This window comes from Lacticaseibacillus manihotivorans DSM 13343 = JCM 12514, assembly GCF_001435035.1.
Classification (GTDB): domain Bacteria; phylum Bacillota; class Bacilli; order Lactobacillales; family Lactobacillaceae; genus Lacticaseibacillus; species Lacticaseibacillus manihotivorans.
Genome location: NZ_AZEU01000151.1, coordinates 1 through 53,856 on the forward strand (window position 1 = coordinate 1; position 53,856 = coordinate 53,856).

Genomic DNA, 53,856 nt, shown 5'->3' on the forward strand with positions numbered 1-53,856 from the left:
TTCGCCTCACGGTGTCGTGCCACGGAGTGGCTAACTTGTTCTTGCAATTTGCGATTTTTATTTTTATTGGGATTCCCACGATTATGTATTTCATTAAGAAAGCAATTGCGAATAGTGAGAAGAAAGCCGCGGAAGAAAACAGAGAATTACGACAAAAGCAGATCACAGAATGGGAAGCGTCACGCGGAAATTCAGACTTCTCGTATTTAGTTGTTCGCTTTAATGCAGACGATGCGCGAAAAACTGGGAAGTTGCACTATGATGAAGAGATACCAGAAGTTTACTTGGTGAAACTCGCTAATGGTACTGTGCACTTTTCACAAAGACCAGGCGTCGTGATGTATGACTTCTTACTCATGGACATCCAGTATCAGGGAAAGTATACGCATGAGACCACCGGAAATATATCTAGTCGTAGCGGGTCAGCGTTTGTTGGTGGTGCGCTTCTCGGCTCAACTGGTGCAGCAATGGGCGCATCTGGATCACGACAGGTATCGACAACGACAATTGATCAGGAGATCGCTGACTGGGGTATGTTGGTACTGGAACGAGTAGATAACGGTGAACAAGTAGCGGTACAGATTATGCTTACGAAAGAATTGTATCAAACATTGTTCAAGGATTTTATGTGGCGCGGTACTGTGAAACCGACTTCGGCGATGTCTAAAGTAGAACAACACAGCGAACAGGATAAAACGAAACCTGTGGAAAAACATACACCAAAGGTAACACACTCACCAGCTTGGTATCAAACGCACGAGAAGCCATCCGTAACTCGTACACCAGAAGAATCCAGCAAACGACTGGAGAATATCAAACAGCTAAGTTCGCTGCATGACAGCGGCATTCTAACGGATGCCGAGTATGCAGACAAAGTGCAACAGTTAATGGACTAACAATATTTGCAACAAGCTTTTTGAGCAAACAAAAACGCCTCATAACGAGGCGTCGGCAAGAACAGCGAATTATTTGACTTAGCGCAGTGTTATCGTTTCTCGGAAGTCAGTCTTATTCCGGCATAATCGCCATAGTTGGACCATCATTATCTTCATCAGCACTCAGATGTAGATTGCTAGTTCCTTCCTTTGAGTCGAAATCGCCCGTATATGAATAACGATACTGGTCTGGCGCCTGATCGTCCTCTTCATCGAAATCAATTTCAATTGTGTCATCGTCGATATCATAGGAAAAGAAAGCCATGGTCTCCCCATCTCGCTCTACGATACCCTCGCCATCATTGAACTCAAAGATATCGCCTTGTTTTGCACCACTGTTCATTGGGCCTTTAAAAAAGGTAAGTTTCCATTTAGCATCAGACGGGTCAGTAACGCCATCCGATGGCCCTCCAGTAGCAGACGATGAACATCCTACAAGAATACTCCCCAAAAAGATACCTAAGAATAGAACAATGCTCTTCTTCATCGATAAGTTCCCCCGAACCCTAAAATTATTTGCAGTGTATTACCACGCTTATTTAATTTACCATAGATTCTTTATTCAGAATACTATTCAGATTTAGATCAAACTGACTTGGAATCTTTACTCATTGGATACAATCGCCCAAAGATCGAAAGTAAATCAAATATTCTTCGCATTTGAGTAATAGGCTCACGTTTGGAAAAACCATGCTAAGCTTTCAACGTATCGAATTGCAACAAACACACACCTAATCGCAGCGGCTGCTACCCGTTGCGATTTTTTAGTGTCTGAAAGTATCAAACGCCCCTCTTTTTGCATATATATATAGTGAACGCAAAAAAAGGGAGGAATGAAAATGTCAGATCTCACCGATGTGGTGGCGGAATATGCCACTGATTTGATCGACTTGCTACCAGTCGTCAGCTTAAAAGACTTCCTGCACTGGTATCAACTCCAAGTCGACCCAGAATTTCAACCACCACCAGCCAAAGCCAAGCGCGCGTTATTTGCTGAAGTCACCTTGAATTTAGTGCAAGCTGAACCCGCCAACCTGTTACAATTCTTCGACGCAGAACCTGAAACGATTCCAGAACTTGAAGCCAATCGTTGGCCTTTTGCCATGAGTTATGATCAACGGCGCTTGTTGACGGCTACCGGACACTTGCCTGTTGCTTCAACGCGCCAAGCCCATTTATATGGCAACAATGTATTGGTGCCAGCTTATTCCGTGCTAGAAATTTTCCGACTACAACTGCTTGGCGCAGATGGTCGCAAAGCGTTACTCACCAAAGCTCGCCAAGAAGCCAAGTTGTTGCCGGCTTACCAAGAAGCCCAAGCCCAACGCAAGCAACAACAACTCGAACATCGCCAACAACGTGCCAACTTGAAAACCGCCTTTTGGCAAAGTGTTGAAGCTCTTCGGCAAAAGGTCCCACCAGCAGAGCAACCATTGTTTCAATTGGCCTTTTGGACCCAGCAAATCAACCAAGTGCAAAAATATTGGCAACTACACACCACCGATAAAAGCCACGCCATGGCCGACTACTACCATCTCAAGGGGTTGGCGATCGCGGAATTTTTGGAAAGTGATGATGCGCATATCAAACACGGCTTTTATCGGCCGAAGCAAGCGGATCGCTTTTATGTGTCGCTGTGTACGGAGCATTTTGCCGATTACCAACTGGAAACCGACTACAGCATCCCCGTGTACTTGTACTATCAAGAACACCGCGCGGCCATCGACGCCTGCCCGATGTGCCACGTATCGATCACCAAAGATTACTACGCGCTGTACTTCACCCAAGTCAAAAACGCGGACTTCACCTTCTCGTTTCATACGCCTTACCCATTAGGCAATCACCTTTATGGGCCGGTGAATCAGTATCCGCGCGTTCATCACCAACCAAACGTTGACGGCGACTTCACTTTCGGCCATGCGATGGATCGTGAACTCCTGCGCGCAGTCGGCGAAAAAAATATCCTCGATGAATTCCAACAGGCTCGCTTAGCGTTCGGCGAGCTGTAAAACGCTGGTACAAAAATATCCCCAGACGCTTGCGCCTGAGGATACATAATTACGAGTTGTCGACATCATGATGCCGCGTTAAGTTGATACGGTGCTTGGCTTGCATCACTTTCAACGGATCTAAGCCAAGCTTGGCGCACATGTCGAAGGTGTAGATCAACACATCGGCCAACTCTTCTGCCGTATGCGCCTTTTCCTCATCAGACAACGGCTCGCCAACATCTTTCCAAGTGAAAATGTCCATCACTTCGCTAGCTTCAACGTTCAAAGCCATCGCCAGATTTTTCAGGTCATGATGCCAGCCGCGACTTTTTCGATCGTTGACTAACGCTTGAATCATTTCAGTAATTGCTGGGTCGCTGGTTTCATCGAGCAACAGCGCTTGGCCATGGTGCTTGGGATCTAAATTGTGGATTTTTCCGTTCATTGGTTTGGGCCCCTTTTAATTCACGATGGGGTCTATGATACACCTTTAGAACTGGGAAAACAGCGTGGAAATTTGGCCGTACTCCGCCGCAGACAAATGCACATCTTGGGCTTTGACGTTGGCTAACACTTGCTTCGGGACCCGCGCGCCTGGGATCACCGTGGCAATTTGTTCATTTTGCAAATACCAGGCCAAAATGATTTGCGCAGTCGTCGCTTGATGCAAGTCTGCCATATGTTTGATTTGCGTCAGCGCCGTCATGATTTGTTGATACTGTGCTGGGGTGAACTGTTTGAACTTGTCGGCGTCGGCTTCCGTGTACTTCCCCGTCAACAAGCCTGACGCCAATGGGAAGTATGGGACAAAGTCGATATTGTGCTCGCTTAAGTATGGCCAAAGTGTGCTTTCAAGTTCGCGATGGACTAAGCTGTAATTGTCTTCCACCACATCGACAAAGCCGTCGAGGTTGGCTTCTTTGACTTGGTCGAGGGAGAAATTCGACACCCCAATGGCGCGGATTTTGCCCGCTTGCTTGAGCTTTTGCAAAGCGGCAACGGCTAAGTTCTTTGGCGTGTCCGCATCAGGAAAATGAATATAAAAAATATCCAAGTAGTCGGTTTGCAACCGCGCCAAGGCGTCATCCACCGCTTTGGTCAAAAAGCTGGGTGTGTTGTTAGGCTTGAAATCATTGGTAGGATCTTGCGCGGCTTTGGTAGCAATCAAGACTTTGCTGCGATCATAGTCTTTGAGCACGTTGCCGATAATTTCTTCTGAGCGACCTTTGCCGTAAATAAACGCCGTATCTAACAACGTGATACCAGAATCCAAGGCTTGGCGAACAACCGCTTCACCGTCTTCATCTTTTAAGTTGGCAAATAAGTTATGGCCGCCGACTTTGTTGGTGCCTAAACCAAATTTGGGTAAGTTGAGTTTTTCTGTTGGCATATATCTTCCTCCCACGAACAATTGTTTTACCTACATATTGTAAGCTTAAGTCATCAGCTTGAAAAGACGTGACAGCCTACTCGATCACTTGTAAGTCATTTTCGCGGGCCCAATTCAAGGCGATCTGACGATAGGTAGCCGCTTGAAACGCATACCACGCGTCTTGAATACCAAGCTCAAGCACCCCATCTTTGAACCGGCGATAAGGTTTGTGGCCGTGAAGTCGATTCAACAACAAGTCGATTTGCTTGTTGTCTTGAAGCTGGTCGACAAAATCAAACATGATTTGGCGATCATTAATATCCCACTGACTCGGCAAATAGATCACGTCTTCTGTTTCCGGATCGAATGCCGGCTCCATGTCCGCAAAGAAATCCTCATCATCCATTTCGACAGTTCCAGTTTTCACCCGATAAAAGTACCCGCGGTCGTCGCCAATGAAATCCATGCCTTCTAAAATATCACTTAATTTCACTTGCATATTGCCACCTCCATTTCCTGTTATTGTAACCATTTTCTGGTAGGATAGCGATGGAGGGATACTGATGCAAAAGTTGTTGAAACAAACCATTCAACCGCTGATGCCAGTGGTGTTGATTGGCACTGCGGCGCAAGCGCTGCTGTTGAGCGTTTTTTCGAAGGATGGATTCTTTGCGCAAGTCTTTGATTTGACAAAATGGTTACCAGGTTTTCACACGCTGCATGATTGTTGTGCCTTGCTGACGACTTACACGATCGGCTTGTTAGGCTTATTGATGGCAGTTTTTGCAGCGCGAGCGTTGACAAAAAACGACAAGCAGTTGGCAAGCCTTGTTGCTGGCATCGGTTATTTGATTTTAAATACCACGCGTATGGCGACTTTTAGTCCGGCCATTGGCGCTGATGGGATCCTTTGGGGGTTATTATTTGGTTGGCTGATCGGCTTTAGCTTCAATCATTTACCGAAAGCTTTGGTCACTGGCGGGACTTTGCTGATTACCCTTGGCCTGCGCTTAGGCTGGGATCGATTGGCAACCGCCCATGTGATCACCCTCAATGCGCCGCGTGGTTCTTGGTTATTGTGGACCAACTCAGTGGTTGCCTGGCTAGGGTTGCCTGCGCCGATCGATGCCATGATGCCGATGTTGACTGGCACCAAAGCCACCGCCAATCTCAATGCCGCACTCGCGCATCATTCTTTACCAAATCCGATTTCGATCGGTACGCTTTATCGCCCTTACGCGATGTTTGGCGGCGTGGGGATGACCTTGGGTTTGATCATCGCAATTTTACTGATCGACAAGCGCTCGGAAAAACGCCGCTTGGCTTGGTGGAGTTTGCCAATGAGCGTGGTAAATTTAAATCTGCCATTAATGCTGGGCTATCGGATTTGGTTAAATCCGCTGATGTTGATCCCTTATTTCTGTGCACCCTTAGCCAGTTGCGCAATTGCTTGGAGTGCGTTGAAACTCCACTTGATCAATACTTCAGTGTACCAAGTGCCGGCGACGACGCCTGGGCCGATGATCGCGTGGCTGACGACGAATGGCAATTGGCCGGCGTTGATTGTCTCAGCATTATGTTTAGTCGTTTCCGTCTTAATTTACTTGCCATTCGTCAAAAAAGTTTCCGGAGGTGAGCAACTTGGCTAAATGGGTTCGTTACCTCAGCTTAGGTGGCTTGCTCTTGATTGTCTGCCTTGCGCTATTCATCCCTGCCACCACGTGGATGCACCACCAAGTTCGCGACGCACAAGTCGTCCATGATTCCCGCATGGCACCGATCATTTTGGTACCAGGTAGCTCCGCGACGCAAAATCGCTTCAACAGCTTGGTCACTACCTTAAACCAGCGCACCAATGGTCACAGTTTACTTAAAGTCACGGTCAAAACTGATGGCACCGTGCAAACGCAAGGCCGCATCGCCCCGCGTGACGTTGAGCCTTATATCGTGATTGCGTTTGAAAACAACCAAGACGGCTACAACAACATCAAAAAACAAGCCCGCTGGTTTGATTTGGCGTTTAACCAACTCGCCACCAAATACCATTTCAATCGCTTCAACGCCATCGGCCACAGCAATGGCGGCTTGATTTTGACATTATTTCTCGCCAAGTATTATCAAAAATCTGCGGTGACAATGAACAAATTGATGACCATCGGCACGCCGTATAACTTGGAAGAAAGCAATCCCCACAACCGCACGCAAATGTTGGCCGACTTGATCAAAGCCCGCAAACAACTCCCGAAGAATCTGACCGTGTACTCGCTGGCAGGAACGCAAACTTATGATGGGGATGGCATCGTGCCACTAGCTTCAGTGGAATGTGGGAAATACATTTTTCAAAATCAAGTCAAACACTATACGCAAATCACGGTATCTGGGGATGATGCCAGCCACTCCGACTTGCCGCAAAATCAAGAAATCGAAGGCTACATTCAACAATACATGTTGGCCAAACCTAACCAGCCAGGCCAACGCATCGGGGCTGGTAAATAAATCATCGGACGTCGCTTGAGCAACAAGCGGCGTCCGATGATTTTTAATCCGTTAAGGCATAATTCACAAAATATTGCTTATAATTGACGTCCTCAAAACGGAAATTCGGGTTCAACGCATTTTCCTTAGTCGTCGCATTCGCCAACATCTCTGCTTTAAGTCCTAAGATCTTGCGCAAGCGATCTGATTCGGCTTGTAAGTTGTCGGTCGGCGGGATCTGAAACGATAACGGCCAACTATAATCTGAAGTTTGAACCCAGCCGGTGTAGCCTTTCAACGAACTGGAGGTGATTTTTTTGGTCGCTTTGGGATAATGCTGGAAGACACCGACCATATCATCGAAGCTCATATCGGTTTTGACGTTTTGCGACAAGGATTTCAACAATTCAGTGAACTGCGCCAAGCCTTGGCCAGAAACCGCCTTTTTCACGACAGCTTTGATCACTTGTTGTTGGCGCTTTTGCCGACCGTAATCTTGCTCAGGATCTTCGTACCGCATCCGGGCATACGCCAGCGCATACTTGCCGTTGAGATGCATCGGGCCTTTGGTAAAATGCAAATTATCAGTATGCGAGCTGGTGAAGGTAAATGGCACGTCCACATCGATGCCGCCTAGTGCATCCACCACTGTTTCCAAGCCACCCATATCGATGGTGACATAATAATCGATCGGCACATTCAACAGCTTCTCCACCGTTGCGCGCGCCATGGCTGATCCGCCTTGATTGTACGCATCGTTGATTTTAAACATCCGGAAATTTTTCATGCCAATGATTCGAGCATTGGTATCGCGTGGAATGCTCAACAAATGAGTCTGATTGGTTTTGGGATCGATGGTGCACACAATGATGGTATCAGACTTACCTTGATCACTGCGTCCAATTGCCCCAGTGTCGGCGCCTAAAAGCAGGATCGCCAGCGGCTTTTGCGCCTTGATTTTCGCAGATGCCTTTTTCCCAGCAGTACTCGGATCATAAATCGAATTGGCAGTGTAGCGGGCTTGGCTATATAAGCGCAGCCCGTAAAACCCTAACGTACAAACGCCGACGATCAACAGCAAAATCACATAGCGCCAAATCGATGGCTTGCGGTTTTGCGGTTTGTTGGCGCGTCTGGTTGTTTTCATGCGTCCTCCCATGGCGATAGTCTTGTAAGCGGTTTATCCATGTTAAATATATCATATTCAGATAGAAAATTGGCGAACACTTCTGTCACACACATCTGGGCATAAAAATAACACCTCGATCATCACGACCGAAGTGTTATCCGATTAAGCCATTAATTTTTTAAAGTGTAAGACGCGATCTAACGCTGCCATGATCGGCGCAGTGATCGCCATGATCACCGCTTCTGATAACATCAAGCTTCCATAGACGCCTAAGAACGCATGGCTCATGGACATATGCCCCGTCCAAACGATTTCGATCGCGATCAAAAACATGGTCAAGGTCATCACGCAAATGTTGAGGACCATTTTCTGCCACAACTTCGGCAAATGTGGTGCCAGATAAGCGACAGCGACTAAGCCGATCAAGCTTTGCCCACCGCCGAACACCACATCGATCCAGCCCAACGAACTGAACAGCGCATTGAAAAGCACCACGCCCAGCACCACGCCGAAGACGTATTTTTTGGAAAATACCACCAAATGATTCAAACCTTCAGAAATCCGGAACTGAATCGCGCCACTGGCTAAGTTGAAAACACCTGGTACCACCGAAAGCACGACGTAAAGCGCGGCGATCAAGGCGCTGACCACCAAGGTTTTGGTACGAGATTGTTGCATGAAAAAGCCTCCTAGTTTTTTTACGTGGGATGGATCACGAACCACGACGTTCAAGTATAACAGATAACGCCCGATCTCACAAAAAAATTGCTAACAATATTCAGCATAACCTGCAACGTCCATACGTGCCATGTTTGATCTGTAAGTTGCAATCTCAACGTAGAAAATTTGTGGGTGGAAGCGTCTTGGCAGAACAAGGAAAACTGGACAATTGCCCGTGGCAGTAGAATCAAGTGAAACGCCGATTTTTGGCGGTTCGCGCAGATTCTACCGGCAAAAATCAAGACAAGCGGGCTTCTTGGCTTGATTTTTAGGCATAAGCTCCTCGAACGGTTTTTGTTCGAGAGCTGACGCCGGCCGCACCGGCAACTTGTCCAGTTTTCCGCAGTGGCGCCAAGGCGATGGAACCCACAAATTTTCGTGCCAGAGGCAATAAAAAAAGCCGCCTAAGCGACTTTCACATTATTTACCGATTGGTTTAAGGCCGATAGACACGGCCAACGCATTATCGACCGCGTGCATTTTAGCTGGATCGAGCACGGCGATCTTATCCGACAAGCGCTGTTTATCGATGGTGCGCACTTGCTCAAGCAGCACCACTGAATCGCGCTCAACGCCATCAACGCCGGCTTTTAAGCCCACGTGGGTCGGCATTTTTGGTTTATTGATGCGACTGGTGATCGCCGCGACGATCACCGTGGGACTGTACTTATTGCCCACATTGTTTTGAATCACCAAAACCGGCCGCATGCCGCCTTGTTCTGAACCGACCACGGGTGATAGGTCGGCGAAGAAAATGTCCCCACGCCTAACGTTGCTGTCCATAATCTGCCCCTATCCAACAGCTAGCGGATCTGGGCATCAGCCTCGTTTTCACAAGCAATGAATTCATGGCAAATTTCGGTGTTCAAGGCTGCCATTTCTTGATAGCCATTGGCCAAGTCGGCTTCGACTTGTTCTTCGCGAGACAAAAAGTCCGTCAAAATGCTATCGATCAATTCGCTTGGATCCGTTACGCATGTTTTGCAATAGCTGTCGAGCCGTGCCCGCAGCGCGTCTGTCATACTCACCTGTAAAAATTCTGCCTGTGCCATGTTGCGCCCTCCCGTGGCTATATTCAAACTTCATCCTACCACAGGAGCCCAAGAAAACAACCTGAAAATAACAAAATGCTTTAGTCGATCACGACTCGCGGTACCCGTTCAGTCAAGCCGCAAGCGATCTCATAGTGGATGGTATCCGCATAGTCGGCAACATCTTGCAAGGTGATTTCTTGATCACCACTTTTGCCAACTAAAACCACATCAGTGCCTGCTGGATATTCATGCGGCAAGCGGATCATGAACTGATCCATGCAAACACGGCCGACGATTTCACACACTTGCCCATCGACTAACACATGGAAACCTTGTAAACGACGTTGCCAACCATCAGCGTAGCCCATCGGCACGGTGCCGATCCATTCTGCTTGTTTAGCATGATAAGTCGCGCCATAAGAAATTGCCGCGCCTTTGGGTAACAGCTTGCTAAAGCTGAGTTTAGACACGACTTGCATGGCTGGTTGCAATTCATAAGGCGAAGTCAGCGCACGCCCTGAGGGATTCAAACCATACATCGTGATACCAAAACGCACCATATCCGAGTGCGTCGCAGTATGCCACATGCTGGTCGCAGAGTTGGCCACATGCACATAACGTGGGCGCTTCGGTAAAGCCGCTAGCATCGCGTTGAAGTGTTGGCTTTGTTCATCAAAATAACTGGAGTCAGCTTCGTCGGCGGTCGCAAAGTGGGTGAAGATCCCTTCAACATCTAACGTTGCACACTGTTCAGCAAACTCTGCCGCTTGTTTGATAACGTCAGGTTCGCGGAAGCCGATGCGCCCCATACCAGAATCGACGGCTAAATGGATCTTCAATGCTGGGACATCTGGCGTAGCTGCTAACTCGCGATCGGCTTGTTGCATCCACTCTTGATCCCCAACTGGTAACGCAATATCATGGACGGCCGCGATCGGCGCCATTTCTGGTGGCACGATGCCTAACACCAAAATCGGCAAGGTGAAGTGCGCCGCGCGCAACGCCAAACCTTCCTCTAAGACTGCCACACAAAAGCCGCTAGCCCCAGCCTCCTGCGCAATTTTTGCCACATTCAACAAGCCGTGCCCATAAGCGTCGGCTTTCACCACGGCAAAAAGCCGGGTTTTATCGTCTAATCGAGCGAGAGCTTGTTGAATGTTGTGCGTAATTGCTTGTTTTGATACCAGCACCTTCGTCGGGCGCAGGTTTGCTGTGACCATGGTCATTGGGTTACCTCCAAAATTACTTCTGTCATCACGAGCGCATCAGTATGTGAAATCGACACATGCGCTATGCCGTCAAAAGGATGTTTGGTGATTACAGGTTTGCCGCGCTCATTGTCTAGGCATTCGACGTCTTGCAAGCCCACCTCGCCTAAGCCGGTGCCGTATGCTTTGGCATAAGCTTCCTTCACCGAAAAGCGGCCAGCTAAGTATTCGGCGGCACGCTTGCCAGCAAAACTGTTGAATTTCAACAGCTCTGCCGGGGTCAGAATTTTTTCAGCAAAGTCTGTGCGCTTTGCTTGGGCTTTTTGAATGCGGGCGATTTCTGTGATGTCGACGCCAAGGCCATAAATCATGAGGCTTCCTCCTGTTTAATCACATTGTATCATTATAGCCCCGATTTACCGAAAATATTGCCTTGCGACCATGAAACCTCATCATGCCGACGTGACGTTTCAAGGCCTTAAGCAAATCAAAAAATCGACCAGGCTGGCTGATCGATTCTTTGTTGGCTAAGGTTTCTGCATCGCTTTGACAAATGCAGCCTTGCCTTGTTTGCAGGCATTGTGGAGACGTTGGAAAAAATCTTTTGGTGCAGGATCACTCCACGGATAAATTCCTTTTTTCATGTTTTCGTGATTTTGCAGGTAGCGTTCCATACTCAACGGTTGATCACCAGACAGTGCGCGCAACTCATTAACTGCCCTTAAATTATCTTCAACCGTATAAGGATATTTCGCCATTTCCTCAAAATGTGCTCTCATACTTTCTCGACTATTTACCCATGATTCTTGAGCCATCGTGTTCCCCTTATCTTGACCGCGGTTGCTTCATCACTTTGAAAAATGACGCCTTACCTTGTTTCCAAGCTAAACGCAGACGTTGAAAGAAGCCTTTCGGTTGAGGATCATCCCATGAATAGATGCCACGTTTAAAATTCTCTTCATTTTCCAAATAGCGCTCCATACTCAATGGACGGTCGCCTGACATTGCGCGCAGTTCATTGATTGCTTCCAAATTATCTTGATCTGTCCAAGGATGCTGAATCAATTCAAACAAATACTGACGTGCGGTTTCAGGGCTATCTAGCCAAGATTTTTCTGCCATTAGGTTTTCCTCACTTTCTTTGCTGATTTTGTAATTGATATTGCAACCGAATAATCCCTCTCATCGACGAAGTGTCGAATACCTCATTAAATGCATTTTGAAATTCAGCATTCAGCAACACACGTTCAACTTCAGACGCAAAAGTGCTCCGCGCCTCCTCAACAAATAAATACTCAGGATAACTCAACAAAAATCCATATGGATCGAGTAGGTGTAATAATTCAACAACCTTGGCCTCTCGGACAATTGCTACTCGTGCCCGCTGAATACGCCTTTCATCCACCCCGTGCCGTCGCATCTCATTGATCAACTCAGCTCCTTCTTGCAATTGCTTGGTCACCAATAACACTTTCTCCCGCACATCGCCGGGATAACTGATCATCAATTCATGCGTACGCTTGATCTTATTGGCTTGAACGTCTTGTGCGCGCACGTCGGTATTGCGACGATAAGTGAAAGTCGCAATCGTTAAAGATACCGCTGCAATCACGGTTCCTAGCACACCTAGCAATTCTTTGAAGTCTACCCACCACACCTCTCGATCGAACTGAACGAGTGTCATGACTAGTTTCATTTTACCAGCTCCTTTTGCGCATCACAAATTCCCCCACACTAATAAATTACGCAAAAGAGGCTCCACTTGATACAAAGCAAAAATATTTATTTAATTATGAATACAAAAAGCCCCACGATCACAATGATCGCAGGACTTCAGTTAAATCAGATTAGTCTTTTTTGTAGCTACGTTTGTAAGAGTTGTCGCGGCCTTTGCCACCTTCACGGCGTTGACGATCGTAACCGCCTTTGTTGCCGCCATCGCGATGACCACGGTAACCACCGTTTGAACGGTGATCGCCATTGCCACGATGATCGCTGGAGTTAGAGCGACGACCCTTGTAGCCGCCACGATAACCGCCACCATTACGGTGACCACCGCGGTTAGGCAATGGGCGTTCTGGGGTGATCTTAACGGGCACAGTGGAAGCATCATCTGGGGAGATGGCTTTCAAGTATGCAGAAACCAATTGTAATGGCGTGTATTCTTCCAATAAGCTTTCAGCCATTGGTTCGTACTTGTCAAAGTCATCAGCTTCAACTTGTTCCTTAACCGTGGACAAGCCAGTGGAGATTTGGCCTAAGAAAGCTTCTTGGGCTGTTGGTGGCTTGAGTGGCATCATACGCTTTTTGGTTAAGTCTTCGATGGTGCGCAAGTAGCCGATTTCGTTAGGCACAACGAAGGTCACAGAGACACCAGACTTCCCAGCACGGCCAGTACGGCCAATACGGTGAACGTATGAATCTGGATCTTGCGGAATGTCGTAGTTGTAAACATGGGTGACGTTTTGAATATCCAACCCACGCGCAGCCACGTCAGTTGCGACTAAGAAGTCCAATTCGCCGGCTTTGAATTGACGCAAAACGCTCATGCGCTTTTGTTGGGTCAAATCACCGTGAATGCCTTCAGCTTTATAACCGCGCGCCTTTAAGCCGCGAGTTAATTCATCAACACGACGCTTGGTACGGCCGAAGATCAAGGCCAAGTCAGGCGCTTGAACGTCGAACAAGCGAGTCATGATGTCAAACTTTTCAAAGTCTTTGGCGCGGACATAGTATTGATCAACTGTGTCAGCCGTTAATTCTTTGGACTTGATTTGAACCGTCACGGGATCATGCATGAAGGTCTTGGTTAAGCGCATGATCGGTGCTGGCATCGTCGCAGAAAACAGCAAAGTCTGACGGGTATCAGGCGCAGTTTTCACGATACTTTCGATGTCTTCGATAAAGCCCATGTCGAGCATTTCGTCGGCTTCATCAAGCACCAAAGTCTTCAAGTTTTCCAACTTCAGGGTGTGGCGGTTGATATGGTCGAGCAAACGCCCTGGTGTGCCGACCACGATTTGCGGGCGATCGGACAATTGGCGAATTTGGCGACGAATGTCAGCACCGCCATATACAGCAGTGACTTTGACTTTTTTGTCGCGGCCTAACTTATATAATTCTTCTTGCGTCTGGATGGCTAATTCACGGGTTGGTGAAATAACCAAAGTTTGCACGGCGCGATCTGCAAAATCGATATCTTGCAAGACAGGTAAGCCAAACGCAGCCGTTTTACCAGTACCAGTTTGCGCTTGACCGATCACATCTTTACCAGCTAAGGCTAAAGGAATCGTTTCCGCTTGGATGGGCGTTGCTTCTTCAAATCCTGCGCGGGTGATGGCCTTAAGTAAATCGTGATCTAAACCTAGTTCTTTAAACTTCAAATGGTTTCCTCCTTGGATTGTGTAACACCTGATTTACAGAGCAATCCTGGAGTCTGCCTTGCAAATCTCGGTCACGTGACTGTTTTTCTGAAAACAGCATCTTTAATATTCTAACACTAATTGAAAGAAAGTACAACCACTCGCACTATCTCTATTATGATTTCTCTTGAAAATCTCTATCATTCAAACGTTGTCCGGCATCGTCAGTGTAAATTTGATTTTTCAGTTAGCGATACCAACCTGCCTCCGGCACGAAAATCAGTGAGCTCCGATGATTTGGCGTCACTGCGGTGAATTGGACAAGTTGCCGGTGCGGCCGGTTTCAGAAATCGGCAAAGCCCGCCGATGTTCTTGCACCTAGATTTTGAGCCAAAGAAAATCACTTTGTCTCAAAATCTGCCGGTAAAATCTTCGCGAACCGCCACAAACCGGCGTTTCACTTGATTTCACTGCCACAGGCAATTGTCCAATTCACCTCCGTTTTGCCAAATCATCTCCGCTCACGGATTCTCTACGTTGGTATCGCTAGCTTACAAATCAAATACGTTGATGTTACGACGTCATTCATATGACTAAACTTGACATCAACTTAGACATAACGTGTTTTGTAGCCATCGGGTGACAGTAGGCTAGCGTAGTGGAGGAACTGAAATCATCGAACGTGGCAGAAATATTAGCTAAGACAGCGGGCTTCTGGCTTAGTTAATATTTCAGGCAAATTCAAAGACGCGGGTTTCGGCTTTGAATGCGACGTAAAAACGTAACATCGGCGTACTTTGCCGATTTCTGCAGTCGGCCGGCCACGAGAGATGATTTCAGTTCCGCAACGGATATAGGCCACTGTCGCCTGGTGCCGGTATGAAACACTGACGATGCTGGACAGCGACAGTAAAAAAAGATTCAGACAGAAATTGTCTGAACCTTTTTCGATTACCCGCGGTCGCCGTCAAGCAGCGCAGCGAGCACATTTTCTAAATGTAAACCATGGCTGGCTTTTAACAACACCATATCTTGGTAAGACACATCTTCTTGCAAGGCATTGATCAAAGCTTGTTGATCACCTTTTTTGAAGTAGTGCAAGGCGTCCGCTGGATAACGTTTGGCCAACGCATCGCGCAAGGTGACAATTTCATCCCCATATAAGTAGACTTCAGATACTTTATCAGGATCAAGCGCTGGCGCCACTGACGCATGCAAGTCACCAGACGCCTCGCCGAGTTCCAACATGTCACCTAACACGGCAATACGCCGCCCGCCACAAGGAAATTCCGAAAAGTCGCGCAAAACAGCTTTCATCGCGGTTGGGTTGGCATTGTACACATCACTTAAAATCGATTCGCCAGCATCGCCTTTTAACCATTGGGTGCGGTTGGCGGTAATGTCAAAATGACTCAACGCGGATTGAATCGATTCAGGCTTCACATGAAAGCGCCGGCCGACCAAGATCGCAGCCAAGGCGTTGGACACATTATATTCACCCATCACTGGGATGGTGAAGTGCAAGTCCGGCCACTTGGATAAATCAAATTCGGTGTGGTCTTCAAAGGCCTGAATGTTGCGGGCGTACAAATTGTTATCTGGATCTAAGCCAAACGTCTTGCTTTGTTGATCGACTTGTTCTGCGCGTTCACGTAATAGCGGTTCGTCGCCATTGTAAATAAACAAGCCATCTTCTTTTAAGCCCGATACAATTTCCATTTTGGCATCGGCGATTTTATCGCGGGTCTTGAAGAATTCGATATGCGCTTCGCCGATCATGGTAATCACCGCCACATCAGGTTCTGCTAAGCCACTCAATGCGGTCAACTGACCTGGGCGATCCATCCCCATTTCCACGACCAAGACTTCGGTGTTGGTATCCATGGACAAAATGGTAAACGGTACGCCGATTTCATTGTTGAAGTTCGCCGGGGTTTTCACCACATGGTATTGGGTGCTTAAAATCGCCGCCGTCATATCCTTGGTCGTGGTTTTCCCGTTAGAGCCAGTGATGGCCACGACTTTGGGATTGACCTTCATCAACAAGTAATAGCTGGCGAGTTTTTGTAAAGCCGTCAACGGATCGGCGACGACTAATTGTGGAATGTTGGTGGTGATCGGCGTTTTGCTTGCGGCGATAAAGGTAGCTGCGGCGCCATGCGCTTCTGCAGACGTCAAAAATTCATGCCCATCGCGCTCCCCAGCTAATGGCACAAATAAATCGCCTGGTTTTAATTTACGGCTATCAAAAGCCACGCCGGTGATCGTCGGGCAGTCCCCTTCTGCCAATGGACAATCTGCCCCAACGACGCGAGCAATTTCGGATAACTTCATTTTCATGATGAATGAACTCCTTACACATTAACGCGTTGCCCCAATACTGCGAGCAACGCTATTGCGTGACTATTGTAGCGCAAGCCAAAGCCACTTGCCAATTATTTCAATTCCAAGCGCCACGCATCGGCTTTGCGATCAAGCACCAATGCACCGATTTGCGTCGCTGATTCCAAATCAGTCGGCTGATCTGGCACGAAGCGATCGGCTAATTGCCACAACGGGATCCGCACGAAATCGCGACTGAAGATCCCGCCAGAAAAATCAAACAACACGCCATCTTCTAAACTCGGCAACAAATCGCCTAACACCGATTCTGGTACCGGCTTGAAGTGCTGCTGGCGTAATCTCAGCCAAAATGGTTGATCATTGGCCGCCCAGCGCAAGTGCTTGACCAACGCAGCCGCTAAAGTATTGGAGAAAAAGCTCACCTGGCGGCAATACATGGTGACCATATCATTGCGCAATGGCAAGAACACCAAGTTGTTTTGAAGCTTATAATAAAATGGCGGTTGAATATGCGTTTTGGCATGGCCTAAGTATAAAAGTTCCGCAATTTCAGTCGGCATCAACTCACGCAAATAAGTGCCATGTTGATAATCCAACCACGAGCGGTTCCGCGCATCCTTGCCCCGCAAGAAATTTGCCACTTGTTCCTCACCGGAAATTTCGTTGAAGCCGGTATGCGGATCGATGAACTCGTCTTCGTCAATGGGCGGCAACAACAACAAATGCCGAATCGGCTTTGGCGTCGCCTTTAACACATCACTCGCTGAGATGCCCGCAGTCAAAAACATATGAGCAAGCGGCTCGTAATGGACATAGATCACTGAATTGCGCACGATAGACCTCCTATATTAACAGTCACGATTATACTTCAAAATGAGCCATTGTGCTCAAAGTTTGGTATGGTGAAACAAAAGAAATTTTTTCTACCATAGAAAGGACGTCAAATGCTTGCTTGGCCGTTAACTGTTCCAGAACCGATTGCCTTGACCATTCCTCAAAATGCGCCTTTGCCTGCCGCTTATTGGCAAGCCCTCACCACTGGACGTTGGCCGCATGCTTACTGGCTGCCGACGCCTGAACCCACTAGCGATGCCATCGACGGCGTGGCCATTCATGCCTTAGCGATCCCAGGTGAACGCACCATGATTGCTGGTTTACCTGGGGATTGGTTCCCGATTGCCCGAGATGGTGACCAGATTTTTGCCGTGGATTCACATGGGCAAATTTATTATCGCGATTTAGAAGTGGATCAACAATTGTGCGTTGGCCAAAATTGGGACGATTTCGTGGCGCAACTGACCTGGCGAGCGCCAGTATTGACCGCACCCTTCAGTCAACAAGTCCTCGCGCACGCCTTATTGGTGAGTGATGCGGACAGTCTACCCCCACTACTTGAAATTTTACGCGAACAAGGCGATTGGTCAATTTATACACAATGGTTGGCATACTTGGTCACGACTTTCCCAACCGTGGTGCAAGAAGAAATCAAGTTCGCGTTGGATTTCTTGCCATTGTCTGCTTTGCAAAAACACAACCTTGAAACGTTATAACAAAAGCCGCCAAATTCTGGCGACTTTTTTATTTCGTGAACATAAAGGTTTCAAGCCATTTGCGATCGCGGCTGACGCCAAAGTAACACCACACGCCCAGCGCCAAAGAGCCTAAGAAGTCTGCTAACAGATCCCCCATGGTATCCATCAACGCCAAGCGGCCGACGAGTCCGACACCATGCGCCATGGTCCGCTGCATGTTCAAGCCTAACAAGCCATCGCCAGTGAATTCATAAAATTCCCACAGCACCCCACACATCGTGCCAAACGCAACAGCGACGATCGCCAACAGTAATGGTTTGGTGGTTTGCAGTTGTTGTTTTGGGGTCAACGCCCCAAAAATTGCCAGGCCTAAGCCAGCAAGCATGGAAGCAGAAAACAGATGCAAGAACTTATCCCAATATGGAATGTTATAAAATTGCATCCCGGTGCCGAGTAACACCGCTCCTAAAATGAACGCTTCCCAAATCACCAGTAGCAATAATGGAAATTTAAAATGGCGCCATTTGCCGATCAAGCCAGGGCCGACAGCCAAGATAATGCCAAACACAACTTGGCCTAACAGCATCGCTTGGCCTGGATAAATGGCATGGCCCATGGCCAACGCGATGCCACAAACCAGTAAGTAGATCACTGCCCCGATCACGTTGATCGCCAACAACCCACGGTATAACTTTTGCATCAGTCCACCTCCGTATATGAGTTTAGTCTAACGGCTCCAAGGGTTGGTTGCAAGGGACTGGAGACTGATAGCCAGGAGTTGGCTTTAATCGCTGGATCATATTAGGTCAGGGTCTCGCGTCGCGCTTTTCAAAGCAACGCGGACACGGCTAGCTACGCCTGAGGATTCAAGCCAAGCCCGGGCTTAAACTAGATCAAACTTTCTCGTCGCGCTTTTTCAAGCAACGGGGACACAGCTAGCTACGCTCAAGCACTCGGGCCAAAGAGCGGCCCAAGCGCTTGAGCTAGGCTACCTGGTCCCCTAAATGCGCTTGAAAAAGCGCTGGGCATAAAAAAACCGCCATTGCTGACGGAAAAGTTTGGGGGAACTTTTTTGGGAGTGTAAGTTAATGTGTAAGCATAAGGCTGACTACCGTTGCCTTACTATGGTTCTAATTATAGTCAGTAATATAACTGATTCATGCCAACATTAATAAAAATCCTTTATTTATTTTGAACTGAATTTTTGCCGCTATCATCAGTAAAACACCCATTATTTACCCAAAACAAGCGGCATTACATGGGTGTTTTCAATAACAACTATACTTTTTAGTAACCCCCAACAGCCACATCTTGGTCATCATTGATCACCAACACATTCACGGGACTTTCGCGCACCACATAAGCCGTGGTCGAACCCGTTAAGAAGCGCTCAATGGCATTGGTCCCAGATTTGCCGATCACGATCAAGTCACAACCATAATCTTTCGGCGCGTCTTTGGCGATCGTAGATTTTGGATTGCCTTCCATCACCACGGTTTGCACTTTAAGGCCTTTTGCTTTCACCATTTCTGCGGCATGGTCCAACATCCCCGTCGCCACGTCAGCCAGTTGATGGTAAACATCATAGTAATTCACATCGCGGGCATACGTGGCATAGTGATCTGAATCCACCACATTTAACAAAACAATTTCGGCATCGGTCAACTTTGCGAGCTCTTCAGCTTTAGCCAACGCGACATAAGCATTGTGCGAGCCATCTAGCGGCACTAAGATCCGGTCAAACATTTTGCATTCCTCCTTTGGTGTGTTTCTACTATTATCATAACAAGTTTCCGCACCACAAACCAATTTGAGCCCGGCGTCAAAAAAGGCCCACCGTTTTCACGATAGGCCGCATCCTTAATGCTGTTTCACTGCGATGCGCCGCTTGGCATGATCGCTCATCGCCCAATACGTGACGCCAAACGATCCAATTCCGATCAGTATGACTAGCATCGTATCACCCGCTTTATAATGGTGAGACTTTGTTGTTGGCGTCTTTGGTCACTTTCATCGCTTGAATGGAAATATAGCCGAGCTTGGTGACCAAACTTTTCTGCACGGCACTGGAATTCATGAAATTCAAGAACGCTTTGGTGCCGGCATCAGGCGTGCCTTTGGTGTACATGTGCTCATAAGACCAGATCTTCCATTTGTTGGTTTGCACATTGGCAGCAGTTGGCTTCACGCCATCGACTGACAACGCCGGCACATCAGCCTTCACATAAGAAAAAGCCAAATAGCTGATCGCCCCAGGGGTGCCGGCCACAATTTTTTGCACCGTCCCGTTTGAATCTTGTTCTTGGGTGGTCATCGCCTTTTGCCCGTTCATCACCGCCGCTTCAAAAGTAGCGCGCGTCCCAGAGCCGGCCGCACGATTGACCACGGTGATTTTTTCGTTCTTGCCACCGAGGGTTTGCCAATTAGTGATTTTCCCGGTGAAAATGTCCCGCAACTGACTCATGGTGACATTCTTCACGCCCACATCTTGATTCACCACTGGCGCCATCCCGACCACTGCCACTTGATGATCTTTAAGCTTAGTCGCATCAAGGCCGGCTTCTTGTTCCGCAAAAATATCTGAATTACCGATGGTCACCGAACCTTGGGCGACTTGCGACAAGCCAGTGCCTGATCCGCCACCTTGCACAGTGATCTTGGCATTCGGGTGATCCGTCGTATACAATTGTGCGGCTTGTTCCACTAAGGGTTGTAAAGCCGTCGAGCCCACTGCAACGACTTTGGTATCTGCCGTTGATGAGGAACTGGAAGGCGTTTTTGAACTTGCAGCATTGCCACAACTGACTAACACGCTGACCACACTTAATAACATCAAGCTTAAGATCAAGGTTGATTTTCTTTTCATGGCTCATTTTCTCCTTTGAGGTCTTCCCTTTCAAAAACACCTTCAGCATAAGGAGTGCATGTAAAAATCAAGCCTCAAGGGCGTAAAAGTTGTGTCGCGATGATGTAAAAAAACCGTCGCAGTTACGCGACGGTTTTCCAAGAACTACCAGAGATAATGTACTGGATTTTTGATTTTTTCATCATAGACAGCTTTCACGATTTGCATTTGTTTATCCGTCAAAGCGGGCAGATCTGAAGCGCTGGTGTTGCGCTCAATTTGGTTGGGATTAGAAGCGCCTGGAATCACCGCAGACACCGCATCGTACATCAGAATATATCGCAAGGCATCCCCGGCCAAGTTCTCAGTGCCCAAGCGTTGTTTCAATTCATCGGCGGCTTGGACCCCCGTTAAGAAATCAACGCCAGAGAAGGTTTCGCCTTTATCAAACAATTCACCATTGCGGTTGTTGGTGCGCTGATCGGTTGGTGCAAAAGTGGTGTTCGCCGTCATTTTGCCAGATAACAAGCCAGAAGCTAATGGCACCCGCGCTAAAATGCCGACATTGTGCTGCTTGGCCAAATCAAAGAATACTTCAGCTGGACGCAAGCGGAACATGTTGAAAATGATCTCCACGGCTGAGATGTCATAGTCCAAGGCTTTGATGGCTTCTTCGACGCGTTGCACGGAAACGCCGTAGTTCAAGATCTTACCTTCACGCTTCAACTCATCTAGCGCGGCAAAAATCGATGGATCATAATAAGCATCGGTTGGCGGGCAGTGTAACAACACACAATCCAAGGCGTCGACACCCATGTTCTTCAGCGAATCATCGACATACTTGCGCAAGTGTTCGGCGTTGAAATGTTCGATTGAATAAGGCGTTTCTTTGTGGCCGATTTTCGTGGTGAAGTGGACATCTGGGTGTTCACGCACGAACGCGCCCACCGCTTTTTCACTTTCGCCATCTTGATAACCATCAGCGGTATCAAAGAAGTTGACGCCGTGATCATAGGCGGCTTGCAAAGTGTCTTGCGCATCTTTTAAGTTGTAAGGCGCGCCCCACTTGCCGCCGAGCTGCCAAGTGCCCAAGGACACTTCTGAGATCTTAAAACCAGTTTTACCAAATTCGCGATATTTCATAACAGCCTCCAAATTTGAAACTTGACGGTATCTATTTTATACTTGGGACTCTAAAGATACTAGCACGCACTAATTTGTGCCTGAAAGGATTCACGATGACTGATATTGTCCGCAAAGACGCCCTCACCCGCCTTGAAAATGGTGATTTCTCTTGTGCCAAAGAATTAACGTTGGCGATGTTTTCCGGCAAATGGAAATTGATTTTGCTTTGCCACTTAGATGAACACGGCGCTTATCGCTTCAACGAATTACGCCGACTACTCCCAACCATCACCCATAAAGTGTTGACCAACCAGCTACGCGAACTCGAACAAGACCGCTTGATCACCCGCAACGTCGCCCCTGATGGCCAAAATAAAGTCAGCTATGCGATCACCCCACTGGGCCATTCTTTGATGCCGATCATCGATGCGATGTGCAAATGGGGGGATGCTCGGATCGCCGAACTTCAAGTTGAGCCCAAATTCACTGCCGATGAAACCATTGTGCCAAAGGAGGCAACCCATGCTTTATAATGCAGCCTTAGTCCTTGAAGGTGGCGCCATGCGCGGGCAATACACGGCTGGCGTGTTGGACTTTTTCATGCAACAAGGCATCCAATTTAAAACTGTCATCGGCGTATCAGCTGGGGCGTTAAGTGGGACGAATTACATTTCTCATCAACCTGGCCGCACCAATGCCGTCAACGTGCATCACCGCATGGATCGCAATTATATTTCGTTGCGCCGTGCCTTGCGTCGCCAAGATATTATTAACTTGGATTATTTATTTGAATCGCACGGTGGCGACTGGGAAGATTTTGATGAGCTGACTTATCGCACCAGTCCGATGGAATTTGTGGTGGTGGCCACGTCCATGGTCAAAGGTCGCGCCGTGTACTTCCACTCGCCACAAGGCCAAGACTTAGTTGCCAACTTAAAAGCCAGCTCTGCCATGCCGTTTATCTCGGCCCCTGCTTACACCGGTTATGGGTTATGTTTGGACGGTGGCGTGGCCGATTCCATTCCGTATGAATACGCCCAAGCCAACGGTTATGACAAAATCGTCGTGATCCGCACCCGTGAGCGCACTTATCGCAAAAACGCCACCAGCGCCGTGTTGCGTCGCGCCTATCAACAAGCCTTCAGCAATTACCCGGCGTTTGTCGAAACGGCGATCGCACGTCCTGAAATGTACAACCGTCAAGCTGAACAATTGCAAAAACTGGAAGCACAAGGAAACACTTTTGTGATTGCCCCAGCCCAACCAGTGACAGTTGGCCGCTTGGAGCGCGATACTGATAAACTTGAAGCCTTGCACGCCACGGGGATGGCGGATGCCGAAGCGCAACTTAACGCGATGCAAGCTTACCTCAACGCTTGATCATTGAAAAAGCCGACTGGAAATTTTTCCAGCCGGCCTTTTTGCGTTCACTAACGGTCTTGTTTGTGCACTTCATACACGACGAAAGTGATCACCCCAAGCAACCCGACAACTAACAAACTCAATACGATCAGCATCACCCAAGATAACATCACGATCCCCCCTTTGTGTGAACGCACAGGTAGGATAACTTGAATGATTGGATGTGGCAATTTTGAAGCATGACTCAGGAGCGAGGTTAATCGATTAAACCCAACTTTAATGCTGCGGCAACTGCTTCTGCCCGAGATTCCACGCCCAGGCGGTTATAAATGCTGGTCAGATGCGCCTTAATGGTACGCTCAGACAAATGCAGCTTTTGGGCGACATCGATATTGCGTGCACCTTGTGCAACTTGTTGTAAAATTTCATGTTCACGTGGCGTTAAGCTGATCGCGGATTCTGGTTGGGCAAAAGCCTTCGTCATCAACTCAGGGGACAAACTCACAGTACCCACTAACGCCTGTTTCAACGTATTCACAATCGTTTCTTTGTCGGCATCTTTTAACAAATAACCGCGCGCGCCTAAGCGCATGGCTTGTTGGATCGGTTCGGGATCGTCAAAAGTGGTCAACACCACCACTGGCAGATTTGGATGGGTTTGATGGAGTTGGCGGATCATTTCAATGCCATCCATTTCCGGCATGCGAATATCACACAACACCAAATCAGGCTGCAGCGCTTCGACTTGTGCCAAGCCAACTCGCCCATTTTCTGCAAAGCCGGCTGCTTCAAAATCTGGCGTTGTTTCTAAAATCAACGATAATCCCATCCGCAACACCGCATGGTCATCAACGATCAACACTTTGGTCATGTAACTGCTCCTTTTTAACCGTCGGCATGGTCAACGTCACCGTTGTGCCTTCACCTGGCGTGCCTACAACTGTTAAAGCACCATCGAGCATCGCCGCCCGCTCATGCATGCCGGTCACGCCAAAATGTCCAGATTTTGATTTCAAGGGAAGCCCACTGCCAAAATCAATCACTGATAACGTGAAAACAGAATCTTGGGTATTCCCATTGATCACCACTTGCAACGTATCCGTATGCTTGACCACATTCATCATCGCTTCAGAGACAATTCTTGTGATCTGTGTCAGCTGCGCATCGGAAAAATCAGGGACATAATGCAAGCGCAAAGTGGTTTCCAAATGGTAGTTTTTCTTAAACGCATCGGCGAGCAATTCCAAACGCGGTTGCAAGCTTTGTTCCGTCGTGGCGCGCAAATCACTTAACGTCAGCCGACTTTGACGTAAGGTGTCGCGCGCAATGCCAGTGGCATCATGCACCACTTGCGTCCCACGGTCAACTTGGCCATTTTGCAAAAAGCTTTCTGCGGCTTCTAACTGCATCACCGTGCCAGCTAGCCCTTGCGTTAAGGTATCATGTAATTCTCTGGCCACCCGTTGGCGTTCTGTGCGAATGGTACTGGCTTCAACTTGGTCATAAGCTAACTGAACTTCAGCCAATAAGTCTTCTGCTTGTTGGCGTTGGGCGGCTTGTTGGAAGTAATAGCGACTGTAAAACACCACCACAAACAACACGAACAAAAAGGCGATCAACACGATAACAGCTTGGAGGATTCCGTTATAAGCGGTGTACGCGCCTAAAATCAGTAAACTTAAAATTCCTAAACTGATCAAAGGCTTCTGCGGTCGCGCATAAAAGTTGATGATTTCAATAGCCACCACTGTGATCACACCAATCGCTACGATCGGCATTTTATGTTCCAAACCGACCGATGTCGTCACCGCAAAGATCAGTTGCGGGCCAAATAATGCCCATGGGTGGCGATCAAACAACCATTGACCAAACCAGATCAAGGCAATTTCTGCTAAGACGCCACCAACGATGATCTGTTCTTGCCAAAAAATCGAAATGGCAGATCCGGCAAACAACCACCCATGGCCGACCATTTGTTCTGGTTCAGATTTCAAAACATACAACGCGACCATTCCGATCAACACTAAAAATAACATCACTGGACGGCGCAAAGGTTTGATATTTGGCTGTTTGCTCATCATTTCTCCTCCATTACTGGGTACTATACGCGCAAAAACCGACTTTGCGGTCGGTTTTTGACGAGATTGACAATTTTTCTCAAGGCTCTTGGTCTTATTCAGCAGCTAACGCATCGATCGGGTTCATGGAAGCGGCGCGCCGTGATGGCATCCAAGCAGCCAGTAAGGCAATGGCCAAGGCAATCACAAAGGTTTCGATCACATTGCCGGCTGTGATTTGAATAATATTGAAACTCGTCATACTTTGCATCGCAGTATTGGCAAGTGCCCCTAACCCATAAGCTAAACCAGTGGCCACACTAGCCGAAGCCAAACCGATCAACAAAGATTCACTCGTGAACAAGCGGCGAATATCTTGTTTGCTTTGGCCTAATGCGCGCAAAATTCCGATTTCTTTGACTCGAGAGGACACACTCATAAACATCGTCACAATGATCATTAATGCAGAAACCACTAAGGAGATGCTAGCAATCGCCGCCAAAACGGTTGACGCTAAATTCACATATGTCTTCACCGTTTTAATGAAGGACGTTAAAGCCGTCGCGGTATATTGACGTTTACCATTTTGCGTGCTGTTATTGATGGCTTTTTTTACAGCGTTAACTTGGTTCATGCTGGTGGCTAAAACACTGGCACCATTGGGTTGGGCGTTGACGCCGGCTTTCGTTTCCGCATTTTTCAGCGTTTGCGTGTTAATGGCAGTAAGATCGGTCATCCCCATCGAGTTCTTAGCATTGGCAATACCTGAGATCTTCACTGAAGTGGTCACGGTTTTGGTTTGGGATTTGAAGCTAACTTTGATGGTTTTGCCGACTAAAGCTTTCCAATTCGAGGAAATCTTCTTCGCATCAGCTTTGTCTAAAACCATTTCACCACTTGAAGGTTTAGAACCTTTGATCAAATTATCGGCATTAGAAGCATTATTCCAGTTCTTTAAAGTCGATAACGTTGTGGTTTTACGCCCAAGTTTGAGATCAACAGCGCTCACCGTATAACTAGGATCAACAGACGCGACATGCTTGATGTTTTTTAAGGTGGCTAAGTCAGTACTGGAAAGTTTGGGTGTGCTGGTGCTGGCAGTGGTACTCATCGCCGCCATCGCACTACTGCTACCGACTGCTTTGACTGGTTTGGTATAACTGGATACAGTCACGATTTTGGGATTTGAAATGCTGGTAACTTGATGATCGATATAACTCGTCACGCCATTGCCGATCCCATTGAATAAAATCACAGAAAACAACCCAATCGTCGTCCCTAAGACAATCAAGGCGTTGCGCCAAAAGTTAAACCGTAAATGTTTGACTGCCGTTTTATAACTCACAGCAGCAGGCAGTTTACGAGACGTCAACGCTTGAGTCGTCATTGGCGAGTAGGCGTCTCGCAATGGCGTATCTTGATCGATTTGCCCATTTTCCATATGAACAATGCGCGTTCCGGCATCCGCCACGATTTGCGAATGGGTGACCGCAATCACCAAGCGACCTTGCGCAGCAATACTGTCCAATAACGCCAGCACTTCTTGAGTGTTTTGCGCATCTAAGGCGCCGGTAGGTTCATCCGCAATGATAATTTTGGGATCACTGGCTAATGCGCGGGCAATGGCCACGCGCTGTTTTTGACCACCAGATAAATGGTTCGGATATTTTTTGGCTTGATCAGCCAAGCCAACTTGGGCCAGTAATTCTTCTGCCCGGGCGATTCGCTGTGTTTTGTTTAAGGTGGTCATGTCCAAGGACACCAACACATTATCCAAAACACTTAAATGATTGATCAAGTTATATGATTGATAGATATAGCCGACGGTTTCCCGACGATAGGCATCAAGCGCCTTTTCATTGTGATGGTCCAGCGTTTGGCCGTCGACCACCACTTGGCCTTCGAAATCACGATCCAACCCACCGATGATGTTCATCAAGGTGGACTTACCACCGCCTGACTCTCCTAAAATTGAAACAAATTCACCCAGTTCAAAGTCTAAATCGATGCCTTTCAGCACTGGAAAGGTTTGTTTGTCCAAATGGTATGCTTTGTGAATGTCGCGTAACGTTAAATAGCTCATGTTTGCCCCTCTTTTGCTTTGATGACTATAGCTTATCGAAACTTCGATAACCTGCCATCGGCTAATGGGGCAGACTTGAACTGCCCTTTCAGGCATATCCTGACGTTCAGCCTGAAAAAGTCGACGTTTGGCGTAAACTTGAGTCACAGAACGCGGCTAGTGACAAACTGAACTTGAATTTCACAAGGAGGCATCATCGTGGAAAAGGTTCAAGCTGCTTTTGCTCAAGTTGCTTTGCATAGTTTGCCGGACAACAATCAACTATCAGCGATCAATGGTCGCATTGTCCAAATCCACGCGCTAAAAGTTGACGATTTACAATTCCCTGAACTCGGCACGTTTGCGCCACTACTGAATGAGCGTAAGCACCAAATTACGGTGACTTTGAAAGCTGGCACCTTGACCTTCTCGAATCAAGGCCAGACGCTTTGGACCTTGACGCCAACCACCGTGGATCTGTTTTGGCAACGACGCGCACCTGCCAGTGGTGTGTTCGTTGGCGGTAAAAACACTCTCGATCCGGTTTTTCACAGTATCCTCCATCTCGTCGCAGCAAGCGCTGATTTCTATTTACGCATTCCAGGCGCCAAAGCTGCCCATTACTTATTGGGTCATCCCAACGGCTTGCCACTTCGCGATGTCCTCAACATCAAACAAATTTCTTATCACGAATCCGAAATCGAATTGACCAAAGCCATCAATGCATTCGGCTATAGCAAGCTGATTGCCAACACCGAACTCGCCTTCTTCGATGATGAGCAGACGATCAGCTTATAATTTAAAAAGTTGTGCCACCTGATTTTGCCGGTCGCACAACTTTTTTAGTTTTGAGGAAATAACGGCGCCATTCGATGATAAAAGCCATGAGCGGCTAATTGCCAGAAATTGTCACTGCGATAACGCTCGCTTAACCAATATTTTGCCAACACGAAACCATGATAATGCTCATCACCATAATCGAATTGCAGGTGCACTTCATCCTTGTGCTGTACGACTTTGAAGTTGCGCTCCGAAATCCGACGAATGGTTTCAAAGGTGATTTGATGACGGAGGATTTTCTTTTCAGTCACATTATCGGCAAGTGCGATCATCGTCGGCGTAAACACTAATACGCCAGTTGCCGTCAGGCTCATTGGCCCCCACCTCGTATCACCAACATCAGCCAACGTTGCGAGTCCATAAGCCGTATCATTCGGGATCCGCCAAGCCGCAAAAAAATTCTGGTCGGGCAGTAACCCAGCTTCTTTGATGACAAGTTCAAGTTCCCAACAATCTGGTACCGCAGTGGCCATAAGCTTTCCTCCGTATGATCGTGACAGCTTCAATTTCACTATACGACGGCGTGACGCGTTTGTATATAGCGCTTACAAGGTAAATCTATTGCCACTCTATCGCATCGAACAAAAGATCGACAAAAGATTATCGGCCCACTCTCACCCAAAATTGACCGCCATTGGTTTCAATCATGTCCAACACCTGGCCTAAGCGCATGTTAAAGTACAGCCAACAACTTCAAAAGGCGGTCGTCATCATGTCAAATACACACGCAAAACTCACCTTGACTAGCATTTTAAGTTTATCTGCGGTCGGCGGGGTGTCCACTTTGATCACTGGGATTATTCCACAACTCCAACACGAATTTCCAAGCGTGCCTACCACCTTGATCGAATGGTCGGTGACTTTGGCCAATTTAAGCGCACTGGTGACTTTAATTTTGAACCCGAAGCTGACGCAAAAATTCGGTGTGCGCCACGTGGTCGTATTCGGCTTATTGCTCAGTGGCATTTTCGGGGCACTGCCAGCTTTAAGCGCAAGTTTTGCTTGGTTAATGGCGTGTCGCGCAATGTTAGGCTTAGGTATCGGGTTATTTTCACCACATGCCATCAGTTTGATTGCGCATGTCTATCACGGCGAATTCAAAACGCGGCTCATGGGTTATCAAACTGGGATCTCGGCGTTAGGTAACGCTGTGTTATTAGCCGTCGCCGGGATCCTGATTGCCTTGAGCTGGCGCGCAGTGTTTGGCCTTTATCTGCTTTTGATCCCATTGGCTGGCTTAGCTTATCGAGTGCTCCCCCAACGCACAAGTCTTACACCGAATCAAAAAGGACTTAAGCTGAAACTACCACGGTTACAAATCAGTCTCTGTTTGTTAGCCTTCGTCACCTACTTGATCATTTGGGGTGTGCAATTAAAATTACCCGCTTTGTTTGTCCAACATCACTTCGGTAACAGCCAATTAGCCAATTGGACTTTGTCGGCCATGAATCTCGGCGGACTGTTGGCCGGCTTGACCTTTGGCCGCGTCCATCGCAAACTCGCCAGCAAAACGTTAACTTTGGGTTATCTAGGCGCAGCGGCGGCCGTCTTAATCATGTTATTCAGCAAACAGCCTGCCATTGCGATCTTCAGTGCCATTTTCTTCAACTACATTTATTCATACACTGGTCCTTATTTGGTTTGGCGTAGCAGTTTAAGTCTCAGCGACCACTTGATCGACTTGGTCAGCAGCACCTTGACCATCGCCACGATCATCAGCGCCTTCTTTGCGCCAGTCGTGTGGAATTGGAGTGGCCAGTTTGGCTTTGGGACCTTGGTTGAAAACGTGCTGTTGTGGATCGCGCTGTGCTTAGGTGTCATCGGCATCGGCAGTCTCATTTGGCGCAAATCAGAGACCCCTTAACGATTCATTTATTCAAACACCATACAAAAATAGCGCCTGCCACGTGAATTCTCACGCGCCAGACGCTGTTTTGTTTGCTTACTTGGTAAGACCGTATTTCTTGTTGAATCGATCCACACGACCGTCGGCTTTGTTGAACTTTTGCTTACCGGTGTAGAATGGGTGGGAATCGGAAGTGGTTTCAACACGGATCAATGGGTAAGTGTTGCCGTCTTCCCATTCAACAGTTTCTGCGGAAGAAACAGTTGAGCGAGACAAGAACTTGAACCCAGTTGAAGAATCCATGAATACAACTTCGTGATAATCTGGATGGATACCTTGCTTCATAGTGTTTTTCTCCTTTGCCCTAAGCCATTGCCTGACCTAGAGAGATATTGTTTATAGTCAACCGCAAAATTATAGCATGCCACATCCGTTTTTGCAACCAAATCAGACGTTCATCGGCTCGTCAGCGTCAACGTCATCAATGATTTCAACATCAGCGCCTAAGCCGTGCAATTTCTGGATCACGCGATCATACCCGCGCAAAATGTGCCCCACATGAGTGATGGTGGTGTCGCCTTCTGCCATTAAGCCAGCGATCATCAAACATGCCCCACCGCGAATTTCAGTGGCTGCGACTTCTGTACCTTGCAGTTTATCGGCGTGGTGCAAAATGATCACATCATTTTCCACGGTGATATCTGCGCCCATGCGGATCAATTCTGGCACGTGGCGCACACGCTTGGGATAAAGGGTATCGACAATGATGCCTTCACCTTGGGCTTTGAGCATCAAGGGCGTGATCGGTTGTTGCAAGTCGGTGGCAAAGCCTGGATATGGCATGGTTTTGATTTGCACCATCCGCAAGTCCCCTGATGGGTAGACGAAAATGCTATCTTCGCCGACATCCATCACCACACCCATTTCTTCAAGCTTGGCTAAGAAAGAATCCAAGTGCTCGGAAATGATGTTTTTCACGTTGACGCCATCGCCCATTGCAGCAGCCATCGACAAATAAGTCCCGGCTTCAATGCGATCCGGAATAATGGTATGGGTGTTTTGGGCGTGTAATTCAGGGGTGCCTTCGATACGGATCACATCAGTCCCAGCACCGCGAATGGTTGCGCCCATGTTATTTAAATAAGTCGCTAAGTCGATAATTTCTGGTTCTTTGGCGGCATTTTCCAAAATGGTTTGGCCTTTTGCCGTTACTGCGGCCAAAATAATATTGATGGTCGCGCCGACAGAAACCATGTCTAAGTAAATCCGCGCACCATGTAGGCCTTCTTTCGGCGCATGGAGCACCATCGCCCCATGTTCGTTAGTCACGGTAGCGCCGAGGGCTTCAAAGCCCTTGATATGTTGATCGATCGGACGCGGGCCGATGTCATCCCCACCTGGCAAGGCAACGTTAGCGCTCCCAAAACGTCCAAGCAATGCGCCCATGAAATAATAAGACGCCCGCAACGACTTGATTTTGCCTTCGGGTAACGGCACTTCTTTAATTTGAGTTGGATCAATGTGGAGCACGCAATCTTCAAAGGTCGAATGGACGTTCATCGCTTCGAGAATGTCCATCAAGTTATAGACATCTTGGATCTGAGGTACCGAATCAAGGGTCACAGGGGTACGCGACAAAATGGCCGCTGGGATCAAAGCGACTGTACTGTTTTTTGCCCCGCCGATAACCACCGAGCCCGAGAGCTTTTTGCCCCCGTGAATCAGCATTTTTTTCATGTAATTTATTCCTCACTCACGCGTTCACTAACAAACTGGCTGAAGCTGACCACAATTTAGGCTTCATAACGTACTTTTTACGCTGGTATCGTTCACTGGTAGGCGTCGGCACAAAGAAATTCATGCGCCGACAATTAAAACACATTCATCGTTTAATTCTAATGAAATGTCGTACAAAAAACAAGCCGTGTTTCGCGAAATCATGCGCTTGCCTTGTTATATTAGAAAATATTTCGCCTTCCCTCAGCGTTACCACAGGAATATCAGGGCCTGCAGGGGCAGAAAATCATGGACAGCTCCGGAATTCCAGCAATGTGAGCGGCGCAAAGTGAGGGTCCTCAGCCGAGCTAACTTTTGATCTTCGCAAAGCTCAGATCAAAAGTGGATCTCGACTTGCGGATGACTGTAGGCGGTACACCGCCAACAGTCATCTCACCATGCGCCACTCACATTGCTTCCATTCCTCCGCCAACCATGATTTTTTGACAGGCACTGAGATTTCGCTGCGATTGCTTGAGAGACTTAAAAATATAAAAGTCAGCATCGTCAGTCAGCGCGCAAAATTAAAATTTAGATGATGTTATTATTGATCAGATTAATGGTCATCAGATATAAATTTCTGATCAGATTATAGGTCAATTCACTGTGACTCAAATTTGTGCATACAACATAAGCTTGCGAGTCATATCCGATCATCGCGTGCTTGTGAAAGCAAATAGCCAGCATCGGAGGCACTTGAATGGCACATGGTGAGATTGGTCTTAGCGACTTGTCGCTTAGGCCAACCCGCAGAGAAAGCTAACTTTGTGCCGTTCAAGTGCCGGAGCTGCTGGTCCTTAGCTGGAACGTCGAGCTTTGAGCAGCAACGTCGACACAGATAGCTACGCATCATGAATCAAACCAAAACCCGGTTCAATTCATGACGCTAGGCTATCTGGCCGACTAAGCCCGCTGCTCAAAAACTCTGGAACAAAAAAACCGAGGCACAAGGCCTCGGTCAAGTTAATGCTTATTTGAAATCGCCAGCAGCTTGGATGAAGGACTTGAACAACCCTTCAGGCTTCGTTGGACGAGATTGGAATTCTGGGTGGTATTGCGCCGCAACGAAGAACTTGTTCTTTGGCAATTCGATGATTTCCATCAAACGGTTGTCAGGCGAAACGCCGGAGAAGACCATGCCGTGTTGTTCCATGGCTTCGCGGTACTTGGTGTTGAATTCGTAACGGTGACGGTGACGCTTTTGCACTTCTGGGACGTTGTCGTAAGCAGCTGCGGCAACAGAGCCTTCCTTGAGTTCGCAAGGATACAAGCCCAAACGCAAAGTCCCACCAAGGTTGGTGACGTCGACTTGGTCTGGCATCAACCAAATAACTGGGTTCTTGGAATCTGGGTCCACTTCAGCAGTGGCAGCATCTTTAATGCCCAATACGTTGCGGGCAAATTCGATGGAAGCCATTTGCATCCCTAAGCAAATACCTAAGAATGGCACGTTGTTTTCACGCGCATAGCGGATGGCCGCGATTTTACCTTCAAGACCGCGATCACCGAAGCCACCAGGTACCAAAATGCCATCAGCATCGCCTAATAATTCTTGAACGTTGTCATCGTTGACATCTTCCGCTTGGAAAGTGGCGATTTCAACATCGGAATCCCAGTAGTAGCCAGCATGCTTCAAGGCTTCAGAAACTGAGATGTAAGCATCCTTTAAAGCCACATACTTACCGACCAAAGCGATCTTCACTTTGTGGTCAAGGTTTTGGACTTTATCCAACAAGTTAGTCCATTCGGTCATGTCGGCAGTTGGCACATCTAAGCCGAAGTGTTCGATGACACGTTGGTCCATACCTTGTGCTTGCATGGCCAAAGGAATGGAGTACAAGGACTTGGCGTCGCGAGATTCGATGATGGAATCTTCTTTAACGTCAGTGAACAATGCGATCTTCTTCTTCATGCCTTCAGTGACAGGCTTTTCCGTCCGCAAGATCAGCATGTTTGGCTGAATCCCAATGTTACGCAATTCCTTAACGGAGTGTTGCGTCGGCTTGGTCTTCATTTCACCGGCAGCACGCAAGTATGGGATCAACGTTGCGTGGATGTAGTAGGTGTTTTCTGCGCCGACATCATTTTTCATTTGGCGAATGGCTTCCAAGAATGGTTGCGATTCGATATCGCCAACCGTCCCACCGATTTCGGTGATGATGATGTCAGAATCCGTGGTTTTGGCTGCGCGCATGATCTTTTCTTTGAGCATGTTGGTGATATGCGGGATCACTTGCACAGTAGCGCCGAGGTATTCCCCTTTGCGTTCTTTTTCCAAAACTTCGGAATAGATTTTCCCAGTCGTGACATTAGAATACTTGTTCAAGTTAATGTCGATGAAGCGTTCATAGTGGCCAAGGTCAAGATCCGTTTCCGCACCATCGTCGGTGACGAAGACTTCCCCGTGTTGGTATGGGTTCATCGTGCCTGGGTCGACGTTGATGTAGGGATCAAATTTCTGGATCGTTACCTTCAAGCCGCGGTTCTTCAACAGCCGTCCAAGACTAGCTGCGACGATCCCTTTGCCAAGTGAAGACACAACGCCACCGGTAACAAAAATATACTTGGTCATGTGATAACTCCTTTTATTTTAATTGACGGGAAAAAACAAAAACAAGCTCCCCATCGTACGACAGGGAGCTTGTAACCGTTTTGGCTTTACGACGAATCGTAAAGCGCCCAAGCAGTATAATAACTAAAATCCCTACTTGCGTCAAGCGATATTGAAAATCAGTCCAAACTTCTTCAGTGATTTTCATGCCAAGGCGTTTCATCCTCAGCCAGCGCCTTTTGATGGAACTCGCGCCATGCTAAGACGATCAACACCACAAGTAACACCCAACGGACCAATTCCGCCCCGGTGCCGCCGAAGAAATGAGCGATCACAAACCGCAAAACATTCGCGCCATTTAACACCAGCCAGAATTCTGCCGCCGTGCGCCCACCTTTGATCAGCTTCAAGGATTTGGTCGCTTGCGCAATGTGCCGCATCCCGAACTGCCACAACAGCCAAATCACTAACGCCAACAAACTGCTACTCAATACCCAATAGCCTGACATATAGGCAAACGGTAATGCTTGAAAACCAAAAACAAGAATCAAATAAGCCACAATCCAAAATAAAATGACGACTCGGCGAAGGTTTTCCATCCCGATCTCCTCCAGCTTCAAGTAAACGCTTACTTGATTATAACCTAGTCAATTTTGAAAGTCAGCTTATCGCCACCCATACTGCGCGAAACGTTTCCGCATGGCGTCATCGGTTAAATATTCACCGGTTTCAAAATCCTTGAAGCCTGATTCAATCAGCTCACAATTGAAAATTGATTTCGACGTAGGCTTCAACAAAATCAAACTACTGTGAACTTCAGCGTGATTCGGACACGATTTTGTTTTGTCGACCAACAGTCCCCGTGAAGAAAAGTTGCGGGTGGAAGTGACTTGGCAAAACAAGGAAAACTGGACAATTGCCCGTGGCAGTGCAGTCAAGTGAAACGCCGATTTGTGGCGGTTCGCGCAGATTTCACCGGCAGATTTTGAGACAAAGTGGTTTTCTTTGGCTCAAAATCTAGGCGAAAACTCCTCGAACGGTTTTTGTTCGAGAGTTGCAGCCGGCCGCACCGGCAACTTGTCCAGTTTTCCGCAGTGACGCCAAGGCACTGGAACCCGCAACTTTTCATACCACTAGGCAATTAACTAGCAAATACAAAAAAGATCAAGCCTGAACTTCGGCTTGATCTCAAAGTGTTCGTTGATTTAGTTTTCGTCGTCAGAATCGGAATCCGTATCGTCGTCTTCTTCATCTTCATCATCGTCGTCAGAGAATTCTGCCAATTGGCCTTCGATCCCATCAGGCAAGCTGTCTTCTTCGTCGTCGCCGTCTGCGTTGGCATCTTCGTCATCATCGAAGTCGTCAGCCGCATCGTCATCAGCGTCGTCGTCAAAGTCATCGTCTTCTGGATCGTCGTCGTTGTAGTCGATGACATCATCATCGTCGCCAGCATCAGCCAAGAAGGCGTTGACCTTCTTGCGCTTCTTGCGGCGCGGTGCGTCTTCTTCATCGTCATGTTGGTTGACTTCTTCATCGACAGATTCGTATGGGTACCAAGCGCGCAGGCCCCAAACGTTGTCGCCTAAAGAAATGAACGATCCGTTTTCGTTTAAATCCGTATAAAATTGCGGCAAACGATCCCGGATCTCACCATCGGTTTTACCCAAATAGGTTTGGATCTCGTTAACGATGTCCACAAAAGCCATCGTTTCGCCTTTTTCGTCGAGAATGGCGTGCGCCACCTCGATCATGGACAGTTCTGATTTAATCGCGTCGGCAAATACTTCGTCTAGTTTCAACCGGTACACGCCCTTTCCACAGTCTATTCCAAATCATACCCGTTTAAGCATGAAAAAGCAATCGCATTCGATAATTTCCCAAGGTTTCCCCGTTAGCAAATAATTGATACTCGATATAAATTTCGCCAGCCAGTGGATCATCCGTGATGCGCACATCCAAGCGCGGCGTGATGGTTTCCACAGGGATCATGCCATAAGGCGTACGGTATTGGGTCAAGATCCGCTTTTCATTGGCAAAATGCAACTTCAATTGCATATCATCATTACTGCCGCCACGGCTGAGTTGCACATCCCCGTCACCGCGCAGCTTCAAGGTCACTGGATAATCCGTGTGCTCTTTTTCATTGATCTCACGATAGCGAATATAAAGCGTGTCATTGAGCTCGACGATCGTTCCTGGCTCGTTAAAAACATGTTCTTCAGTTTCCCCTTCTTGGGTAACATAAGTTTCTAAGTGGATCGAAACTGGGATCCCGTGTGATAAGTCCATGCGATCCTTCCTTTCAGTGGTTTTCAACCTATTATAACGCTTGGCCAAAAACTTCACACTCTATTGTATAATGGAGTCATAAAACTGGCTTGCAGTATGAAAAGTTGTGGACTCCGATAGTTTTGGCGTCACTGCGGTGAGTTGAACAAGTTGCTAGTGCGGCCGGCGCCAGAAATCGGCACAAACCGCCGATGTTCTTTTGCCTAAGACTTGAACCAGAGAAAACCGCTCTGTTTCAAGTCTTGCCGGTAAAATCTACGCAAGCCACCAAAAAACGGCGTCTTACTTGATTTGACTACCACGAGCAATTGTCCAGCTCACCTCCGCTTTGCCAAAACTATCTCCGCTTACGATTTTTCTTCGTTCACACATGATGAGCCTATTCATGAGTCTGATTCACAGATGGCGCAGATAAAGGATCGTCGAACAATCGTTTACAAGAGCCATTGGACAACATTGATACATGTGGCCACGATTTGGCATTGGGACGGAGGCTGGCCGTCGAGACGTGGTGAGATTTGCGTTAGCGGTTTACCGCTTACGCAAAGCCGCAGGAAAAGATCCACTTGGATCAGACGCGCAGCGGATGATTCAAGTTAGCTTTTCCGAGGACCCTCACCACGTCTCGGCGAGCCAGCTGGAGTCCCAATGCCAAATCACTAACCCGCAAGCCAAAAACATTAGGGGGAAAATGCCTTGAACACGATGTTACCAAGAGAAAAAGTCTTTCGCGATCCAGTGCACAACTACATTCATGTGCGCCACCAAGTGATTTTAGACTTGATCAACACACCTGAATTCCAGCGTTTACGTCGGATCAAACAACTCGGGGTGGCCAATACTGTGTTTCAAGGCGCAGAACACTCCCGCTTCACGCACTCGCTTGGCGTTTATGAAATTACCCGCCAGATCTGCGATTCATTTAAAAACAACTACCCTGATCAATGGGACGACTCAGAACGCTTAGTCGCCTTATGTGCCGCCTTGCTCCACGACGTTGGCCACGGGCCGTACTCGCACACTTTTGAGCACATTTTTAATACCGATCACGAAGCCATCACGCGGCGGATCTTATGCAATGAATCCACCAACATCAATCACATTTTACGGGAAGTGGCGCCTGATTTTCCGCAAAAAGTCGCCAGTGTGATCGACCACACTTATCCCAATCCGCAAGTCGTGCAAATGATCTCCAGTCAAATCGACGCCGATCGCATGGACTACTTGTTGCGCGATGCCTATAATACCGGCACCAATTATGGCTTATTCGACTTGACGCGCATCTTGCGGGTAATGCGACCATATCCTGATGGCATCGCTTTTGACGCCAATGGGATGCATGCGGTAGAAGACTACATCGTCAGTCGCTTCCAAATGTATCAACAAATTTATTTCCACCCAGTGTCTCGCGGCATGGAAGTGGTGTTGATGCACTTGCTGGCCCGGGCGAAGACTTTATATGAAGCGGGACGCTTTGATGCCGCCTATAATCCGCGCTTATTGATCCCATTTTTTGAAGGGACTTGGACGCTGAAGGATTATTTAAAACTTGACGACGGCGTACTCAACACCTACTTCACTTACTGGCTGGATTATCCCGATCCGATCTTAAAAGACTTCTCTGACCGCTTCTTATCCAGACGCCCCTTGAAATCTGCGACCTTCACCAGCGATACGGAAAACTTGCTGCCGGACTTGCGCACGTTAGTCGCAGAAGCTGGCTTTGATCCGGAATACTACACCGCAGAAAACGACTCGTTTGATTTGCCATACGATGCGTATGATCCTTCAAGTGCCAATCCGAAGACGCAAATCGAAATCATGCAACTAGACGGGTCGTTAGAAGAGCTTTCCACCTTATCCCCACTTGTTGCCGCAATTTCTGGGCGGATGACCGGGGACAAGCGCTTCTACTTTCCAAAAACGATGCTCCAAAAATCAGGTGACTCCTCCACCTATCAACAGTTCCAACATTATTTGCTAAACGGTGCTTTAATTAACTTGCGCTAAACGAAAGGATAGTTATGTCAATCAAAATGATCGCCATCGACATGGATGGCACCCTGTTAGATCCTAATCAACAACTCACCGCAGAAACCATCGAAACGGTTAAAGCAGCCAAAACTCACGGCATCAAAATCGTCTTGTGTACCGGCCGCCCATTGACTGGCTTGGAACAATTCTTCGGGCCTTTGGGGTTGGTTGACCCAGGCGATTATGCCATCACGTATAACGGCGCCATGGTACAACATGCTGACACGAAAGAAATTTTACTTCAGCATTCATTAAGTTATGACGATTTCGTTGATCTAACGGAACTCGCCAACCGCCTCAACGTCCACTCACATGCCGAAGACGCCGACTACATGTACACCCCAAACGCTGACATCTCCAAGTATTCCGTGCGCGAATCTTACTTGGTCAACATGCCAATGTTCTACCGCTTGCCGGATCAATTCCCGCATGACAAGCAATTCGCTAAAGTGATGTTTATCGACGAGCCCGACGTTTTAGCCGCAGCCACTGCCAAGATCCCAGCGGACTACTTTGAACGCTACTATTTCGTCAACTCCGAACCATTCTTCTTAGAAGCCTTAAACAAAAATGCTTCTAAAGGCAATGCCGTCACTGACTTGGCGCAAAAGCTCGGCTACAGCATGGATGAAGTGATGGCCATCGGTGATCAAGCCAACGACTTGCCGATGATCAAAGCTGCCGGTTGCGGCGTGGCAATGGGCAATGCGATTGACGAAGTTAAAGCGCATGCCCAAGTGATCACTGCGACCAACGCTGAAAACGGTGTGGCCAAAGCCATCCAACAGTATGCGTTCTAGTGACCTGAAAAACTGTGAAGGCCGCAGGTGAGGCATCATTACGGTGAATGGGCCAAGTTTCCGTGCGGCCGGCTTCAGCTTTCGAACAAAAACCGTTCGAGGAGCTTACGCCTAAAATTCAAGCCAAGAAGACCGCTTGTCTTGAATTTTGCCGGTGAAATCTACGCGAGCCACCACAAACCGGCGTCTCACTTGATTTCACTTTCACAGGAAATTGTCCCATTCACCTCCGCGATGCCTCACCCGCTCCGTTCTCAATTTTTCTGGATACCCAGCGCTCGTCTACTGATTGTGTTCCTGAGCTGACGACCAGCTTCAATCATACAAAAATAGCCAGGACTCCTCCTGGCTAAGTCGGTGAATTGGCTGAAACAGTCGCGCGGTGTGGTGAAATTGAGGCCGGAAGCTGGTCGTTGCGCCATAGTGAGAAGCCTGTTAGCGATTTATCGCTTACAGGCTTCCACAGGTGGAGATCCACTCAAATCAGGAGCGAAGCGAGTGATCTGAGTTAGCTCCGCCGAGGACCCTCTCTATGGCGCAGCGGCCAGCTGGAGGCCTCAATTTCACCACACCGCACCCTCCGCTTATTGTTGCAACTTCAACCACTGCGCCACGCCGAAGCGATGGGTTGGGCGTTTGAGTTGAGCGGCAGCTTCGGCAATTGGCATCAACATCAACGTGTTGAAGTCTTCCAAAGGCTCAGCGACCTTTTTCAAGTTGGTACAAGCATAGAAAGTCGCCGGATGGTAATACGCAGTTTTGCGGTGATGAGAATAGAAATATTCCGCCGCCGAGCCGAGCTTTTCGCCGATGGTGACCGTCACGCCGAATTCTTCCAGCAATTCACGGTTGATCGTTTCTTCATCGGTTTCGCCAGGTTCGACTTCACCGCCTGGCAAAAATAGCGCGTGATTCGGTGCGCCAAGGATCAACAACCGTTTGCCGCTAGCATCTGGGATCACGGCATAAACGCCAACGCGCTTGTGATAATCAAGCGTTGGATCTTTCGTACCAAAAACTGGATCATGTGCCATTTTTGTTTTCCCCCAAGTTAAAACTTTGATTTTTTCTCATTATACCCTAATAAAAATGCAATTCAAGTAAGGAAGTGCTCGTTTGGAAACCACTACGCTCTTGGCTGTGCTGCTCCCGTTGATCGTGATGACTGGGATTTTCGTCGCCAGCTTCACCATCGAACCGCGGCGCCTGTTCAACGGTTTGTTATTCAACATTTGGCTGATTTTCGCCGCAGCCACTGCCGCTTTATTGATCCTCGGTTCAAACAACCGCTTATTGATCGCCGTGTTTGCCACCCTATTTGTGATTTTCATGTTAGTGATCTTGGCGATTTTTGCGCTCCACTTGTTGTGGTTGGCATGGAACGCGATCGTGGTGTGGCGGCGTGAAGGCCACAGTCTAGGGAACATGTTGACGTTGTTATTAGCTGTATTTCTACTATTGTTAGAAATCGGCGCCAGCTTCGGTCGGCAGTTCTTACCTGATCCCTTATACAATGGTTTAGCTGTGCTGTTCACCTTGAGCATCGGCTATGTGTTAGTATCACTGTATAACTTCTTGACGGTGCTGGTACTTTACAACTTACGGCCGTTGAAACACAACAAGGATTTCTTAGTGGTGTTAGGCGCTGGTTTGATCAATGGCGATACCGTTAGTCCATTACTCGCAGCCCGGATCAACGCCGGCATCAAGTTCTATCGCAAAGAAAAAACCAAAGGATTACATCCCAAGTTAGTTTTCTCTGGTGGCCAAGGCGGTGATGAAAAGCTGCCTGAAGGGTTGGCAATGCAACGATACGCACTCACTCAAGGGGTACCAGCAGAAGATACCTTGATTGAAGACCGCTCGACCACGACTTTGGAAAACATGAAATTCTCCAAAACCTTGATTGATCAAAACGGTGGCGGGTCAGTGGCATTTTTCACCAATAACTATCACCTGTTTCGAGCTGGGATCTATGCTAAAGCTGCTGGATTGAACGCTAACGGCAAAGGCGCCGCCACGAGTTTTTACTTTTTGCCTAACGCCGTGATCCGCGAATACTTGGCGATGGTGATGTTGCATAAGCGTCGGCATATGATCGTATTTGGTTTGATTGCATTGGCCGCATTAAGCACGATGGGCGTGCAGTTGCTGTGATATACTGATTGTAAAAGGGGGTCAACAACTTATGTGGAAAGAATTTCGTCAATTCATCATGCGCGGTAACGTCTTAGACTTAGCCGTTGGTGTGATCATCGGCAGTGCCTTCACCGGCTTAGTGACCAGCTTGACCAAGAACTTGATCAACCCGATCATTGCGTTATTTACCCGCAGTACGAATCTGGAAGGCTTGAGCTTCACTGTCATTGGGGCTAAGTTTACTTATGGGGCGTTTTTAAATGATGTGATCAACTTCCTGATCGTCGCTTTCGTGGTATTTTTAATGGTGAAAGGTGCCAATAAGCTCCTGCCGAAAAAACCAGCTGCGCCTGCTGGCCCCAGCAATGAAGAAGTGCTGTTAACTGAAATCCGTGATTTATTGAAGGATAAGTAATGAAAAAAGTTCCGTGGTTCGTCCAATTATTATTGATTATGGTGGTGGCTTTTGCCGGCGCCCGTTTATTAATGACCCAAGTGTTGTCCAACGATACCGTTTCTGGTGATTCGATGCAGCCGACGTTAAATGATAAAAACCGGCTGATCTCGATTCGCCACCACAGCATTAAACGCAACGATATCGTGGTACTGAATGCCCCTGATGTCGCTGGTGAATTATACATCAAGCGCGTGATCGGCATGCCTGGAGACACTGTCGCCGTCAAAAACGAAAAGCTTTATGTCAATGGCAAACTCACCCCTCAGCCTTATCTGAAAACCAGTTTCATGCGCAACGAGATCACGGCTTGGGGCAAAGCCTACAATAAGGACACCACAGGCGTTCAGTTCACTGCTGATTTCAATATCAAAACTAACAAGTCGACGCAATCCGCACGGGTCCCTAAAGGCGAGTACTTCGTGATGGGGGACAATCGCTTCGTCTCACATGATGGTCGCGCTTTTGGCTTTATCAAGCGATCCTCAATTCAGTCCGTCGTGGTTTGGCGGTATTGGCCTTTAAATCAAATGAAAACTTACTAAATCACTCGACGCTGGCGCATGCCGGCGTCTTTTTTTGCCAGCTAACGCAAATATTTCAATCTCATAATCTGGTAAGTCGAAAAGATGTTTCGCCTCTTTTTTGCGTAATTTATATAAAAGGGGGCAAAAACATGAACTTTGATCAACCGCAATTACTAGCGTTTTGGCTTCAACAAGGCGCACAACAAGTCTTTGAGCTGACGCCGATTGCCGAAGCCTTAGACTTTACTTTTACTGCCGCTTTCTCGTTACCCGTTGCGCCACCTGAAACGCCACGGTATTTCGCCTTGGTGTCCACTGGCATCACCAAAGAAGCCGCTCGCTTTCAGTTGACGACTTCGCTTGGTCACAGCACGCCGCAACCTGAAACAGGCATCATCACATTGGATACAACTTTGCACGTGGATCTAAATCGGGACTATCGCTGGCTGGAGCTCGCTTTGATCTACAATATTGAGCCATTAGACCAAGAGCACCTGTTACCAGCATTTTTCACCACCACTATTGGGATCAAGGAGGCGAGCAATAATGGCTAACCTCGCTCCTTTGAATTTACAAATCGTCAATCCGTCAGGACATGGTACAATGAGTTCAGGAAACGGAGGTGGCCCACCCATGGATCATGACTACGCCACGAAAACTGAACTGCAAATGCTCAGCAGTAAAATGGAGCTCAACTTCCATGCGTTAAACGACCGCTTCAAATCGTTAGAAGCCCGCTGATGAGCGGACAAAATCCTCAGACGCCCAGTTTCAAGCCCAAATCGCCCGCAGTGACGCAGATGCTAAAGCGTATCAGGCCAGTTTTGACGCACACATGGCACGAATGGATGCCGATGACAAAGCCTGGCAAGCAACGTTTGACGCGCAACAAAAAACTTTAAATGAGCAATTCAAAACGCAGATGGCACGTAGCGATGCTGATGCTAAAGCTTTCACTGAGCAATTCAAAGCACAGATGGCACGTAGCGATGCTGATGCTAAAGCCTGGCAAGAAAAATTTGATGCCCAACAAAAAGCGTCAGATAAAGAATTCAAAGCCCAAATGGCACGTAGCGATGCTGATGCCAAAGCCTGGCAAGAAAAATTTGATGCCCAACAAAAAGCATCGGCTGAAGAATTCAAAACCCAAGCTGAAATCGCAAAAGCGAATCTCAAAGCCCAAATGGCGCAAATCAAGGCTAACGAGAAAGCAGCACAAGCTAATCTTGACAGAATCGACCAAGTGGCCAAAGAACGTAATGAAGCTATCGCTAAGCAGTTCGCCTGGATCAACAAGTTGCTTTATGTGTTGATCGGCATGGCTGGCAGTGTCTGGATCTCTGGTGTGATTTGGTTCGTTAAATTTATTTTCACCCATTAACGCAAAAAATCTACGCTGTGGCAATACGTTGTCGACAGCGTAGGTTTTGTTTTATAACAAGCCAGCTAAGTGCTTTTCAACCTCAGCGACTGGCATTTGCGTGTCAGTCCACAATTCAAAGCTAGCCGCACCTTGCGCGACGAGTAAGGATAACCCATTCAAGCAAGTTTTCACGCCGGCTTGTTTTGCCTGACTTAAGAAAGTCGTGACTAACGGATCATAAACCATATCCATGACCACTTGATCAGCCCGCAACTGCGCACTTGCTGGCATTGGCGTGAGCTCGCTTTGAACTTGCATTCCCAAGCTGGTGGCATTGATCAACACATCCGCTTGTTGCACCGCCGCACAAACTGCCGCTTCATCTTCCAAGCTGATCACTTGCGTCAATGCGCTTAGCCGATCAGCTAAGTTTTGCGCCTTTTCGACATGGCGATTGGCAATGGTCAATTGACCGACACCGTTGTCACTTAACGCTAATGCCGCAGATTCTGCTGCGCCACCTGCGCCAAATAACAACACATGTGCCTGCGATAAATCAGTATGGTGTTTTAAAGCTTGCACCACGCCGACGCCATCGGTGGAATACCCGTACAATTCCCCATCGCGATTAACGATGGTGTTCACCGATTGGGCTTTTTGCGCAAAATCTGAGACATGATCGAGTAGTGGGATCACGGCTTTTTTCAGCGGCATGGATAAGTTCACCCCGCCTAAATGTAAATCGCGAATCGCATTGACCGCAGTAGGCAAGGTTTCTGGCGTCACGTCAAAAGCCAAGTAGCGCGCATTGATCTGGTTGCGATCAAAGGCGAGATTGTGCATCGCCGGTGACAATGAGTGCGCCGCGGGATGCGCTAAAAGTCCATATAGTTTGGTATGACCATCGATCAAAATAATTCCTCCTGAAGTTCGTGGATCAAATTCACGCTGAGTTGACCTGGTGCTGACGCATGTCCCAACGTCGCAAACGTCAATCCTGGCGCAAACGCCCCGCTTGCCACTCGAGTCAATTGACCGAGTTGCCCCATGCCGATAACAATCGCAGGTTGTTTCAATGTTTTACGCGCCCAAGCAGATAAAGCCAGCAAGTTCAGCGTATCCTGAGGGGTTTGTGGCATACAAGCTAGCTTCACCACATCCGCCCAAGTACTTTGCGCCCGCAATTGTGATTTCGCATCAGCTAAGCTTGGCGTGTGGTGAAAGTCATGGGCGCTAGCGACCACCGCGAGTTGATGGTCGTGAGCCAACTGGACACAGCTTTCACGGATCGTTTCAGGCACGCTTGCTTCAATATCCAACGCTTCTGGTGCGATCAAGTTCAGCAAACGCGTGTATTCACATTGATAAGCTTGAGCATCTCCTTGAAATGCCCCACCCTCTGCTTGCGTACGCAAAGTCATCAACAACAACTTACCAGCTTGATGCAAACGCTCAGCCATTTGCTGGATGGCGTCATCTGATAATGCCGCGCTAGTATCCACACGCCATTCGACAACTTGCACCGCCGAGTTTTGACCGATCAAATCAACTTGTTGCAGGAAGCTTTGACCGTCGCTGGCTGAAATCGGCACGGCAATAGCAGGACGTGATTGTTGTAAAGCTTGGACGAATTTCACCACACCAGATCCTTTCACTTGGCTAAAAATGCTGGCAGGTCAGCCAACGCCACCGGATAAAGTCGGGTCTGCCCAAGTTTGGGGAGCGTGACCAACACCACGGTATCGTTTTTGACTTTTTTATCCATGCGGATCTGAGTGACCAGTTGATCGATCGAATAATCAGGAAACTCAGTTGGCAACCCGACGACTTGCAGGCGATCGCGAATCGCATCAGCGGTGCCAGCTTCCGTCAGCCCATGTTGTTCGCACAACTCAGTGATCGCGATCATCCCCATGGCGACGGCTTCACCATGCAAAGTATCAGGCCGCAAAAGTTCGACTGCGTGGCCAAGTGTGTGCCCGAAGTTGAGCAGCCGGCGTGCACCAGTGTCGCGTTCATCATCTACAACTAAAGCCGCTTTTGCCGAAATGGCAAATTGGGAAAGCTCAGCCGCGTGCGTTAACAAGTCCTCTGGTGCATTAATGGTTTGAATCAATTGCCAAAATTCTGGGTGGTCGGACATCGCAGCCATTTTCACCACTTCGCCATAACCTTCGACTAAATTCCGTTGCGATAACGTCTGCAAGTGGTCTGGATCGATCACGACCAAGTCTGGTTGGTAAAAGGTCCCGATCAAATTCTTCCCAGAACCAAAATCGACCGCAGTTTTGCCACCGACAGAGGAATCGACTTGCGATAACAAGCTGGTCGGCACTTGGATATAAGCCAAACCGCGCATAAAGGTGGAGGCAACAAAGCCGGCTAAGTCCCCGACCACACCGCCGCCTAAGGCCAACACCCCATCAGAGCGTGAAAAGCCGGCATTGATCAACTCGGTATACACTTGTTGTGCGCCAGTTAAGGTTTTACTAGCTTCCCCTGCTTGAATAACCGTCGTCGCAGTGGTGAAGCCGGCTTTTTCTAAAGTCGCACAAGTTTCATTTAAATAAAGCGGGGCGACATTTGAATCCGACACCACCATGATCTTACGTCGAGACCACACACTGGAAACCAATTCCCCTAAGCGCTTGGCGCTGCCTGCCTCGATCAAAATGTCATAAGGATGATCGGCTAAGCCAACATGTACCGTACTCATTGCAACGCCTTCCGCACAGCATTCACTTTTTTGGTCATGTCTAAGTACAGATCTGGCGTCAAAGCTTGCGGACCATCAGAGAACGCATGGGCGGGATCATCATGGATTTCGACGATTTCCCCATCACAACCAGCAGCGGCGGCGGCGACAGCCATTGGGGTCACGAGATCAGTCACACCGACTGCATGGCTAGGGTCGGCGATGATCGGGTAGTGGGTCAACTTCTTCAAGACTGGGATCGCAGCTAAGTCGAAAGTGTTGCGCGTGTACTTATTATCAAAGGTTCGGATCCCGCGTTCGATCAAGAAGACATTTGGGTTGCCGTTAGCGCGAATATATTCTGCGGCATTCAACAAATCATCGATGGTTGCGGACATTCCGCGCTTCAAGCCAACCGCGATTTTCGTTTTGCCGACTGCTTTTAACAAGGAGAAGTTTTGCATGTTACGCGCGCCGATTTGGAAAATATCGGTGTACTTGCCCACCATTTCCACATGCGGCACGTCCATAACTTCAGTGATCACATCCATGCCTTCTGCATCAGCGGCTTCGCGCAAGAAACGCAAACCATCTTCTTCAAGGCCTTGGAAAGAGTATGGCACAGTGCGCGGCTTGAAGGCCCCACCCCGCAACACTGTCGCGCCGCCTTGCTTGGCAACCTTGGCCATTCGACGGACATGGTCTTCAGATTCAACGGAACAAGGGCCTGCCATCATGACAAAATGGCCAGCGCCGATAGTGGTATGAGGTAACTTGATGATCGTCGGTTCTGGTTGGAATTCCAAAGAACCTAAGACAAAGGACTTGTCATTGGTAGTGATGCTCTCAATCACGGCGGCTTCTTCAGGGGTTGGCGTGTATTCCTTTACCCCAATGGCGGCCAAATGTGTGCCGACGACTTCAACATGAGCTGGGATCGCGTGCAATTTGGCGGCGACTTGTTGAATCAGTGGTGAGTTTTCTTTGAATTGAATGATCATAATAGTAGGTTCTCCTTTTAATTGAATGACTATGATTTTTGATTAAAACTGTGACGCCACGCGCTTAAGCACGGTTGAATCCAGTTGCAAGTAAACATCTGCGACATGTTGCGGGGTGAAGCCAAAATGCGTCATCACCCGATCAGGATCGCCTGACGCGCCGAAAGTCTCCATACCAACGACGGTACCATCTAAGCCCACAAAGCGCCCCCAACTCAATGGGCTAGCCATTTCGATCGCGACCCGGTGTGTGATTGTCCGTGGTAACACCATTTCTTGGTAAGAGCGCGATTGTTGGGCAAATAATTCAAACGATGGCACCGACACCACTGAGACGAAACGACCAGATTTCGCCAGTTCTGTTTGAGCTTGCATGGCCAAGTGCACTTCAGAGCCACTCGCCATTAAAATCCCATCTTGGCGTTTGCCATCAGGTACCGCAGAAACGACGTAAGCCCCACGGTTGACTGGTGGCACTTTGACGGACAGTTGCGGTAGATCTTGTCTCGTCAACACGATCACCGTTGGCCCGTTTTGACGCGTGAGGGCAACGCGCCAAGCCGCGGCAGTTTCTTGGCCATCAGCCGGCCGCAAAACCACAGTGTTGGGAATCGAGCGCAACATGGTGAGTTGTTCGATCGGTTCATGTGTCGGGCCATCTTCACCAACGGCGATAGAATCATGCGTGAAGACGAAGGTGACTGGCAGATGTTGCATCGCCGCTAAGCGAATCGCTGGTTTCAAGTAATCTGAGAAAACCAAGAACGTGCTACCAAAAACGCGTGACCCGCCATGCAACGCCATGCCATTGAGTGCAGCCCCCATCGCAAATTCCCGCACGCCAAACGCAATGTTGCGACCTTCTGGATGTTCTGGGGTAAACAATGAGGAGTTATCGATCACCGTTTTCGTTGACGATGCCAGGTCTGCCGCGCCACCCCACATTTCTGGGGCGAGCTTGGCAAAAGCGTTCATCGCGATTTTCCCAGCATCACGTCCAGAACACATCTCAGGGATCAAGGTGTTGGGCTGTTCAGGCAGTTGTGGCAATAAGTTCGCAGCGGCACGAGCTAATGCTGCAGATTCAGCCGGCCGCAAGCTTTGCGTTTGCGCGACCCAAGCCGCATGGGCAGTATTACCACGGCGGCCAAGGGTTTCGGCAAAACGTTGACGCACGGCATTTGGCACTTCAAAATCTGGTAAATGCCAGCCTAAAGTCACTTTCAACGCAGCGAAGTCTTCTTTGGCAAGGGGTTTGCCATGCACCGCATTGGTCCCAGCGCCGTTTGCGCCAAAGCCGATCACCGTGCGCACTTCGATCATCGAAGGGTGTTCGAGGTCTTGTTTGGCATTGGTGATGGCTTGATCGATGGCGTTAAGATCATTGCCATCTTCAACTTTTTGGTAAGTCCAGCCTTCCGCTTCAGCGCGCTGTTGCATGTTTTCGCCGAATGAGCGGGATTTGTTCCCGTCAAGCGAGACATCGTTGGAATCAAACAGCACGATCAGCTTACCTAAGGCTTGATGTCCGGCTAACCCCATTGCTTCATGGGAGATGCCTTCCATCAAATCCCCATCCCCACATAAAACGTAAGTGAAGTGATCGACCATTTTCGGAAAGCGGGCCGCCATGTGTCGTTCTGCCATTGCCATGCCCACGGCCATTCCTAAGCCTTGGCCCAACGGTCCCGTAGTGGCTTCAACCCCGTCGACCACGCCGTATTCCGGATGCCCCGGGGTACGACTGCCGAATTGACGGAAATGTTTGAGATCATCTTGCGTGACGTTGAACCCGGCGAGATGTTGCAAACTGTACAACATCGCCGAGCCATGCCCAGCTGATAAAATGAAGCGGTCGCGGTTGAACCAGTGGGAATCTTTTGGCGTGACCGTCAAGTGGTTGCGGTATAAGACGTAAGCCATTGGGGCCGCGCCTAACGGCAGTCCTGGGTGGCCGGAATTGGCCTTTTCGATTTGAGCTACGCTGAGCATGCGGACGGTGTTAACGGCTTGTTGATCTATCGCATCAAATTTCATTTTTATCCTCCTATGTGGGGGCAAGGCACGAAAAAACGCTATCGTTCAGCCGATAGCGTTCATTTTCCCGGTGGAAAAATAAAAGCACACGGCTGAAATTGCTTCATCCGTGTGCTTACCGTGTGATTCGATGATTCCTGGTATGCAGACGAATGTATCCCTCGCGAGTAAGGACACATTCGAGTGCTCTTACTCGCTAGAGAAAATACGCATACCAGGCATAAAAGACGTTTTTAGTCATATCATCGAAATCCTTTCTGAATTTGTTGAACTGAGCTTACCGCCGTAAATGTGACTTGTCAACACTTAAATTGAAATTTGGTGAGAAAGATTTAAAGCACAATGAAAATTGTGCGTGAGTGACTGGGCTGAGGCGCGAGTGAATTGCGGTCGGCGCTGCGTGGAGAGGGCCCTCGGCCGAGCTAACTTTGGCAATTCGCTTCGCTCATTGTCAAAGTGGATCTCGACCTGCGGAGGACTGTAAGCGACAAGTCGCTAACAGTCCTCTCACCACGCAGCACCGACCAGTCTCCATCCCCCCCACAATTCACCCGCATAACACTTACGCATGCCGATATTTTCTTGTGGACAAACTTTAAGCCAAACTGTTAATTAATAAGTCTGCGCGTCGAAACGGTTGTAATACCACAAATAATAATTGTCGCCAGACTTGGTGATTTTGGTCACCGAGGTGTTATCCGGCTCAGGCAAACTCATGGGATCTTGTGGTTGTAGGGCAACCAATGCCGCAGACTTCACAGTGAAGCCGTGTGTTACACAAACCACGTTACCGTTGGGATAGCGGGATTCAACGTCTTGCATGAAGTCAGCCACGCGCGCTTGAACCTGCTCGAAAGTCTCCCCGTCTGTCGCGATCGTCGTGTACGTCGGCAACACATCGTTAAGGGTTTGATCGAAGACTTCAGGATATTTGGCTTGTAAGTCTGCGTTTTGTTGACCGTCCCACATGCCGTATGAAATTTCTAATAGACGTGCATCGAGTTGTGGTTTCAAGTCAGTGTGCAAGTGTGCGGCAGTTTCTTGAGTGCGATCCAAGGGACTGACAAATAAAGCGTCCATGTTCGACACATCAAATTGTTCCGCTAAATGTGCGGCTTGAGCGTGACCTTTTTCGGTCAGGTGCGTGCGGTCATCATTGATCGTGCCTTGTTTTAAACCGGTGGCGTTAGCCGTGGTTTGGCCATGGCGGACAAAATAAAAAGTGGTCATAATCAGGAAAAACTCCTTTTCATCATTTTTTAATCTTGACGGAATATTCGGTGCGTGCTATCTTAGTAAACAACGAAGCAAAGGAGAATTGCAATGACAAAATTCAACCACATTCGCAAATCATCATCCTGGTCTACTACCGTATCTGTGTAGACCAACTTTTGCTTTTCGCCAAGTGGTCTTGCAGATATTCTGTGAGACCGTGATAGAAACACCATTCACGCCTTGCAGACCAAATTCTGTCAGGCGTGTTTTTTTTATTCTTTCTCGTCGTGGTTTTTCTTTTAGGAGGAAAAAATGGTCGTTTATAATTTTGCCGCTGGGCCTGCCGTCATGCCCAAGCCAGTCATTCAACAGATTCAAACAGAACTGCCTTCGCTTAACGGTTCTGGCATGAGCATTATGGAAATCTCTCACCGCTCACCCGCTTTTGACGCGATCATTCAACAAGCCGAAGCACGCTTGCGGCATTTAATGGCGATCCCAGATGATTACGCCGTCTTGTTCATGCAAGGTGGTGGGACTGGACAATTCGCTGCGGCACCATTGAACCTTGCCACCAAGCATCATCACATCGCCGTCTTAGATTCTGGGCAATGGGCCTCTCGCGCGGCTGCTGAAGCCAAACGGTTAGGAATAGCGGCTGATGTGCTCGCCACGACAAAACCGGATCACTATCGCCATTTGCCAACAATGCCTGAAGCGTTGGCGCAAGACACTTATGATTATTTGCATCTATGTTTAAATAACACAGTTGAAGGTACCGCTTATACCACGTTACCTGAACATGGCGATACCCCACTGGTCGCTGACATGTCTTCTAACATCTGTGCGCAACGCTACAACGTTTCTGATTTTGGCATGATTTTTGCCGGCGCGCAAAAGAATCTCGGTCCAGCCGGGGTAACGGTGGTGATCGTGAAACGCGCTTTGCTAAGCGACGTTGAGGCAGTGCCAAGTGCTTTGGACTACACGCTGTTCGATAAGAAAAATTCTTTATACAACACCCCACCCGTGTTTGCGATTTATGCGTTGAACTTAACCTTAGGCTGGATAGAAGACCTCGGTGGCATCGATGCGATGGAAAAACGCAACCGCGAAAAATCCAGCAAACTTTACGCCTTCTTGGATCGATCAAAGCTATTCCATAACTATGTTGAACCGCGTGATCGCTCATTGACCAATGTGGTGTTCAACACTGGCGACGCCGACCTCGATCAAGCCGTTGTTGACGCCGCTGCCGCTCAAGGGTTGATGAATCTCAAAGGCCACCGTTCCGTCGGCGGCTTGCGCGCAAGTTTATATAACGCAATGCCATTGGCTGGCGTTGACGCCTTGATCGACTTCCTCACCCAATTTGAAAAGGAGCACGAATACTATGTACAACGTTAAAACTTTTAATGCGATCGCCCAAGAAGGTTTGGATGAATTTCATGCTGACTATCAACTCAACCAAACGGACGACGCAGATGCGTTTTTGATCCGATCGGTAGATCTGCACGGCTACGACTTCCCTAAAAATTTGAAAGCCATCGTGCGCTGTGGCGCCGGATTTAATAACATTCCTTTGGACGTCGCCACAGAAAACGGCACGGCAGTGTTTAACACCCCGGGCTCTAACGCTAACGCGGTCAAAGAATTAGTGGTCGCGATGTTGATCATCGCCAGCCGAAACCTTTTTTCCGCCGCTCAGTATGCCGCACAAAATTCCGGCGCTGATATTTCCACGCGCACAGAACGTGAAAAGACGCAATTCAATGGCACAGAGCTGACTGGCAAAACCTTGGCTGTGATCGGGGTGGGCCACGTTGGCGCCCGGGTTGCCACTGCGGCTGGGGCGTTAGGCATGCATGTGATCGGGTACGATCCTTACTTGTCGGCTAACGATGCTTGGCACATTCCAACCACCACCAAGCGCGCCGCCACCTTGGAAGAAGCTTTGGTCAACGCAGATTACGTGTCGGTGCATGTGCCTAAGAATTCGGAAACCACCAACATGATTTCGACCAAAGAAATCGCCTTGATGCCAAAGGGGACCGTATTGCTAAACTTTGCGCGCGGTGGCATCGTCGATAACCATGCAGTCGTTGAGGCCTTAGATGCAGGCCATTTGAAACGCTATATGACGGACTTTGGCGAACCAGAGATCCTCAACCGCAAAGACGTCTTAGTCACCCCGCATATCGGCGGCTCCACGTTGCAGGCAGAAGCCAACGGTGCCGTTCAAGGGGCGGATACCATCATGACCTTCCTCGAAACTGGGAATGTGATGCATTCGGTGAACTTACCAAGTCTCGAAGTGCCTTTTGTCGGGAAATACCGTTTGACCATCATGCACCAAAATATCCCGAACATGGTCGGGCAAATCGCAACGCTACTTGCAGGCGCTGACGTCAACATCGAATCGATGTCTAACGCGGCTCGCGATAAAGTCGCCTATTCAATTATCGACACCAACAACGAATTTGATTTTGATGACGTGGTTGAGAAACTTGAAGCCATTGATGCTGTGTATCGCGTCCGGTTGTTGAAGAAATAAGCTCGGAGCCAGAGCTTTGGCGTTAATTTTAAAATTAAATATCAGTTTATAAAAATAACGCTCATTTTATCAATGAAAACAGAATGGGCATTGTTTTTTGTCAGCTTTACCGGAATAAATGAGCAAAAATCCTGGATTATTCACCTCGGTATTTGGGACATGAAATCGCATCTGGCCGGTCTG

At 48.3% G+C, this 53,856-nt stretch carries 56 protein-coding genes and 1 riboswitch; of the genes, 18 read left to right on the forward strand and 38 right to left on the reverse strand.

All coding sequences use genetic code 11. The annotated features are described in order from the left end of the window. Positions 1-896, forward strand: an 896-nt coding sequence (locus FD01_RS08665; RefSeq protein ID WP_235802945.1) for an SHOCT domain-containing protein, incomplete at its 5' end; no start/stop codon positions are given. 112 nt (positions 897-1,008) lie between these two features. Here the strand turns inward: FD01_RS08665 and FD01_RS08670 are convergent. Further along, a complete protein-coding gene (locus tag FD01_RS08670; protein ID WP_054718829.1) occupies positions 1,009-1,422 on the reverse strand; it encodes a hypothetical protein in 414 nt (137 codons plus the stop codon). A 352-nt stretch (positions 1,423-1,774) separates the two neighbouring features. On the opposite strand from FD01_RS08670, the gene FD01_RS08675 reads away from it, so the two are divergent. Beyond that, the gene (locus FD01_RS08675; protein WP_056963737.1) at positions 1,775-2,944 is read left to right on the forward strand and encodes a hypothetical protein; all 1,170 of its coding nucleotides are present in this window, start codon (positions 1,775-1,777) and stop codon (positions 2,942-2,944) included. Between the two features lie 49 nt (positions 2,945-2,993). On the opposite strand, the gene FD01_RS08680 is transcribed toward FD01_RS08675, so the two are convergent. The 3 genes from FD01_RS08680 to FD01_RS08690 form a co-directional block, all read right to left on the reverse strand. Beyond that, a complete protein-coding gene (locus FD01_RS08680) occupies positions 2,994-3,371 on the reverse strand; it encodes a nucleotide pyrophosphohydrolase (RefSeq protein WP_054718835.1) in 378 nt (125 codons plus the stop codon). 45 nt (positions 3,372-3,416) lie between these two features. Next, positions 3,417-4,316, reverse strand: a complete 900-nt coding sequence (locus FD01_RS08685; protein WP_056963738.1) for an aldo/keto reductase — start codon at positions 4,314-4,316, stop codon at positions 3,417-3,419. Positions 4,317-4,392: 76 nt separating this feature from the next. After that, positions 4,393-4,797 (reverse strand): UPF0158 family protein, encoded by a 405-nt coding sequence (locus tag FD01_RS08690; RefSeq protein ID WP_054718838.1) that lies wholly within the window; start codon positions 4,795-4,797, stop codon positions 4,393-4,395. Between the two features lie 64 nt (positions 4,798-4,861). Between FD01_RS08690 and FD01_RS08695 the strand changes: the two genes are divergently transcribed. After that, the gene (locus tag FD01_RS08695) at positions 4,862-5,947 is read left to right on the forward strand and encodes a PTS transporter subunit EIIC (protein WP_056963740.1); all 1,086 of its coding nucleotides are present in this window, start codon (positions 4,862-4,864) and stop codon (positions 5,945-5,947) included. Further along, positions 5,940-6,794 carry an alpha/beta hydrolase gene (locus FD01_RS08700; protein WP_404820739.1) on the forward strand — a complete coding sequence of 285 codons (855 nt, stop codon included), beginning with the start codon at positions 5,940-5,942 and terminating at the stop codon, positions 6,792-6,794. Before FD01_RS08695 ends, FD01_RS08700 begins: the two co-directional genes overlap by 8 nt. Positions 6,795-6,837: 43 nt before the next feature. Here FD01_RS08700 and FD01_RS08705 read toward each other — a convergent pair whose 3' ends face one another. The 12 genes from FD01_RS08705 to FD01_RS08760 form a co-directional block, all read right to left on the reverse strand. Continuing rightward, positions 6,838-7,920, reverse strand: a complete 1,083-nt coding sequence (locus tag FD01_RS08705) for an LCP family protein (RefSeq protein WP_056963744.1) — start codon at positions 7,918-7,920, stop codon at positions 6,838-6,840. Positions 7,921-8,064: 144 nt separating this feature from the next. Further along, on the reverse strand, positions 8,065-8,580 hold the full coding sequence (locus tag FD01_RS08710; RefSeq protein ID WP_056963746.1) for a QueT transporter family protein: 516 nt from the start codon (positions 8,578-8,580) through the stop codon (positions 8,065-8,067). A gap of 5 nt (positions 8,581-8,585) precedes the next feature. After that, positions 8,586-8,631: riboswitch (PreQ1 riboswitch) on the reverse strand. 411 nt (positions 8,632-9,042) lie between these two features. Further along, the gene (locus FD01_RS08715) at positions 9,043-9,405 is read right to left on the reverse strand and encodes a type II toxin-antitoxin system PemK/MazF family toxin (RefSeq protein ID WP_056963748.1); all 363 of its coding nucleotides are present in this window, start codon (positions 9,403-9,405) and stop codon (positions 9,043-9,045) included. Positions 9,406-9,425: 20 nt separating this feature from the next. Continuing rightward, positions 9,426-9,674: a hypothetical protein gene (locus FD01_RS08720; protein WP_056963751.1), complete on the reverse strand. Its 249-nt coding sequence runs from the start codon at positions 9,672-9,674 to the stop codon at positions 9,426-9,428. 80 nt (positions 9,675-9,754) lie between these two features. After that, complete coding sequence (gene alr, locus FD01_RS08725; protein ID WP_056963803.1) at positions 9,755-10,876, reverse strand: alanine racemase; 1,122 nt, start codon at positions 10,874-10,876, stop codon at positions 9,755-9,757. Between the two features lie 2 nt (positions 10,877-10,878). After that, positions 10,879-11,235: a holo-ACP synthase gene (gene acpS, locus FD01_RS08730; RefSeq protein WP_054714735.1), complete on the reverse strand. Its 357-nt coding sequence runs from the start codon at positions 11,233-11,235 to the stop codon at positions 10,879-10,881. A 156-nt stretch (positions 11,236-11,391) separates the two neighbouring features. Then, positions 11,392-11,679, reverse strand: a complete 288-nt coding sequence (locus tag FD01_RS08735) for a hypothetical protein (RefSeq protein ID WP_056963753.1) — start codon at positions 11,677-11,679, stop codon at positions 11,392-11,394. A gap of 10 nt (positions 11,680-11,689) precedes the next feature. Then, entirely contained in the window at positions 11,690-11,986 is a 297-nt protein-coding gene (locus tag FD01_RS08740; RefSeq protein ID WP_056963755.1) for a hypothetical protein, read from the reverse strand. A 10-nt stretch (positions 11,987-11,996) separates the two neighbouring features. Further along, positions 11,997-12,560, reverse strand: a complete 564-nt coding sequence (locus FD01_RS08745; protein ID WP_054714728.1) for a hypothetical protein — start codon at positions 12,558-12,560, stop codon at positions 11,997-11,999. 151 nt (positions 12,561-12,711) lie between these two features. Further along, the gene (gene cshA, locus FD01_RS08750; protein WP_056963757.1) at positions 12,712-14,247 is read right to left on the reverse strand and encodes a degradosome RNA helicase CshA; all 1,536 of its coding nucleotides are present in this window, start codon (positions 14,245-14,247) and stop codon (positions 12,712-12,714) included. Positions 14,248-15,177: 930 nt separating this feature from the next. Then, positions 15,178-16,566, reverse strand: a complete 1,389-nt coding sequence (locus FD01_RS08755) for a UDP-N-acetylmuramoyl-tripeptide--D-alanyl-D-alanine ligase (protein WP_056963759.1) — start codon at positions 16,564-16,566, stop codon at positions 15,178-15,180. Between the two features lie 95 nt (positions 16,567-16,661). Further along, entirely contained in the window at positions 16,662-17,402 is a 741-nt protein-coding gene (locus FD01_RS08760; RefSeq protein ID WP_054714725.1) for a hypothetical protein, read from the reverse strand. A 111-nt stretch (positions 17,403-17,513) separates the two neighbouring features. Here FD01_RS08760 and FD01_RS08765 point away from each other — a divergent pair, with 111 nt between their 5' ends. After that, entirely contained in the window at positions 17,514-18,119 is a 606-nt protein-coding gene (locus tag FD01_RS08765) for an SMI1/KNR4 family protein (protein ID WP_054714721.1), read from the forward strand. Between the two features lie 28 nt (positions 18,120-18,147). Here the strand turns inward: FD01_RS08765 and FD01_RS08770 are convergent, their stop codons facing one another. From FD01_RS08770 to FD01_RS08785, 4 genes are all read right to left on the reverse strand, one after another. Then, positions 18,148-18,801: a DUF2238 domain-containing protein gene (locus FD01_RS08770; RefSeq protein WP_054714718.1), complete on the reverse strand. Its 654-nt coding sequence runs from the start codon at positions 18,799-18,801 to the stop codon at positions 18,148-18,150. Positions 18,802-19,388: 587 nt separating this feature from the next. Continuing rightward, positions 19,389-19,847, reverse strand: a complete 459-nt coding sequence (locus FD01_RS08775; RefSeq protein ID WP_056963761.1) for a universal stress protein — start codon at positions 19,845-19,847, stop codon at positions 19,389-19,391. 223 nt (positions 19,848-20,070) lie between these two features. Then, positions 20,071-20,967, reverse strand: a complete 897-nt coding sequence (locus FD01_RS08780; protein WP_056963763.1) for a phosphate ABC transporter substrate-binding protein — start codon at positions 20,965-20,967, stop codon at positions 20,071-20,073. A 144-nt stretch (positions 20,968-21,111) separates the two neighbouring features. After that, complete coding sequence (locus tag FD01_RS08785) at positions 21,112-22,089, reverse strand: aldo/keto reductase (protein WP_056963765.1); 978 nt, start codon at positions 22,087-22,089, stop codon at positions 21,112-21,114. 95 nt (positions 22,090-22,184) lie between these two features. Between FD01_RS08785 and FD01_RS08790 the strand changes: the two genes are divergently transcribed. Together FD01_RS08790 and FD01_RS08795 are read left to right on the forward strand one after the other, a co-directional pair. After that, positions 22,185-22,604: a winged helix-turn-helix transcriptional regulator gene (locus tag FD01_RS08790; RefSeq protein WP_056963766.1), complete on the forward strand. Its 420-nt coding sequence runs from the start codon at positions 22,185-22,187 to the stop codon at positions 22,602-22,604. Then, entirely contained in the window at positions 22,594-23,451 is an 858-nt protein-coding gene (locus FD01_RS08795) for a patatin-like phospholipase family protein (protein ID WP_054714740.1), read from the forward strand. Before FD01_RS08790 ends, FD01_RS08795 begins: the two co-directional genes overlap by 11 nt. 238 nt (positions 23,452-23,689) lie before the next feature. On the opposite strand, the gene FD01_RS08800 is transcribed toward FD01_RS08795, so the two are convergent. From FD01_RS08800 to FD01_RS08810, 3 genes are all read right to left on the reverse strand, one after another. Beyond that, complete coding sequence (locus FD01_RS08800) at positions 23,690-24,304, reverse strand: response regulator (protein ID WP_056963768.1); 615 nt, start codon at positions 24,302-24,304, stop codon at positions 23,690-23,692. Further along, a complete protein-coding gene (locus tag FD01_RS08805; protein WP_082611805.1) occupies positions 24,282-25,514 on the reverse strand; it encodes a sensor histidine kinase in 1,233 nt (410 codons plus the stop codon). The genes FD01_RS08800 and FD01_RS08805 overlap by 23 nt, the downstream gene beginning before the upstream one ends. A gap of 91 nt (positions 25,515-25,605) precedes the next feature. Continuing rightward, complete coding sequence (locus FD01_RS08810; RefSeq protein WP_056963772.1) at positions 25,606-27,573, reverse strand: ABC transporter ATP-binding protein/permease; 1,968 nt, start codon at positions 27,571-27,573, stop codon at positions 25,606-25,608. A gap of 198 nt (positions 27,574-27,771) precedes the next feature. On the opposite strand from FD01_RS08810, the gene FD01_RS08815 reads away from it, so the two are divergent. Further along, positions 27,772-28,350 (forward strand): hypothetical protein, encoded by a 579-nt coding sequence (locus tag FD01_RS08815; protein ID WP_056963774.1) that lies wholly within the window; start codon positions 27,772-27,774, stop codon positions 28,348-28,350. Between the two features lie 44 nt (positions 28,351-28,394). On the opposite strand, the gene FD01_RS08820 is transcribed toward FD01_RS08815, so the two are convergent. Beyond that, positions 28,395-28,865 carry a hypothetical protein gene (locus FD01_RS08820; protein ID WP_054714701.1) on the reverse strand — a complete coding sequence of 157 codons (471 nt, stop codon included), beginning with the start codon at positions 28,863-28,865 and terminating at the stop codon, positions 28,395-28,397. Positions 28,866-29,104: 239 nt separating this feature from the next. On the opposite strand from FD01_RS08820, the gene FD01_RS08825 reads away from it, so the two are divergent. After that, a complete protein-coding gene (locus FD01_RS08825) occupies positions 29,105-30,256 on the forward strand; it encodes an MFS transporter (RefSeq protein WP_054714698.1) in 1,152 nt (383 codons plus the stop codon). A 78-nt stretch (positions 30,257-30,334) separates the two neighbouring features. Here FD01_RS08825 and FD01_RS08830 read toward each other — a convergent pair whose 3' ends face one another. The 7 genes from FD01_RS08830 to FD01_RS08860 form a co-directional block, all read right to left on the reverse strand. After that, the gene (locus FD01_RS08830; RefSeq protein WP_054714695.1) at positions 30,335-30,583 is read right to left on the reverse strand and encodes a type B 50S ribosomal protein L31; all 249 of its coding nucleotides are present in this window, start codon (positions 30,581-30,583) and stop codon (positions 30,335-30,337) included. Positions 30,584-30,685: 102 nt separating this feature from the next. Next, positions 30,686-31,975: a UDP-N-acetylglucosamine 1-carboxyvinyltransferase gene (locus FD01_RS08835; protein ID WP_056963776.1), complete on the reverse strand. Its 1,290-nt coding sequence runs from the start codon at positions 31,973-31,975 to the stop codon at positions 30,686-30,688. 1,009 nt (positions 31,976-32,984) lie between these two features. Continuing rightward, the gene (locus FD01_RS08840; protein ID WP_054714692.1) at positions 32,985-34,586 is read right to left on the reverse strand and encodes a CTP synthase; all 1,602 of its coding nucleotides are present in this window, start codon (positions 34,584-34,586) and stop codon (positions 32,985-32,987) included. A gap of 13 nt (positions 34,587-34,599) precedes the next feature. Then, positions 34,600-34,773 carry a hypothetical protein gene (locus tag FD01_RS16090; RefSeq protein WP_156647290.1) on the reverse strand — a complete coding sequence of 58 codons (174 nt, stop codon included), beginning with the start codon at positions 34,771-34,773 and terminating at the stop codon, positions 34,600-34,602. Then, positions 34,760-35,164 (reverse strand): hypothetical protein, encoded by a 405-nt coding sequence (locus tag FD01_RS08845; protein WP_054714686.1) that lies wholly within the window; start codon positions 35,162-35,164, stop codon positions 34,760-34,762. The genes FD01_RS16090 and FD01_RS08845 overlap by 14 nt, the downstream gene beginning before the upstream one ends. 606 nt (positions 35,165-35,770) lie before the next feature. Beyond that, complete coding sequence (gene rpoE, locus FD01_RS08855) at positions 35,771-36,316, reverse strand: DNA-directed RNA polymerase subunit delta (protein ID WP_404820841.1); 546 nt, start codon at positions 36,314-36,316, stop codon at positions 35,771-35,773. 91 nt (positions 36,317-36,407) lie between these two features. Further along, entirely contained in the window at positions 36,408-36,854 is a 447-nt protein-coding gene (locus FD01_RS08860) for a YwiB family protein (RefSeq protein WP_054714677.1), read from the reverse strand. Between the two features lie 705 nt (positions 36,855-37,559). Here FD01_RS08860 and FD01_RS08870 point away from each other — a divergent pair. Next, positions 37,560-38,864: an HD domain-containing protein gene (locus tag FD01_RS08870; RefSeq protein WP_056963804.1), complete on the forward strand. Its 1,305-nt coding sequence runs from the start codon at positions 37,560-37,562 to the stop codon at positions 38,862-38,864. A gap of 14 nt (positions 38,865-38,878) precedes the next feature. Further along, on the forward strand, positions 38,879-39,688 hold the full coding sequence (yidA, locus tag FD01_RS08875; protein WP_054714674.1) for a sugar-phosphatase: 810 nt from the start codon (positions 38,879-38,881) through the stop codon (positions 39,686-39,688). A gap of 584 nt (positions 39,689-40,272) precedes the next feature. On the opposite strand, the gene FD01_RS08880 is transcribed toward yidA, so the two are convergent. Next, complete coding sequence (locus FD01_RS08880; RefSeq protein WP_056963783.1) at positions 40,273-40,722, reverse strand: NUDIX hydrolase; 450 nt, start codon at positions 40,720-40,722, stop codon at positions 40,273-40,275. A gap of 82 nt (positions 40,723-40,804) precedes the next feature. Between FD01_RS08880 and FD01_RS08885 the strand changes: the two genes are divergently transcribed. From FD01_RS08885 to FD01_RS08910, 5 genes are all read left to right on the forward strand, one after another. Then, positions 40,805-41,845, forward strand: a complete 1,041-nt coding sequence (locus tag FD01_RS08885; RefSeq protein WP_404820740.1) for a YdcF family protein — start codon at positions 40,805-40,807, stop codon at positions 41,843-41,845. Between the two features lie 31 nt (positions 41,846-41,876). After that, positions 41,877-42,242, forward strand: a complete 366-nt coding sequence (gene mscL, locus FD01_RS08890) for a large-conductance mechanosensitive channel protein MscL (protein ID WP_056963785.1) — start codon at positions 41,877-41,879, stop codon at positions 42,240-42,242. Then, the gene (gene lepB / locus FD01_RS08895) at positions 42,242-42,826 is read left to right on the forward strand and encodes a signal peptidase I (protein WP_056963787.1); all 585 of its coding nucleotides are present in this window, start codon (positions 42,242-42,244) and stop codon (positions 42,824-42,826) included. Before mscL ends, lepB begins: the two co-directional genes overlap by 1 nt. A 131-nt stretch (positions 42,827-42,957) precedes the next feature. Continuing rightward, the gene (locus tag FD01_RS08900; protein WP_054714671.1) at positions 42,958-43,362 is read left to right on the forward strand and encodes a hypothetical protein; all 405 of its coding nucleotides are present in this window, start codon (positions 42,958-42,960) and stop codon (positions 43,360-43,362) included. 281 nt (positions 43,363-43,643) lie between these two features. Next, positions 43,644-44,189 (forward strand): hypothetical protein, encoded by a 546-nt coding sequence (locus tag FD01_RS08910; protein ID WP_056963789.1) that lies wholly within the window; start codon positions 43,644-43,646, stop codon positions 44,187-44,189. 51 nt (positions 44,190-44,240) lie between these two features. On the opposite strand, the gene FD01_RS08915 is transcribed toward FD01_RS08910, so the two are convergent. The 6 genes from FD01_RS08915 to FD01_RS08940 all read right to left on the reverse strand — a co-directional run bounded on the left by FD01_RS08915 (position 44,241) and on the right by FD01_RS08940 (position 51,134). Next, positions 44,241-45,083: a shikimate dehydrogenase gene (locus tag FD01_RS08915; protein WP_056963792.1), complete on the reverse strand. Its 843-nt coding sequence runs from the start codon at positions 45,081-45,083 to the stop codon at positions 44,241-44,243. Beyond that, positions 45,080-45,808, reverse strand: coding sequence for a type I 3-dehydroquinate dehydratase (gene aroD / locus FD01_RS08920; RefSeq protein ID WP_056963793.1), 729 nt, complete (start codon positions 45,806-45,808; stop codon positions 45,080-45,082). Before aroD ends, FD01_RS08915 begins: the two co-directional genes overlap by 4 nt. 14 nt (positions 45,809-45,822) lie before the next feature. Continuing rightward, positions 45,823-46,887 (reverse strand): 3-dehydroquinate synthase, encoded by a 1,065-nt coding sequence (gene aroB / locus FD01_RS08925; protein ID WP_056963795.1) that lies wholly within the window; start codon positions 46,885-46,887, stop codon positions 45,823-45,825. After that, a complete protein-coding gene (aroF, locus tag FD01_RS08930) occupies positions 46,884-47,867 on the reverse strand; it encodes a 3-deoxy-7-phosphoheptulonate synthase (protein ID WP_056963797.1) in 984 nt (327 codons plus the stop codon). The genes aroB and aroF overlap by 4 nt, the downstream gene beginning before the upstream one ends. 42 nt (positions 47,868-47,909) lie before the next feature. Then, positions 47,910-49,904, reverse strand: coding sequence for a transketolase (tkt, locus tag FD01_RS08935; protein ID WP_056963799.1), 1,995 nt, complete (start codon positions 49,902-49,904; stop codon positions 47,910-47,912). A gap of 612 nt (positions 49,905-50,516) precedes the next feature. After that, a complete protein-coding gene (locus tag FD01_RS08940; RefSeq protein ID WP_054714659.1) occupies positions 50,517-51,134 on the reverse strand; it encodes a histidine phosphatase family protein in 618 nt (205 codons plus the stop codon). A 297-nt stretch (positions 51,135-51,431) separates the two neighbouring features. On the opposite strand from FD01_RS08940, the gene serC reads away from it, so the two are divergent. Together serC and FD01_RS08950 are read left to right on the forward strand one after the other, a co-directional pair. Next, positions 51,432-52,526, forward strand: coding sequence for a 3-phosphoserine/phosphohydroxythreonine transaminase (gene serC / locus FD01_RS08945; protein ID WP_056963801.1), 1,095 nt, complete (start codon positions 51,432-51,434; stop codon positions 52,524-52,526). Then, positions 52,513-53,673 (forward strand): phosphoglycerate dehydrogenase, encoded by a 1,161-nt coding sequence (locus FD01_RS08950; protein ID WP_054714656.1) that lies wholly within the window; start codon positions 52,513-52,515, stop codon positions 53,671-53,673. Before serC ends, FD01_RS08950 begins: the two co-directional genes overlap by 14 nt. Positions 53,674-53,856: the final 183 nt, after the last annotated feature.

Coding starts and splice junctions, on each gene's coding strand:
- FD01_RS08670 (WP_054718829.1), bottom strand. CDS start 1,422: ATGAAGAAGAGCATTGTTCTATTCTTAGGTATCTTTTTGGGGAGTATT.
- FD01_RS08675 (WP_056963737.1), top strand. CDS start 1,775: ATGTCAGATCTCACCGATGTGGTGGCGGAATATGCCACTGATTTGATC.
- FD01_RS08680 (WP_054718835.1), bottom strand. CDS start 3,371: ATGAACGGAAAAATCCACAATTTAGATCCCAAGCACCATGGCCAAGCG.
- FD01_RS08685 (WP_056963738.1), bottom strand. CDS start 4,316: ATGCCAACAGAAAAACTCAACTTACCCAAATTTGGTTTAGGCACCAAC.
- FD01_RS08690 (WP_054718838.1), bottom strand. CDS start 4,797: ATGCAAGTGAAATTAAGTGATATTTTAGAAGGCATGGATTTCATTGGC.
- FD01_RS08695 (WP_056963740.1), top strand. CDS start 4,862: ATGCAAAAGTTGTTGAAACAAACCATTCAACCGCTGATGCCAGTGGTG.
- FD01_RS08705 (WP_056963744.1), bottom strand. CDS start 7,920: ATGAAAACAACCAGACGCGCCAACAAACCGCAAAACCGCAAGCCATCG.
- FD01_RS08710 (WP_056963746.1), bottom strand. CDS start 8,580: ATGCAACAATCTCGTACCAAAACCTTGGTGGTCAGCGCCTTGATCGCC.
- FD01_RS08715 (WP_056963748.1), bottom strand. CDS start 9,405: ATGGACAGCAACGTTAGGCGTGGGGACATTTTCTTCGCCGACCTATCA.
- FD01_RS08720 (WP_056963751.1), bottom strand. CDS start 9,674: ATGGCACAGGCAGAATTTTTACAGGTGAGTATGACAGACGCGCTGCGG.
- alr (WP_056963803.1), bottom strand. CDS start 10,876: ATGGTCACAGCAAACCTGCGCCCGACGAAGGTGCTGGTATCAAAACAA.
- acpS (WP_054714735.1), bottom strand. CDS start 11,235: ATGATTTATGGCCTTGGCGTCGACATCACAGAAATCGCCCGCATTCAA.
- FD01_RS08735 (WP_056963753.1), bottom strand. CDS start 11,679: ATGGCTCAAGAATCATGGGTAAATAGTCGAGAAAGTATGAGAGCACAT.
- FD01_RS08740 (WP_056963755.1), bottom strand. CDS start 11,986: ATGGCAGAAAAATCTTGGCTAGATAGCCCTGAAACCGCACGTCAGTAT.
- FD01_RS08745 (WP_054714728.1), bottom strand. CDS start 12,560: ATGAAACTAGTCATGACACTCGTTCAGTTCGATCGAGAGGTGTGGTGG.
- FD01_RS08755 (WP_056963759.1), bottom strand. CDS start 16,566: ATGAAAATGAAGTTATCCGAAATTGCTCGCGTCGTTGGGGCAGATTGT.
- FD01_RS08765 (WP_054714721.1), top strand. CDS start 17,514: ATGCTTGCTTGGCCGTTAACTGTTCCAGAACCGATTGCCTTGACCATT.
- FD01_RS08770 (WP_054714718.1), bottom strand. CDS start 18,801: ATGCAAAAGTTATACCGTGGGTTGTTGGCGATCAACGTGATCGGGGCA.
- FD01_RS08775 (WP_056963761.1), bottom strand. CDS start 19,847: ATGTTTGACCGGATCTTAGTGCCGCTAGATGGCTCGCACAATGCTTAT.
- FD01_RS08780 (WP_056963763.1), bottom strand. CDS start 20,967: ATGAAAAGAAAATCAACCTTGATCTTAAGCTTGATGTTATTAAGTGTG.
- FD01_RS08785 (WP_056963765.1), bottom strand. CDS start 22,089: ATGAAATATCGCGAATTTGGTAAAACTGGTTTTAAGATCTCAGAAGTG.
- FD01_RS08790 (WP_056963766.1), top strand. CDS start 22,185: ATGACTGATATTGTCCGCAAAGACGCCCTCACCCGCCTTGAAAATGGT.
- FD01_RS08795 (WP_054714740.1), top strand. CDS start 22,594: ATGCTTTATAATGCAGCCTTAGTCCTTGAAGGTGGCGCCATGCGCGGG.
- FD01_RS08800 (WP_056963768.1), bottom strand. CDS start 24,304: ATGACCAAAGTGTTGATCGTTGATGACCATGCGGTGTTGCGGATGGGA.
- FD01_RS08805 (WP_082611805.1), bottom strand. CDS start 25,514: ATGATGAGCAAACAGCCAAATATCAAACCTTTGCGCCGTCCAGTGATG.
- FD01_RS08810 (WP_056963772.1), bottom strand. CDS start 27,573: ATGAGCTATTTAACGTTACGCGACATTCACAAAGCATACCATTTGGAC.
- FD01_RS08820 (WP_054714701.1), bottom strand. CDS start 28,865: ATGGCCACTGCGGTACCAGATTGTTGGGAACTTGAACTTGTCATCAAA.
- FD01_RS08825 (WP_054714698.1), top strand. CDS start 29,105: ATGTCAAATACACACGCAAAACTCACCTTGACTAGCATTTTAAGTTTA.
- FD01_RS08830 (WP_054714695.1), bottom strand. CDS start 30,583: ATGAAGCAAGGTATCCATCCAGATTATCACGAAGTTGTATTCATGGAT.
- FD01_RS08835 (WP_056963776.1), bottom strand. CDS start 31,975: ATGAAAAAAATGCTGATTCACGGGGGCAAAAAGCTCTCGGGCTCGGTG.
- FD01_RS08840 (WP_054714692.1), bottom strand. CDS start 34,586: ATGACCAAGTATATTTTTGTTACCGGTGGCGTTGTGTCTTCACTTGGC.
- FD01_RS16090 (WP_156647290.1), bottom strand. CDS start 34,773: ATGAAAATCACTGAAGAAGTTTGGACTGATTTTCAATATCGCTTGACG.
- FD01_RS08845 (WP_054714686.1), bottom strand. CDS start 35,164: ATGGAAAACCTTCGCCGAGTCGTCATTTTATTTTGGATTGTGGCTTAT.
- rpoE (WP_404820841.1), bottom strand. CDS start 36,316: ATGATCGAGGTGGCGCACGCCATTCTCGACGAAAAAGGCGAAACGATG.
- FD01_RS08860 (WP_054714677.1), bottom strand. CDS start 36,854: ATGGACTTATCACACGGGATCCCAGTTTCGATCCACTTAGAAACTTAT.
- FD01_RS08870 (WP_056963804.1), top strand. CDS start 37,560: ATGTTACCAAGAGAAAAAGTCTTTCGCGATCCAGTGCACAACTACATT.
- yidA (WP_054714674.1), top strand. CDS start 38,879: ATGTCAATCAAAATGATCGCCATCGACATGGATGGCACCCTGTTAGAT.
- FD01_RS08880 (WP_056963783.1), bottom strand. CDS start 40,722: ATGGCACATGATCCAGTTTTTGGTACGAAAGATCCAACGCTTGATTAT.
- mscL (WP_056963785.1), top strand. CDS start 41,877: ATGTGGAAAGAATTTCGTCAATTCATCATGCGCGGTAACGTCTTAGAC.
- lepB (WP_056963787.1), top strand. CDS start 42,242: ATGAAAAAAGTTCCGTGGTTCGTCCAATTATTATTGATTATGGTGGTG.
- FD01_RS08900 (WP_054714671.1), top strand. CDS start 42,958: ATGAACTTTGATCAACCGCAATTACTAGCGTTTTGGCTTCAACAAGGC.
- FD01_RS08910 (WP_056963789.1), top strand. CDS start 43,644: ATGGCACGAATGGATGCCGATGACAAAGCCTGGCAAGCAACGTTTGAC.
- aroB (WP_056963795.1), bottom strand. CDS start 46,887: ATGAGTACGGTACATGTTGGCTTAGCCGATCATCCTTATGACATTTTG.
- aroF (WP_056963797.1), bottom strand. CDS start 47,867: ATGATCATTCAATTCAAAGAAAACTCACCACTGATTCAACAAGTCGCC.
- tkt (WP_056963799.1), bottom strand. CDS start 49,904: ATGAAATTTGATGCGATAGATCAACAAGCCGTTAACACCGTCCGCATG.
- FD01_RS08940 (WP_054714659.1), bottom strand. CDS start 51,134: ATGACCACTTTTTATTTTGTCCGCCATGGCCAAACCACGGCTAACGCC.
- serC (WP_056963801.1), top strand. CDS start 51,432: ATGGTCGTTTATAATTTTGCCGCTGGGCCTGCCGTCATGCCCAAGCCA.
- FD01_RS08950 (WP_054714656.1), top strand. CDS start 52,513: ATGTACAACGTTAAAACTTTTAATGCGATCGCCCAAGAAGGTTTGGAT.